Source organism: Micromonospora sp. NPDC049004 (assembly GCF_040649315.1).
Taxonomy (GTDB): Bacteria; Actinomycetota; Actinomycetes; order Mycobacteriales; family Micromonosporaceae; genus Micromonospora.
Genome location: NZ_JBEZFG010000001.1, coordinates 913102 through 968293 on the forward strand (window position 1 = coordinate 913102; position 55192 = coordinate 968293).

Consider the following 55192-nt stretch of genomic DNA (forward strand, 5'->3'; position numbering starts at 1 on the left):
GGGCTGCTCGACGACATCACCGCCCGCATCGGCCCCGGCGGCGGCGAGGTCGACATCGTCGGCTCGTTCGGCTTCCCGCTGCCGGTCATGGTGATCGGCGAGCTGGTCGGCGTGCCGCCGGAGGACTGGCCGCTGCTGCGCCGGCTCACCCGCGCCGCGTCCGGCGGACTGGAGATCTTCGCGCCCGAGGAGGTGCTCAAGGCGTCCGACCAGGCGCTCGGCGAGATGGAGGAGTACTTCGCCGACCTGGTCCGCAAGCGCCGCGAGGATCCCCGCGACGACCTCGCGTCCGCGCTCGGCCAGGTCGAGATCGACGGTGACCGGCTCTCGGTCGACGAGCTGATCCAGGTGATCGTGCTGCTCTTCGGCGCGGGCTTTCAGACCATGACCGACCTGATCGGGCTCGGCACGCACGCGCTGTGCCGCAACCCCGAGCAGTTGCAGCGGCTGCGCGCCGAACCGGAGCTGACCCGCTCCGCGGTCGAGGAGCTGCTGCGTTTCGACTCCCCGGTGCACGTGCTGGGGCGTGCCGCCTTCGAGGACACCACCTTCGTCGACGGCACCCCGCTCAAAAGCGGCGAACACGTCATCACCCTGATCGGCGCGGCCAACCGTGACCCGGCCCGCTACGCCGACCCGGACCGGCTCGACATCGCCCGTTTCGCCGGCGCCGAACCGCCGGAGACGCCGCTGTCGTTCGCCTGGGGGCCACACCACTGCCTCGGCGCGCAGCTCGCCCGGGCCGAGGGGCAGATCGCCTTCCGCCGCCTGGTGGACCGGTTCGCGGTCATCGAGCTGGCCGACCCGGACGCCGACGAGATCGACCTCGAATGGCGGCACAGCAGCACCTTCCGGGGCCTGGAGGAGCTGCGCGTCCGGCTCGTACCGGCCTGAGCACCCGCGAACCACCACGCGCCGACCAGGAGGGGGAGTCCATGCCGGAGGCGGTGATCGTCGAGGCGGTGCGGACGCCGATCGGCCGGCGCGAGGGTGCGCTGTCCGGCCTCAAGGCCGTGCAGCTGCTGCGACACGTGCAGGTCGAGGTGCTGCGCCGCTCCGGCGTCGCCCCCGGCGAGGTGGATCAGATCATCGGCGGTTGCGTCACGCAGGTAGGCGAGCAGAGCCTGAACGTCACCCGCAACGCCTGGCTCAACAGTGGCCTCGACTACGAGGTCGCGGCGAGCACAGTCGACACCTCCTGCGGCTCCGCGCAGCAGGCCAACCACCTGATCGCGGCGCTCATCACCGCCGGCGCGATCGACGTGGGCATCGCCTGCGGCGTGGAGTCGATGAGCCGGGTGCCCGTCGGCACCAACCTCTACCAGGGGCCCGGCCACTACAAGACACCCGACTACCCGTACGACGATCCGCCGAAGGCGCAGTTCGGCGGCGCCGAGCGGATCGCGGCCCGGCAGGGGCTGACCCGCGCGGACGCCGACGCCTACGGGCTGCGCTCGCAGCAGCGTGCGGCGCAGGCCCGCGCCGAGGGCCGCTTCGACCGGGAGATCACGCCGGTGCCGCTGCCCGACGGCACGTCGGTCGACGCCGACGAGGGCATCCGCGACACCAGCGCGCAAGGGCTCGCCGCCCTGCGGCCGGTGCTCCCGGACGGCATCCACACCGCCGGCACCATCTCGCAGATCTCCGACGGCGCCGCGGCGATCCTGTGGATGTCGCGGGAGCGGGCCGACGCGCACGGCCTGCGGCCCCGGGCCCGGCTGGCGCACCAGGTCGTCACCGGCGCCGACCCCTACTTCCTGCTCGACGGTCCGACCGTGGCGACCCGCAAGCTGCTCAAGCGCGCCGGCATGACCCTCGACGACATCGACGTCGTGGAGGTCAACGAGGCCTTCGCGGCGGTCGTGCTGTCCTGGGCCGCGCACCACGACGCCGACCTGGACCGGGTCAACGTCAACGGCGGCGCGATTTCGCTCGGGCACCCGCTGGGCAGCAGCGGCACCCGGCTGCTGGTGACCGCCCTGCACGAGCTGGAACGCGCCGACTCCGAGGCCGCGCTGGTCACCATGTGCTGCGGCGGCTCGCTCGGCACGGCGTCGCTGCTGGTGCGGGAGTAGCCGCCATGGACACCGAGACGCGCACCGCGCCCGTCCGCGACGCCGCGGCCTTCTACGCCGACGCCCGCCACGACCTGACCGGGCCGCTGCACGGCGTACGCGTCCTGGATGTCACGAAGGTCTGGTCCGGCCCGATCGCGAGTTGCGTCCTGGCCGACCTCGGCGCGGACGTCCTGCGGGTGGAGATGCCCGGCAATCGGGAGGGGTTGATGCCCCCGGACATTCCCGGCACCGGCCTGTCCTGGTTCCGCCAGAGCGTGCACCGCAACAAGCGCAGCATCGGGCTCGACCTGCGCCGCCCCGGCGCGGCCGAGGTCTTCCTGCGGCTCGTCGCCACCGCCGACGTGGTGGTGGAGAACTACAAGCCCGGCACCCTGGACGCCTGGGGCGTCGGCTATGAGGCGTGCCGGGCCGTCCGGCCGGACGTGGTGCTGGTCTCCGTCTCCGGCTACGGCCAGTACGGCCCCGACGCGCAGCGACCCGGGTACGACCCGACCACCCAGGCCGCCGCCGGCTGGATGGCGCTCAACGGCGAACCCGACGGCGCTCCGCTGAAGGCGCCCACGTTCCTCGCCGACGACCTCGCCGGGCTGCACGCGGTGATCGGCGCGCTCGCCGCGCTGCGCCACCGCGACCACACCGGCGAGGGTCAGCACGTCGACGTGAGCATGCTCGACTCGCTGTTGTTCTCCAGCAACGGCTACCTCACCCTCGGCGCGACCGGGGTGCCGCTGCGCCGCTGGGGCGACCAGGCCGACTTCGTGGTGCCGGCCGGCTGCTTCCGGTGCGCCGACGGCCACGTCTACGTGGCGGTCCCCCTGGACCGCTCCTGGCGTCGCCTGGCCGAGGTCGTCGGCCGCCCGGAACTGGCCCGGGCACCCGGGTACGCGACGAACGAGGAACGCCGCGACAACCGCGCCACTGTCAACGCGGTAGTCGCCGACTGGTGCGCCGGGCGGAGGTGCGCCGAGGTGGTCGACACCCTCGACGCCAACGGGATCACCGCCGAGCGGGTACGGACCTTCGCCGAGGCCGCGACCGACCCGCAGGTCCACGCCCGGGCCATGGTGCAGGAGACGGTGCTGTCCAACGGCAGCACCGCGCCGCTGACCGGGCCGGCGGTCAAGTTCTCCCGGACACCGACAGCCGTCCGCTCCGGCGCCCCCGAGCCCGGCGCGGACACCGACCGGGTCCTCGACGAGGTGGGCGTCGACGCGGCCACGCGGGACCGGCTGCGCGCGCAACGGGCCATCGGATGAGCAGGGGATGACATGACAACGGCAGGCGACGCGCCGCGCTGCGCGCTGGTGACCGGCGTGTCCCGGGGAATCGGCCGGGCCGTGGCGCTGCGGCTCGCGGCGCAGGGGTACGCGGTGGCGGGCTGCTACAGCACGCCGAGCGAGGCAGCGGACAAGACCCGGGCGGAGGTCGAGGCGTACGGGGTCGGGTCGTGGTTCGGGCCGTGCGACGTGACCGACCCGAACGCTGTCGACGCGTTCGTCACCGCCGCCGAACGGCACCTCGGGCCGCTCACCGCGCTGGTCAACAACGCCGGCATCACCCGGGACCGGCCGCTGGTGCTGATGGCGCCGGACGAGTGGCACGACGTGATCGGCACCAACCTCACCGGCACCTGGAACACCTGCCGGACGGTCGCGTTCCGCTTCCTCAAGCGACGCCGCGGCGCCATCGTCAACCTGTCCTCGGTGGCCGGGGTCACCGGCAACACCGGGCAGACCAACTACGCCGCCAGCAAGGCCGGCATCATCGGGCTCAGCCTGTCGCTGGCCAAGGAGGTCGCCGGGTACGGCGTCCGGGTCAACGTCGTCGCCCCCGGTTTCATCGAGACCGACATGACCGCCGCGCTGCCGGCGAAGCTGCGCGAGCAGGCGCTGGGGCAGATCCCGTTGGGCCGCTTCGGCGCCCCCGCCGACGTCGCCGACCTGGTCGAGTTCCTGCTCTCCGAACGCGCCGGTTACGTCACCGGCCAGGTGATCCGCGTGGACGGGGGGATCGTGCTGTGACCGCCGCACCCGCGTTCAGCGCCGCGACCCGGCCCGCCGACACGTACGAGGCCGCTGCCGCGCCGCTGCCGGCGATCGAGTGGGTCGAGGTGTCCGCCGGTCCGCGCGGCGGGATCAGCCTGCGCGCCGGCACCACGGTCGACGCCGCAGACGTCTACCTGGCCGGGCACTTCCCCGAGCTGACCGTCTATCCGGGCGTGTTCACCCTGGAGACGATCGGGCAGGCCGTGACGTCGGCCGTCGGCTACTGCGCCGGCCGGCTGCCCCAGCTGCACCGGTTGCGCTCCGCCCGGTTCCTCGCCCCGCTGCTGGCCGGCGACACGCTCACCGTCGAGGCGTCGGTCGGCCCGGTCGGCGACGACCAGTCCTTCGACGTCGTCGCCCGGTGCGTTCGTGGCGACGGGGTCCACGCGGCGACGGTGCGCGCGGTCTACCGCTGGCCGAGCGCGGACGGCGGGACCGCCTGATGCGACTCGAGCACGGTGAGCTGCGGGCCCTGCTGCCGCACCGGTATCCGATGCTGCTGCTCGACCGGGTCGACAGCGTCGAGCCGGGGGTGAGCCTGGAGGCGGTGAAGGCGGTCACCGGCTGCGAGCCCTGCTACTCCGGGATCGCCGAGGGGCAGGCCCCCGACCGGTACGCGTACCCGGCGTCGCTGCTGATCGAGTCGTTCGGTCAGGGCGCGGCGGTGCTGTGGCTGCTGTCGCGCGGGCCGGGCACGACCGGGTTGCCGATGTTCACCGCGGCCCGGGACTGCGTGCTGCTGCGCCAGGTGTACCCGGGCGACGTGATCCGGCACCGGGTGCGCCTGGAACAGGTCGTGCACGGGGCCGCGTTCGCCGCCGGATCCAGCTGGGTGGGGACCGACCAGGTGGCGGAGTTCGGCTCGATGATGGCCGTCGTCCGACCGGCCGACGCCATCGCGGAGCGGAAACGATGAGAGGAAGAGGGAACACCGATGAGTGAACGCGACACGCACATGGCGGAGCTGCGGGAGATCGTGGCGGAGGTGCTCGAGTTGGAACCCGAGGAGGTCGCCGACACCGCAGACTTCGTCGAGGAGTACGAGGCGGACTCGTTGCGGGCGATCGAGATCCTGGCCCGGATCGAGAAGAAGTACAAGGTGGAGATCCCGCAGGCCGAGTTGAACGAGATGCGCAGCCTCAAGGCCGTCCACGAGGTGGTGGCGCGACACGCCGGCTGGCAGGGCTGACCGTGCACCGCGTGGTCGTCACCGGGCTCGGACCGGTGTCCGGCATCGGCATCGGCGTGAACGAGTTCACCGACGGGCTGCGCTCCGGCCGCTCGGCCGCCGCGCCCATCACGAGCTTCGACGCGAGCGGGTTCCCGCACCACTTCGCCGGTGAGGTGCCCGCGTTCCGGCCGGAGGCGCTGCTGCGGCGGCTGCGGGTCGACGAGTGGGGCCGCTCGGCGCTGTTCGCGGCGGCGGCGGCCCGGCTGGCCGCGATGGACGCGGGTCTGTCGCTGCCGGCCACCGACCCGGCGCGCGTCGGCGCGGTCGTCGGCACCACCAGCGGCGAGTCCACTGTGGTGGAGCAGCTCACCGCCGAGCTGGTGGCCGGTGGCTACCCGGCCATGTCCGCCGAGGCGCTGCGCCAGGCGCCGGCCGAGCGGCTGTCCTACGCGGTGAGCGCGGAGCTGGGGCTGGCGGGGGAGTCGGTCACCCTCACCACCGCCTGCTCGGCCAGCAACTACGCCATTGGGTACGCGTACGACCTGTTGTGCTGGGGTGAGGCGGACGTGATGCTGGCCGGCGGCGCCGATTCGGTGTGCCGGTGGGCGCACGCCGGCTTCTACCGGCTCGGCGCGTTGACCGAGCGGGCGTGCCGGCCGTTCGACCGGGACCGCTCCGGCATCCTCACCGGTGAGGGCGGCGCGGCCCTGGTGCTGGAGACCCTGGAGCACGCGCAGGACCGGGGTGCCCGGATCTACGCCGAGGCGCTCGGGTACGGCGTCAACTGCGACGCCCACCACATGGTCGCGCCCAACGAGGAGAGCGTCGCGGCGTGCATGCGGCTGGCGCAGGAGAACGCCGGGGTCAAACCGGAGGACATCGACTACATCAGCACGCACGGCACCGGCACGCCCGCCAACGACCTGTGCGAGGCGCGGGCCATCCGGGCGGTGTTCGGCGACCGGGTGCCGCCGGTCAGCTCGATCAAGTCGATGCTGGGGCACACGATGGGCGCGGCGAGCGGGTTCGGCGCGATCGCCACGACGCTGGGCATCCGGCACGGGTTCCTGCCTCCGACCATCAACTGGGCCAACCCCGACCCGGAGCTGTCGTGGATCGATCCGGTGCCGAACACGGCCCGCCCGGCCACGGTGCGGGTGGCGCAGAACAACGGCTTCGCGTTCGGCGGCAACAACGCCATCACGATCTTCGGGGCGATCCGGTGACCGCCCTGGTGAGCGGCTGGGGAGTGCTCAGCGCGGCCGGGGAGTCGGTCACCGAACTGCTGGCCGCCGTCCGCGCCGGCACGGTCGTCGGCGTCGACGTGCGCGACCGCTTCGACGAGCCGCTGCCCACGGCGCAGGCCCCGGCGATCGCCGACTTCGACGTACGCCGACTGCTGGGCCGCAAGGGCACCAGCTTCCTGGACCGGGCGACCGCGCTGGCGATGGTGGCCTGCGGGCGGGCCCTGGCCGACGGGGGGTTCACCCCCGACGACGACAACCGGCACCGCGTCGGCGTGGTGCTGGGCACCACCACCGGCAGCCTGAAGTCGACGATGGACTTCTCCCGCGAGACGCTGGTGCAGGACAAGCCGTACCTGGTCAACCCGGTGTTGTTCCCGAACACGGTGATGAACTGCGCCAGCGGGCAGGCCGCGATCCGCTACGGGCTGCGCGGCGTCAACGCCACTGTGGCCGGCGGCCCGCTCGCCTTCCTGTACGCGCTGCGCTACGCGCTCAACGCCCTGCGTCGGGGATACGTCGACGCCCTGCTGGTCGGCGGGGTCGAGGAGTACACGCCGAACACGGCGTGGGCGGCGGAGCTGACCGGCGTCGGCCCGGCCGGTGAGGCCGCGGCGGTCTACCTGCTGCGTCGCCCGATGCCCGGCCTCACCGGGGCTCCGCGCGCCCAGGTGCTCGCGGTGGCCACCGGTTTCCAGCCGGAGCAGGGCGTCGACGGGCTCACCGGCTGCGTACGTCGGGCGCTGGCCACGGCGAAGGTCCGCCCGGCCGACGTGTGGGCGGTCGCGAGCGGCGATCTCGACGCCGACAGCCTGTCCGAGGTGGTGCCGGCGGGCGCGCAGCGGTTGTCGGTGCGTCCGGCGCTCGGTGACTGTCAGTCCGCCACCGGCGCGCTGGCGCTGGGCGTGCTGCTGGGCCGCTACGCCGAGGACCCGGCCGCGCGCGGTCGGCCCGCGCTGATCGTCGGGCGGTCCCGCGACGGCGCGGTCGCCGCGGCAGTGGTGCGGGGGTAGGACATGTCCGCCACCATCACCGCCACCGCCGTCCGTACCTGCTTCGGCGACGGCCCGGCCACCGTCGCAGCGCTGCTGCGCGGCGCGTGCGGCGCCGCCGGGCTGCGGCGGTCGGACCCGGCCCGGGTGGGGGTCGGCCACGGCTACCCGATCGATGACGACGCGCCGTTCGGCCCGAGCCGCTGGCTGACCGACTGCGTGGCCGAGGCCGTCGCCGCCGCCGGCCTCGACGCACGTCGACAGCGGGTGGTGAGCCTCGTCGGCACCGGGCTGCGCGAGTCGGCAGAGGTGGAACGGGCGGCCCTGGCGGGCTCGGTGGACTTTCGCACCGAGCGGCTGCACTTCGCCGACGCCGTCGCCAGCGCGGCACCCGGCGTGCAGCGGGTGGTCACCCTGGCCAACGCGTGCAGCGCCGGCGGTTCCGCCCTCGCCCTGGCACAGGACCTGGTGGAGACCGGCGAGGCGGACGCCGTGCTGGTCGGCGGCACCGACGGCAGCAGCGCCTCCATGCTGGCGATGATCGGCCGGGTGGCCGCCCGGCCGACCGGCCGGGTGCGGCCCTTCGACGCCGACCGGGCCGGTGTGCTGCTCGGCGACGGCGCGGCGGTGCTGGTGGTCGAGCCGGAGCGACCCGGCCGTGGGCTGGCCCGGCTGCTCGCCACCGGGTTGTCCTGCGACGCCGGGCACGAGACGGCACCCGACCCCGCGGGCATCCTGCGGGCGGTCCGCGACGCCCACCAGCGCGCCGAGCGCCGGCCCGAGCAGGTCGACCTGGTCCTGGCGCACGGCACCGGCACGACGCTGAACGACGAGACCGAGGCGCGGGTCATCGCCGAGGTGTTCGCCGGCTGCGAGCCCCGCCCCCTGGTCACCGCCCTCAAGGGCGCCGTCGGCCACACGTCGGGAGGCTCGGCGCTGCTCAGCGTCGCCGTCGCCGTCGAGATCCTGCGCACCGGCCGGGTGCCGCCGGTGGTCGGCCTGACCCGGCCGGCGCCCGAGGCGGCCGCGCTGCGGCTGGTCCGCGAGACGGCCGCACGGGCGGACGTGCGGGTGGCGCAGGTGGACGCGTTCGGCTTCGGCGGTCTCAACGCCGTCACCCTCCTGGAGGCGCTGCGATGACGGACCGCGTCCACGCCGGGCACCTCGCGCCGACACCGGATCGCGGCGTGCCACCGCCCGCGTCCCGCCGCCCGGGCCAGGTGACCCGCCCGAATCGGTCCACGGTGGACAACCCGGCCATGACCAACCGGGACCGCACCGCCGGGGCCGACCCGGATCCACCGGTCGCCGCCGTTCTCGCGGCGGCACTGCACCTGCCGGGAGTCGACGTGCGCGGACTCGACCTGCCGGCCGGTGCCGTCGATGCGGGGGCCGCCGACGAGGAACCCGCCTGCCCACCCGAGCGCGCCGCCGACCTGCTCGGCCGCAAGGGTCTGCTGGCCAAGGAGCCGGCCACCCGACTCGCCCTCTGCGCCGTGCACCGGGCGCTGGGCCTCGCGCCGAAGGCACCCCGCCCGAGCGGACCGGCGGATCCGCGTACCGCGGTGGTGGTCAGCTCCAACCTCGGCAACGTCGCCACCGTCGGCGACATCGCCCGCCGGCTGCGCGAGGGCGGCCCACGCGAGGTCGGCCCGTTGGAGGCGCCGAACGCCTCCAGCAACGTCATCGCCGGCGCGATCGCGATCTGGTTCCGCTTCGGGGGCCCCAACCTCACCGTCTGCTCCGGCGCGACCGCCGGCCTGGACGCGATCTGGTTGGCCGGGCTGCTGCTGCGTACCGGCCGCGCCGACCGGGTCGTCGTGGTCGGCACCGAGCCGGACGACCCGCAGTCCCAGGCCCTGCACGCCGCCCGGGACGGCGTCACCGACGCCCGACCGCTGCGCGCCGGGGCGGCCTGCCTGCTGCTCGGCCGGGTCGACGCCGCGCCGCACCCGTTGGCCCTGCTGGGGCCCGTGCGGGCGGGCGTTCCCGTCGACGGCACACCACGCGGCCTGCTCATCGACGCGGACGCTGTGGCGGGCGACCACTACGGCGCGGCGGGGGTCGTGCACACGGCGCTGGCCGTACGCCTCGCCGCCGCCAACGCGACAGTCACGGTCCGCTGCGGCGACCCCGTCGACGGCACGCGCGAACTCGACGTCCGGGCGGCCCGGCGATGAGCGGCACGCCACCGGCGGTCGCCGTGCACCGGCTCGCCGGCCCGGACACCGGGACGCCGACAGTGCTGCTCGCGCACGGCATGTCCGACGCCTGGCGCAGCTGGCGGCCCCTGGCGCAGCGGCTGCCCTCCGGCTGGCGGCTGCTCGCGGCCGAGCTGCCGTGGAAGGCCGGCACCGATCACCGCTGGCGGCGTCGGGGCACCCCGGGCGCCTGGCTCGCCGCCGCCGTCCGGGCCCTGGCCACACCTCCCGACGTCGTGGTCGGCCACTCGCTCGGCGCGAACGCGGTGCTGGAGATGCTCGCCACCGAACCGGACGTCGCCCCGCGCGGAGCCATGCTCATCGCGCCGTTCTACTGCCCGCCCGATCTGCCGATCACCTGGGCGGTGCACGAGCGGGCGCAGGCCAACTTCGTCCAGATCATCGACGAGGGGCTGCGCCACCGCCTCGGCCCCCGGCTGGCCGACCTGGACGCCGAGACCCTGACCGCCATGCGGGACATCATGGTGGACCGGATCGGCCCCGTCGGTTTCACCACCCTGTTCGACCACTTCACCGCGACCGCCGGCCTGCCGCTGCACGCGGTGACCGTGCCGACCATGGTGCTCACCGGCGGCCGGGACCCTGGCCTCGACGGCCCGCGCGTCGGCGCGCTGCGGGCCGAACTTCCCGACGCGCACGTCGTCGTGGAGCCGGATTTTCACCACTTCTGTCATCTCGACCGGACGGCCGAGGTGGCCCGACACGTCGCGGGCTTCGTCGAGAAGGTCTGCCCCGACCCCGCGATCCGAGGAGGTACGCCGTGACCACGGCGGTTGAGAACGCATCCGTGACGCTGTCGGCCCGGCCCGGGTTCGAGGGCGCGAACATCCGCACCTGGATCGGCTTCAAACACTTCGCGTACCTGGTGGAGCAGGGTGTCCTGCAGTGGTTCCGGGAGCGGGGGCACGGCCCCGGCCAGCTCTACCACCAGCACGGGGTGGGGCTGTCGATCCGGGACTGTTCGCTGCTGCTGCCCGCCGTCCTCGACGTCGACGACACCGCGACGGTGGTGGCGACCCCCGCCGCCAACGGCCGGTTCGCGGTGCGGATGGGTGTGCACCGCGACGCCGACGTCACCGTGTGCCGGGCCCGGGTGCGGGTGGCCCTGGTGCGGGAGGCGGACGTACCGCAGGCGACGCCGCTGCCGGCGGAGCTGGCCGGCCTGGTCGAGGAGCCGGCCGCCGGGGAGCCGGGCGCCCCCGCCGGCGTGGACCCGGCCGATGAGTTGCGCGCCGCCGGAGCGGGGTTCGTGTGGCAGTGGCGGGTGCCCTACTTCTACTGCCAGTACTCGCAGCGGATGCAGCACTCCGGGTACGTCCGGCTGCTGGAGGAGGTGGTCGACCGCTACCTCGCCGACCGGGGTGTGTCGGTGGGCCGGATGCTGCGCGAGCGGGGCTGGATCCCGGTGGTGTCCCGCGCCCGCGTCGAGGTGCTCGGCGACGCCCACCTCGACGAGCCCGTGTGGGTCACCTTCACCGTCACCGACGTGCTCAAGGACGTCACGTACGACGCGCGGATGAACTGCCACGTCGTGCGCGACGGTCGCCTGGTCCGGGTGGCGACGGCAAGCATCCTGCACGGGTACGCGGTCAGCCGCGGCCCCGAGGCGGGCCGGCTCGCCACCCTGGACGGGGACACCGTGGCGGCGTTGACCGGCGGGCGGCGGTGATGGCCGCCAAGCCGCCCCGCCTGTACTTCTCCTTCCGCAGCCCGTACAGCTGGCTGGCGGTGGAGCGGCTGACCCGGGCGTTGGGCCGGCCGCAGGAGGTGCTGGAGTTCATCCCGTACTGGGACCCGGACGCGCGGACCGAGGCGGCGCTGACGGCCCGGGGCGGCGCCTTCCACTACGTGCAGATGAGCAAGCCCAAGCACCTGTACCTGCTCCAGGACGCCAAGCGGCAGGCCCAGCGGCTGGGCCTGCCGATGCGCTGGCCGATCGACGTCGACCCGTGGTGGGAGGTCCCGCACCTGGGGTGGCTGGCCGCCCGGGACCAGGGCGCGGGGGAGGCGTTCTACCGGGAGGTGATCGCCGCCCGCTGGCAGCGGGGCGAGGACGTCTGCACCCCCGAGGTGATCGCGGAGGTCGCCGAGCGGGCCGGGGTGGACCCGGCGGTGGTGCTCGGCGCGGTCGAGGACGAGGGCGTCCGGGCGGCCGGGGCGCACTGCCTGCTGCGGGCGTACGAGGAGGACATCTTCGGCATCCCCTACCTGCGGCTGGGCCCACACCGGTTCTGGGGCGTGGACCGGGTCGACGACTTCCTCGCCGCGTACGCCGAGCGGACCGGCACTCCTGTCGCGCCGCCCGCGGTGCCGGCGGGCGTGGGCGGGTACGACACGGACACCGGAGGCGGCTGTGGCTGAGCGACGAAACCCGGAACAGGAACGCGCCCACCGCCGTCGGCAGTTGGTCCTGACGCTGCGCGCGTTCGCCCTGGCGGGGTTCGACGAGGGCGCCGGCGGCCACGTCACCGCCCGGGACCCGATCGAGCCGGACACCTTCTGGATCAACCCGTTCGCCCGGCACTTCGCCCACGTCCGCGACGACGACCTGCTGCGCGTCGACCACACGGGTGACGTGGTCGACGGCTCCGGCCGGATCAACCCCGCCGGCTACGCCATCCACTCGGCCATCCACAAGGCCCGCCCGGACGTGGTGGCCGCCGCGCACACCCACTCGATCCACGGTCGGGCGTTCTCGGCGCTCGGCCGGCCGCTCGCGCCGATCACCCAGGACGCGTGCGCGTTCTTCGAGGACCACGAGGTCCACGACGAGTACGGCGGGGTCGTCCTCGACGGCGCGGAGGGGGACCGGATCGCGGCGACGCTGGGCGCCGGCAAGGCCGTCGTGCTGCGCAACCACGGGCTGCTGACGGTCGGCGGCTCGGTGGCCGAGGCGGCCTGGTGGTTCCTGGCGATGGACCGCTGCTGCCAGGTGCAGCTGCTCGCCCAGGCAGCCGGCGAGCTGGTGGTGATTCCCGCCGACGCGGCCCGGGCGGCGCGGGCGGACATCGGCACCGCGCAGATCGCCCGACTGAACTTCCGGCCGGTCGCGGAGCACGTCCTGGCCGTCAGCCCCGACCTCACGCACGGCACCACGCCCAGACAGGAGTGACGAGTGGCCGAGCTGCTGAAGACCATGGTCCGGGACCGGGCCGGCGACGTCGCGTTGACCGACGAGCGGACCACCCGGACGTGGGCGGAGCTGGACCGGTCGGTGGACCGGTGGATCGGCGTGCTGCGCGGGGCCGGCCTGGACGTCGGTGACCGGGTGGCGTTCGTACTCGGCAACCGGCACGAGACGTTCGAGGCGCTGCTCGCCTGCGTGCACGCGGGTCTGGTGGCGGTGCCCGTCAACTGGCACCTCACCGCGCCGGAGATCGCCCACATCCTGACCGACTGCGGCGCGCGGGCGGTGCTCACCGAGGCGGCGTACGCGCCGACGGTGCGCGACGCGGTGGCGCGTACGCCGGGCGGCCCCGACCTGCTGGTGACTGTGGACGGCGGGGACGGGTTCACGCCGGTGCACGACCTGCCGGCGGGCCCGGGCGTTCCGGCGCTCTCCGGTGGCGTGCTGCTCTACACCTCGGGCACCAGCGGACGCCCCAAGGGGGTGGTCAACCCGCTGCTGAAGGTCGGTGCCCCGATCGACCGGGTGGCCGCCACCACCGAGGCGCTCGGCGGCGGCCTGGGCATTCCGACGCAGGGGCAGGCGCTGCTGGTCGGCCCCTGGTACCACTCGGCGCAGTTGTTCTTCGCCCAGTTCCCGCTGCTGCGCGGGTGCGGGCTGGTGCTGCGCCGCGGGTTCGACCCGGTCGAGGTGCTGCGCGTGATCGACGACGAGAAGATCACCATCAGTCATCTGGTGCCGACCCAGTTCATCCGCCTGCTGCGGGTCGACGCGGCGACCCGGGCGGCGTTCTCCGGGGCCAGCCTCGCCCGGATCTGGCACGGCGGCGGCCCGTGCCCGCCGGAGACCAAGCGGGCGATGATCGAGTGGTGGGGGCCGGTGTTCGTGGAGTACTACGCCGCGACCGAGGCCGGCATCGTCACCCTCGCCGACTCGCACACCTGGCTGGCCCGGCCGGGCACGGTGGGCCGGCCGGCGCCGCCGACCGAGGTGGTGGTGGTCGACGACGAGGGCCGGCCGGTGCCCGCCGGGCAGGAGGGCCGGGTGGCCGTACGGCGGCCGCCGGGCCGGGGGTTCCACTACCACAACGCTCCGGAGCAGACCGAAAAGGCGCACGTCGCCCCGCACACCTTCACCGTCGGCGACCTGGGCCACCTGGACGCCGACGGCTACCTGTTCCTCACCGGCCGCTCGGCGGAGCTGATCGTCACCGGCGGCGTGAACGTCTATCCCGCCGAAGTGGAGGCGGTGCTGTCGACGCACCCCGCCGTGCGGGACAGCGTGGTCATCGGCGTGCCCGACGAGGAGTTCGGCGAGCAGGTCCGGGCGGTGGTGCAGCTCGACCCGGCGTGGCCGGCCCGGGGCATCGAGCAGGTCCTGGACGCGCACTGCCGGACCAGCCTGGCCGGCTTCAAGGTGCCGCGCTCGTACGAGGTGATCGACCGGATCCCGCGCGAGCCGACCGGCAAGGTGCCCCGCCGGGCGTTGCGGGACCGCTACCGGGCGGCCCCGGTGTCGCCGGGTCTGCTGGCGGACCCGGGGACCTTCCTGGCCGGCGTGCCGTACGACGAGTTCGCCCGCCGTCGACGGGAGGCGCCGGTGGCCTGGGTCGAGGAGGTCGAGCTGACCCGCACCGACCACGACCGGTCGGTGCGGTCCCGGGGTCCGGGCTTCTGGGCCGTCACCCGCCACGCGGCGGTGTCCGCGGTGTCCCGCGACCCGGCGACGTTCTCGTCGGCGGCCGGCGGGGCGTTCCTCGCCGACCCCCGGACCCCGGAGGATCTGGACCGCAACCGCCAGCTTCTGATCAACATGGACGCTCCGGAGCACGCCTGGGTGCGGCGGCTGGTGGCGGGGGCGTTCACGCCCCGCGCGGTGGGCCGCCTCGGTGAGCTGGTGACCCGCCATGCCGAGGAGGTCGTCGCCCGGGCGGTGGCCGCGCGGGACATCGACGTGGTGGCGGACCTCGCCGCCGAGCTGCCGCTGCTCGTCCTCACCGACCTGCTCGGTGTACCGCGGGCGGACCGGCGGCTGCTGTTCGAGTGGAGCAACAACCTGGTCGGGTTCGACGATCCCCGCTACGGCGGTGCCAGCGTGCAGCGCTACCGGGACACCTTCGCGGCGGCCTTCTCGTACGTGCGGCAGCTGGCGGCCCAGCGACGGGCCGCGCCCGGCGACGACCTGTTGAGCCTCCTCGTGCACGCCGAGGCCGACGGTCGGGGTCTGACCGACGCGCAGCTGTGTCAGCTGTGGTTGCTGCTGGTCATCGCCGGCAACGAGACGACCCGGCACCTCATCTCGAACGGGGTGCAGGCGTTGCTGGAGCACCCCGAGCAGCGGGACCGGCTGATCGCCGAGCCCGACCTGACCGCGAGCGCGGTCGAGGAGCTGCTGCGCTGGGTCACGCCGATCATGCAGTTCCGCCGCACCGCCACCCGCGACACGGTCCTCGACGGGACCCGCATCGCCACCGGGGACAAGGTGGTCGTCTATTACGTCTCGGCCAACCGGGACGAGGCCGCGTTCGCCGATGCCGACCGGCTGGACCTCGCCCGCGATCCCAACCCGCATCTGGCGTTCGGTATCGGTCCGCACTTCTGCCTGGGCGCGCACCTGGCCCGGTTGGAGATGGCGGCCTTCCTCACCGCGATCCGTCCGCACCTGGCCCGGCTCCGACTGACCGGGCCGGTACGCCGGATGCGGACCAACTTCATGAACGCCGTCACCGCGATGCCCGCGCGTTTCGACGTCGCGCCGGAAGGGGAGTGACCCCATGCCACTGGACCTGCACTGGTTCCTGCCGACGCACGGAGATGGCCGTGACCTGGCCGAGCCCGCCCGGGGTGGCGGGAGCCGGCCGGCCCGGATCACCCGCCGGCCGCCGGACATCGGCTATCTGGCGCAGGTGGCGCGCGCCGCCGACCGGCTGGGCTTCGCCAGTGTGCTCACGCCGGCCGGGCTGTTCTGCGAGGACCCGTGGGTGGTGGCGTCCGCGCTGGCCGCGCAGACGCAGCGGCTGAAGTTCATGATCGCGTTACGGCCGGGGCTCGCCTCGCCCACGCTCGTCGCCCAGATGGCCGCGTCGCTGCACCGTGTCTCGGCGGGCCGGGTGCTGCTCAACATCGTGGCCGGCAGCGACCCGGACGAGCAGCGCCGCTACGGCGACTGGCTGGACCACGACGCCCGTTACGCCCGCGCGGAGGAGTTCCTCACCATCCTGGGTGGACTGTGGTCCGGTCAGCCGGTCGACCACGACGGCGAGCACTACCGGGTGAAGTCCGCCCTGCTGGCCCGGCCGCCGGCCACCGCTCCGGCCGTGTTCCTGGGCGGTTCGTCGCCGGCGGCGCAGCGGGCGGCCGCCCGGCACGCGGACGTGTACCTGGCCTGGGGTGAGACGCCGGCCCAGCTCGGCGAGCTGCTGGGTCGGGCACGTGAGCAGGCGGCGGAGGCCGGCCGCACGCTGCGCACCGGGAGTCGACTCCACGTCATCACCAGGGACACCGCGCGGGAGGCGTGGGCCGAGGCGGACCGACTCCTCGCCGGCGTCGACCAGGCGCGGATCGCCGCCGCCCGGCAGCGCTTCGCCCGTACCGACTCGGAGGGCCAGCGGCGGGCGGCGGCGCTGCACGCCGACGGCAACGCCCGGATGGAGGTGTACCCGAACGTCTGGGCGGGCTACTCCCTGATCCGGCCCGGTGCCGGCGCGGCGCTGGTGGGCAGTCACGAAGAGGTCGCGGAGCGGATCGCCGAGTACCACGCCGCCGGGGTGGACCATCTGATCCTGTCCGGGCAGCCGCACCTGGAGGAGGCGTACTGGTTCGGCGAGGGCGTGCTGCCGCTGCTGCGCCACGACGGCCTCCTGGATGGCGGGACCGACGGGGACGGCACGCACGCCGAGGGCGGCCGGCGGACGCCGGAGCTGGCGGTGGGCCGATGACCGGGCCCGTCGCGGAGCTGCCGATGACCGCGCTGATCGGCAACCCGAAACCCCATTCCCGTACGCGGACCGTCGCGCTGGCCACCGCGGAGGCACTGCACTCCCGGCTGACCCACGGCCCGACCCCCGTCGCCGCGCCCACGGTGATCGACCTGGCCGAGCTGACGGCCGAACTGGTCGGTCAGGGCAGCCGGCCGGAGACCCTCGACGAGGTGCTGGAGGCGGTACGCCGACCGGGGCTGCTGCTGGTGGCCAGCCCCACGTTCAAGGCGGCGTACAGCGGGCTGCTGAAGCTCTTCGTCGACGTGCTGCCCCGGGGAGCGCTGACCGGGGTGGTGGCGGTGCCGTTGATGACCGCCGCCCGGTCCGGTCACCGGCACGTCGTCGACACCTACCTGGGTGCCCTGCTGGCCGAGGTGGGCGCGTGCGTGCCCACGGCCGGCCTGTGCGTGCTGGAGCGCGAGTTCGACACGGCGGAGGTCGGCATCGAGCGCTGGCTGGACCGGGCGACGCCGGCGGTGGTGGACGCGCTGGCCGTGCTGACCGGTGTGCCGGCCGAGCCGGGTGTCAGCCGGCGTTGACCTCGTCGTGCTTGCGGCGCATCCGGCTGATCCAGCCCTGTGCCGTGTGCACCGGAACGTCGAAGTGCTCGGCGACGCGGCTGATCGTGCCGACCTGCTCGTAGACCGCCTCCAGGTCCGCCGGGTCGGGTGCCCGGCGGTACGCGCGACCGGCCTTGAGTCGGCTGAGCCGCTCCGGTTCGCCGGCCCGGCGGGCCGGTCGGGGCGGCTGCGGCCGGGGCGCGGCGGCGGTGGTGGCGGTGGTCGCGGGGACCGGCCCGACCGTCACGGCCGGACGGGGCGCGGCCTCGGCGCGGCTGCGGTCCCGGTCCTGCGGGGGGATGAAGGCGCGCAGCAGGGCATCGAAGTCGACGTACGGCAGCTCGCCGGTCAGACCGGCGCTCTGCGGTGCGCGGACGGTGAGCTCCCGCACGACCGGGTGGCCGTTGCCGGTCTCCAGACGGACGACGGTCTGGGCCACCGGGCCGGTGATCTCCTCACCGTCGTCCTCCACGGGCACGATGGTGATGATGTATTGACTCACGACGATGCCTTCCCTGCGCATCTCCGGGCGAGCCAGTGCGGCTTCCGGCCCCCCGGTCAACCCTGTCGGGTTTGACCGGTGGTGGGAGACAAGATATCAGATTCCCGCAGGCAGAAGGCGAGATATCCGACACTCGCCACGGGACGCCTATCCTTCATCTCCGTTTTATTGCGGGCATCAACGGTCAAAACGGGCCCTGCGGGTCCCAGACCCTCGATCCTCGGTAGCGGATCGCGGGTCGACAGCCCGGGACACCAGCAGCGCGGCCAACCCGGCCCGCGACGACACACCCGTCTTGCGGAAGATCCGGGTCAGGTGAGCCTCCACCGTCTTGACTGTCACGTACACCTGGTCCGCCGCCTCGGCGTTGCTCGCACCGGCCGCCACCAGCCGGGCGATGTCCCACTCCCGCCGCGTCAGGGTCAGCTCCCCACCCGTCGCCCCGGCCGGAAGACGGCCCGCCGCCCCGGCCGCGCGGCTCTGCTCGCCGGCCACCGAGCGGCGCAGCGGCGGCGAGTCCACCAGCTCCGCGATACGGCGGGTCTCGGCGAGTTCGACCTCCGCCGCCGACCACTCCCGGGCCTCGCACAGAGCCCGCGCCCGCACCAACCGCGCCGACGCCTCCTCCAGCCTCCACCCCAGACTCGCGAAGGTGTCCGCCGCCGCGGCGGCCAGCTCGGCGGCGCAGCGCGGATCCGCCTCCAGGGTCAGCCGCGCCCGGGCGATCCGGGTCAGCGCGCTCTGCCCCCGCAGCCCCAGCCGCGCGGCGTACCCCTCGGCCACGTCCAACCAGCGCGCGGCCTCGTCGCACCGACCGGCCTTGTGGGCCATCTCGGCCAGCGCCGAGGCCCAGCAGGCCCGGTTGGTCACCTCGACCCGGTCGAGACCATCCCCACCGCAGGCGCGCAGCAACGTCGACGTGGAGCCGGCCCGGTCCCCGGCGAGGAAGCGCAGACGCACCGACACGCGCTGACTCGCCCCGTCGTACCAGTTCTCGCGGCGGGTGCTGGCGTCCAGCACTGCGGTGTCGGCCAGGTGGCGGGCCGCCTTCGGGCCGCTGCGCCATGCCACCGCGATGGCCCGGTACGCGCGGGCCAGCGCCACCAGCGGGTCGATGCCCATGGCGACGGCGACCTCCTCGGCGTCCTCGCCCTCGACCCGGGCCCGCTCCAGGCTGCCCAGTCGGGCGGTCACCGCGCAACGGCCGACCAGCAGCCAGGGGGTCAGCGCCACGAGACCCGCACGGCAGCAGATGTCCAGCGCACGGTCGAAGTGGTGCAGGGCCGAGCGCTCCCGTTCGTGGAGGTACTCGGCCCAGCCCAGCAGGGCCAACAGGTCCGGGTGCCGGGCCAGGTCGGTGTCGGCGAACGCGTCCACCTCGGACGACGCCCGGTCCAGCGTCTCGGGCACCCGGATCCCACAGTCGGTGTACGCCGCCACGAACGACTGCACCACCGCGGCAGTTGTCGCGCAGACCGCCGAGCCGGTCCGCTCCGCCAGCGGGCTCAGACTCCGGGCGTGCTCGGCCGCGTCGGGCGCTCCACAGAGGGCGCCGGCGATCGCCGCCTCGACGGTCAGCAGGAAGCGACTGCGCGGCTCCACCCGCCCGTCCCGGTACGGCAGCAGCAGCGCGTACGCGTCGAACGGCCGGCCCAGCAGGCGTTCCACCCGCGCCCGTGCGGCCACCGCCCGCAGCCGCTGGTCGCAGTCGGCGAGAGGACGGCGGGTGAGTTCCTGCAACAGCGTGCGGGCCTGACGCAGTTGACCCGCGCCGACCAGCGCGTCGGCCATCGCGAACTCCAGCCGCGTACGCCGTGGCTCGGTGACCTCGGCGGCGGGCAGCAGCCGCTGGACGTTGGTCAACCACCGGATCGCGTCGAGCCGGGGCACGAGACCGCTCTCCGCCGCCTCGATCAGCGCGTCGGCGGTCGCCGGTTCGGCGCACTGCCCGCTGGCCGACAGGTGTTCGGCGTACCGGCCGACGGGATGCCCGAGCTCGCGCAGGACGCGGGCCGCCGTCGCGTGCAGGCGTCGCCGCCGGCCGGGGGACAACGCGCGGTACACGACTGTGCGGTCCACCTCGTGGCGGAACCGCAGGGTCGACGCCTCGGTGGGGTCGGTGCGCAGCAGGTCGACGGCGACCAGCGCGTCGAGCAGGTCGCTGGTGACCTCGGGGCCGCGGTCGGCGAGCGCCGCGGCCAGCGCCGGCTCGAACCCGTCCGGGCACACCGAGACGGCCTCCAGCATCTGCCGCTGCTCGTCGGTGAGCGCGTCGAGGTCGAGTTGAACCGCGCCGGTGACGTCGACGGGCAACTCGGCGGGCAGGCCCCGCAGTGCCGCGACCGGGCCGTCCAGGGCGCCCGGTCGGTACGCGAGGACGTAGCGGGGAACACCGCCGGAGAGCACGTGCACCCGCTGGGCGGCGCGTCCCTCCACCAGCCCGAGCAGCGCGGCGACGCTGGCCGGATCCAACGGTGTCAGGGTGACCGCCCGGCGGCTCAGGTGGATGCCGGCGGCGAGCGCGGTGGTCACGCACGACGGCATCTGCCGTGGCCGGTACGCGGTGATCCACAGCAGACCCGGGGGTGGTGCCTGCGCGAGCCGACGCAGCAGCGTGGCCGTCGCGGATGACGCGGTGTGCAGGTCGTCCAGGAGCAGCAGCAGCGGCCCACCGGCGCGGACCGCCTCGCCCGGCTCATCCGTCAGCGCGGCGATGGCCTGCCCGACCTGGTGGCCGTCGCGGCCGGCGGCGGCGAGCACGCGCACCCCGGCTCGTCGGGCTCGTGTGGCGACCTCGCGCAGCAACCGCGTCTTGCCGGTGCCGGGGTCACCCACGAACTCGATCATGGCGGGCTGGCCGTCGCGGACCCCGGCCAGGGCCCGGTCGAACAGGTCGAGCGCGCAGTTGCGCCCGACCAGGGGGTCGAGAGGGTCGCCGGACGGCGGCGGGGCGAACTCCTCCTCGCTGATGTTCATCGGCGCCCCACGACGGGCACCGGGGCGTCCCGGCCCGTCGGCGTACGCCATCGGCCGGTCGCGGTCGGACGCGGCCCGGCGGCGGCCCGACGGCCTGGTCGGACGCGAGCACACGGCGAGTGTTGGCCCAGCTTCAACTGCCACCCCCAGGATCTGTCCCGTTCGGGCCTCTCGGCGTGCCCGATGCCGGCGGTGCCAATTGCCGGCGCTCGGGCGAGCGGCAGATGCAACTCTAGGTCCGCACGACAAGAACTGCGATCGCGGGACCGGTTGGTCCTATTGTCGAAGAGAGCAAATGTTGCTGTCCAAAAACCGAAATAGCGTACTTGGTTCTTGACACAGCGCACACTGGAGGTTGCGGTGAGTTCACGACAATGTGGGGTTTCCCCTACTGTCGCATCGTTCCCCGTCGCTTAATGTCGACCCCGGCGGTGCGACGCCTTCTGGGGGGACTTCGGATGACCGTTCATTATCGATCCTATCTGGACAATTCGTCAGATGCGGAGGTGATGCTGAGCGAGTCGGAACGATGGCACGCATTTCAGTGTCTATTGCCGCCGCGGGCGGCGGTGGCCGACGCGTTCCTCACCCAGGGCATCAGTCCACTGCTGCACGGCCTTCAGGCTGTCGGCGAGCTGTCCGCCTGGTCGTTCACCCGCCAGTCGCCACGGGTGGTCTGTCTGCACCTGCTCGGCAGCACGCCGCGCCTGCTGGCGGCCCGACTGGCCGGGCTCTGTGCGGCGGTCGGGGCGGAGGGCCCCGTGCACGTGCCGCACCTCGCCGCTCCGCCAGCGCGCGATCCACGGCTGGTCGACGTGGCTGTCGACCTGATCGGGATGACCCCGGGGCGGCAGGCCCGCCTCGGCGCCGCCGTGGACCTGGCGATGGTGGCGGCCGTGCACACCTGCCCCGCCCTGCGGGGCGACAACGAGCACGTCCCGTCCGACGCCGCGGCCGCCCTGCCGAGCGTCCGCTGGCAGCGGATCGCCACCGCGCTCAAGACCGAACGCCACCCGCTGACCTGCTGGTCACACCTGCTGGAGGCGTGCCGCCGCGCACCGGGATACGACGGCAGGATGACGTTCGACCTGGTCCACCTGCTGCACAATCAGCTCGGGCTCAGCACCCGTGACGAGCAGCGGGTGCACGCGGGCCTGATCCGCTCACTGTCCCGGCGCCGGGCCGGAGCGCGCCGGTCGCCCCGTTCGCACCTGAGCGTCCAGCATCCCGGGCCGGTCCGCCCGAAGAGGTGAACCGCGGGAGGCGGCCTTCGGCGCGAGGCGGGGCACAGTGGACAGCGCCGCACGGGGGGTGCGGTGTTCCGGCGCGGGGGGCGTACGCCGGAACACCGCCTGGGGAAAGTCAGCGTGCCAGCCACTCCCGGTAGGACGTCGGCGCGAGTACCGCGCCCTCCTTGGCGATCAGCACGTCGCCGGGGGCGGCCGCGAACATGCCGGCGCTGTCGTCGGTGGTGACGGTGCGCTGGTCACCGTGTGCGGCGAGGGTGATCCGGCCCAGTTCGTCGAGTGCGAACACGTCGGGGCCGGCGACGTTGCGCACACCGCGCAGGGGGGCGCCCACGCTGACGTCGGCGACGGCCTGGGCCACGTCGGCCGCGGCCATCGGCTGCACGGGGGTGCTGGGCAGGCGGACGCCGTTCTCGTCGGAGGTCCAGGAGATGACCGCGTCGACGAACTCGAAGAACTGGGTGGCGCGGACGATCGAGTACGGCACCTTGCTGGCCTTGAGGATGTCCTCCTGGAGCACCTTCGCGCGGTAGTAGGCCAGGTCGGGCACCTGGTCGACGCCGACGATGGACAGGATCACGGCGTGGCCGACGCCGGCGCGCTCGGCGGCGGTCAGCAGGTTGTCCATTGTCGTCTGGAAGAAGGCGGGGGACGCGTCGTCGAAGGTCGGCGAGTTGGTCAGGTTGACGACGACGTCGGCGTCCTTGAGCGCCTCGGGCAGGCCCTGCCCGGTGAGGAGGTCGACTCCGGTCGACTGCGAGTGCGGCACCGCGTCGTGCCCGGCCGCCTGCAGGATCCGGACGACCTGGGACCCGATGAGGCCCGTCCCGCCCATCACGGCGATCTTCATGTCCGTTCCACCATCCCTGTCTGTTTTGTCCGCCGTGCCACTGGCGGCACGTAACTCGGACTTCCTATGTCCGAGAACTATACTCGGACACGACAAGTCCGAGTAACGGGGTGGCTAGGGTGAGGCGATGAAGATGTCCGGCGGGGTGGAGTGGGCGCTGCACTGCTGCGTCGTGCTCACGGCCAGCAGCAGGCCCGTCCCGGCGGCCCGGCTCGCGGAGCTGCACGACGTCTCCGGCAGCTACCTGGCCAAACAGCTCCAGTCGCTGGCCCGCGCCGGGCTCATCCACTCGGTGCAGGGCAAGGCGGGCGGCTACGCGTTGACCCGCGCTCCGGAGAGCATCAGCCTGCTCGACGTGGTCCACGCCGTCGACGGGCCCGGCCCCGCCTTCGTCTGCACCGAGATCCGCCAGCGCGGCCCGCTGGCCACCCCACCCGACGCCTGCACCCGCGCGTGTCCCATCGCCCGCGCCATGGCGACGGCGGAGGAGGCGTGGCGCGCGGCCCTGGCCGGGATCACGATCGCCGACCTCGCCCGCGACGTGGGCGTCGACTCCGGCCCCGAGGCCCTGGCCGGCGTCAGCGCCTGGCTCACCGGCGACAGCGCCGGCTGACCGCGCTCAGCCGGTGTGGCGTACCTCGGTGTCCCAGATCTGCGCCCACGGCCGCCGCAACCCCCGACACACGAAGATCGGGCCGCCGTTCTCGTCGTTGTCCACCTCGACCCGCTGATCCACGCGCCCGGCGGGCGTGCACTCGGTGAACCAGGCGTTCAGCGCATCGGGGCGCTCCCAGCCGACGACGATCGCCACGTCCGCGTCGGCGGGTGGCTGGCCGAAATCCACCATGCTGTTGTGCCCGGAGTAGGCCCGGGGGAGCCCACGGGCCGGCCCGTACCGGGCGATCGCCCCGGCCTCTCCGTAGTTGCCGGTGAGGATGACCGCCCGCGAGCGTTCCTGCGGCGGCAGGCCACGGTGGACGGCGGCCACCGAGTCGGCGAACTCCGGCCAGCCGATGGTCTCGCCGGCGTCGTAGTTGACGTCGACCACGAAGCTGGGCAGCCGGTCGGCCGGCAGCACCGGCAGCAACAGCACGACTGTGGGCAGCAGGAACGGCACCGCGCCCACCGCGAGCACCCCGCGACGCAGCCACGCCGCGCCACGCGACGCCCAGGCGGCGGTCACCACCGCGCCCGCGGCGGTGAGCACCAGCAGCAGAGGCGCGTCGTAGTAACCCTTGCCGCCGGCGACCAGGACGAGGCCGACAACAACCACCCAGGCCCAACCCACCGCGCGGTACGCCCGCCACGCCGGCCGGCGCAGCAGCGCGACGAGGCCGGCGATCCAGATCGGCACGGCGTACGGGCTGATGATGGCGAACTGGAGGGTGAGCGCGTCGAGGCGACTGCTGTAGGAGCTGTCGCCGCCGGAGATGGAGGCCGCCACACCGAGCTGCGGGAAGCCGTGCGCGGCCTGCCAGATCAGGTTCGGCGCGGCCAGCAGCGCGGCGATCCCGGCGGCGGCGAGCACCCACCTGTCGAGCAGCAGCCGACGTGGCCCCGCGATCACCACCCCGGCGACAAGGCCCACGGCCAGCAACGCGGGCAGCAGCTTGTTGAGCATGCCCACGCCGAGCACCAGCCCGAGCGGGAGCGCCCACCTGCTGTCCCCGGTGCGCAGCAGCCGCACCGCGCACCACACCACGGCGAGCCAGACCAGCAGGTCGACGGTGGTGGTGCTGAGCAGGTGGGCGCCGGCGAGCACGATGCCGGACAGCGCGGCCAGCACCGCGGCGAAGCTCTGCCCGCCCCGGCCACCGCCCAGCTCGCGGGCGATGGCGGCGACCAGCAGGACGGCGACGCCGGCCAGCAGCGCCGACGGCGTACGCAGCACCACCAGGTTGCCCGGCGCGATCGTGTCCAGCAGCCGGGCCAGCGCCGGGACGAGTGGGCCCTGGTCGACGTAGCCCCAGGCCAGGTGCCGGCCGCAGAGCAGGAAATACAGCTCGTCGCGGTGATAGCCGTAGCGGCCGGCGAGCAGCAGCAGCGTCACGCTGGTGGCGGCGGCGACCAGCCACGGGCCGAGCGCACGGGGACCGGGCTGCGGCAGCTCGGCCGGCGCGGACGACCGCGCCGGCCGGTGTGGTCGATCGGTGTCGATGGCGGGCTCGCTCACCGACTCATCATCGCCCGCGAAGCCGCCGCGTGGGTGCCCCCGCGCCTGCGGGTGCAGGTGTTCTGACCAGGTGCGAAGATCAGCTTCGTAACTCGGACCGAGAGGACGACATGCGATACCGCACTCTGGGCGCCACCGGCACGGTGGTGTCGACCCTGTGTCTGGGCACGATGACCTTCGGCGCGGAGACCGACGAGGAGGGCAGCTTCGCCCAGCTCGACCGGTTCGTCGAGGCCGGCGGCACCTTCCTCGACACCGCCGACGTCTACTCCACGGGCGTCTCCGAGGAGATCGTCGGTCGGTGGCTGCGTTCCCGCCCCGACCTGCGCGACCGCCTCGTCATCGCCACGAAGGGCCGGTTCCCGATGGGCCCCGGGGCGAACGACGCCGGCCTGTCCCGCGTGCACCTCACCCGCGCCCTGGACGCCAGCCTCCGGCGGCTCGGGGTCGAAGCCGTCGACCTCTACCAGGCGCACGCGTGGGATCCGCTGACCCCGCTGCCGGAGACGCTGCGCTTCTTCGACGACGCGGTCCGCGCCGGCAAGATCCGCTACGCGGGGGTCAGCAACTTCACCGGTTGGCAGTTGCAGAAGGCCGCCCTGCTCACCCAGCACCTCAACCTCACCCCGATCGTGACCCTCCAGCCGCAGTACAACCTGCTGGCCCGGGAGATCGAGTTCGAGCTGGTGCCGGTCTGCGAGAACGAGGGCATCGGCATCCTGCCGTGGTCGCCGCTGGGCGGCGGCTGGCTGACCGGCAAGTACCAGCGCGACAGCACGCCCACCGGCGCCACCCGGCTCGGCGAGAACCCGCAGCGCGGCGTCGAGGCGTACGCGGGTCGCAACGCGCAGGAGCGCACCTGGCGGGTGCTCGACGCGGTCCGCCAGGTCGCCGGGGAACACGGCGCCTCCATGTCGGCGGTGTCGCTGGCCTGGCTGGCGGCCCGACCGGCGGTCACCTCGGTGATCCTCGGCGCGCGGACCACCGAGCAGCTCGACGACAACCTGACCGCCGCCGACCTGGTCCTGGACGCGGAGCAGATGCGGCTGCTGGACGAGGCGAGCGCCCCGCTGGTGGGCGACTACCCGTACGGCGGCGCGGGTGTGCGTCAGCGTGGCCGCGACCTGCCGACCGGGCCGTGATCCCCTTCCCCGAGCCCACCGGCGTCGCCGGCAGCCGCACCGAGGTCTTCCTGCGTTACCTGGACTATTTCCGGGAGTCAGTGGTGGCCAAGGTGTCGGCGCTGGCGGCGCCGGAGCTGCGGCACAGCCGTCTGCCGTCCGGGTGGACCCCGTTGGAGCTGCTCACGCACCTGCGCCACGTCGAGCTGCGCTGGATCGAGTGGGGCTTCGAGGGCCGGGACGTCGCCGAGCCGTGGGGTGACCGTCGGGACGACAGGTGGTACGTCGCCCCCGACGAGACCCTCGCCGACCTGGTGGCGGCGCTGCGTGCCCAGAGCGCGCGCACCAGCGCGGTGGTCTCGGCGCACGACCTCGCGGAGATCGGCACACCGGGCCCGCGCTGGAACGGCGCCGACCCGGCGTCCCTGGAACGGGTGCTGTTGCACCTGGTGCAGGAGTACGCCCGCCACCTGGGGCACCTCGACGTGGTGGCCGAGCTGGCGGGTGGGCCGACCGGAGAATGAGGCCGTCCGCTCGATAATGGACCGATGCCGCTGCTCGTCACGCCCGCCGTGCCCGCCGGGCGCCTCGCCGCCCAGGAGCAACCCCACCTTCCGGTACGCCCCGGGCTGGCGCTGCGGCCGTGGCGCGACGACGACGCCCCTGCCGTACGCGCCGCCTTCGACTGTCCGGTGATCCAGCGGTGGCACGCCCGTCGTCTCGACAGCGACGACGAGGCGCGGGCCTGGACGGCGCAGTGGGCGGCCCGCTGGAGCGCCGAGACCGCCGTGAGCTGGGCGATCGTGGGGGACGACGACCGGCCGGTCGGTCAGACGGGGTTGCGGGACGTGCTGCTGACCGAGGGGTCGGCGCAGGTGTCGTACTGGCTGCTGCCCGCCGCCCGTGGTCGTGGGATCGCGACCGAGGCGCTCGGGGCGCTGACCCGGTGGAGCTTCACCCGGGCCGGGTTGCACCGGCTGGCCCTGCACCACTCGACGGCCAACGTGGCGTCGTGCCGGGTCGCCACGCGTGCCGGCTTCCCCGTGGAGGGAGTGGCGCGCGGGTCGGTGCGGCACGCCGACGGCTGGCACGACATGCATCAGCACGCGCGCCTGCGCACCGACGGGCCTCCTGCGATCACTCCGTGAGGTCGCCGACATGGCCAGGTCGTCCATGGTTGGCGCCGCCCAGTCTCCGCTCAGCGGGCCTGCGCCCAGCCGACGAAACGCGGCGTCAGGTCGGGTAGCGCCACGCCGGGGTTGAGCGCGGTCAGGTCGGCCTCGGCCTCCTGCTGCACCGTCGTCAGGTGGGTCAACAGACCCGGGCGATCCTCGCGGTATTCGCCGAGCAGGCGCAGCTTCGCGGTCGAGCACGGCCACAGGATGCCGCAGACCGGGCAGCGCCACGACGGCCGCAACGGGGAGTGCGTCGGCCTCCGGGCCGTTCCTTCGGTGTGTGCCACGGTCTTCCTCCTGGTCGGCTGCTGGACGCGGGGCCGCTTGCGGTCGCGCAAGCGGCCCCGCCACGAACGCGTCCGCCGGGTTCGGGTCCCTGCCGGCCGCGCCGTCGATACCCCACTTTCCCGGGAGTCGCTGGACAAGCACACAGCGTTACGTAATCTCCTTGGCGCAGCCCATTTGCCCCGGGGAAGGGACGGCATGAATCACGCGTTTGTCGCAGCGCTCGCCGAAGCGGGCCACACGGCCGAGAGCCTCGCCGATCGGATCGGCGTGCACCCGAAGACCGTCGCCCGGTGGGCGAACCCGGGCCACGTTCCCCAGAGCCGGCACCGCACGACAGTCGCGGAGCTGCTGGCCCGCGACGCCGACGCGCTGTGGCCGGATGCCCTCCGGCGCCGCGAACCGGTGTGGTTCCGACCCTGGGTCGACCTCGAACGCGAGGCGCTGACGCTGCGGTCGTTCCAGTTGGCGTGGGTGCCGGGTCTACTCCAGACCGAGGCGTACGCCCGGGCGACCCTGGCCGGCGGGGTCCTGACGCCGGACGCGGTCGACGAGTTCACCGGGGCGCGGATCAGCCGGCAGTCGATTCTCGACCGCGACGGCGACGGGCCGCTGCTCATCGCCGTGCTGGACGAGGGGGTGCTGCGCCGTCGCGTCGGCGACGACCGCGCGTTGATGGCGGCGCAGCTCACGCACCTGCTCGGGTACGTCGAGACCGACACCGTCCAGCTCCAGATCGTCCCGGCGGACGCGCCCAGCTATCCCGGGCTCGACGGGCCGTTCACCATCGCCGACCTGCCGGACGGTTCGCGGGTCGCGCACGTCGACAGCGCCGCGCAGGCGCAGATCCTCGACCAGACATCGGAGCTTGTTAGCCTGGAGCGGCGGTGGGAGCGCATTCGCGGCGAGGCGCTGCCCCGGGGGCGTTCCCTGGACCTTCTCAGAGAAGCGGCGGCATCATGGACCTGACCGGGGCGCAGTGGCGCACGAGCACGAAGAGCGGCGGCAACGGCGGCGACTGCGTCGAGGTCGCCGACAATCTCCCGGGCGTGGTCCTCGTGCGGGACTCGAAGGATCGCGACGGCGCGACGCTCACGTTCAACCCGCAGTCGTGGCGCCGCTTCCTCGCCCTGGCACGCGACGCCCGCTGACCGTCCACATCGCCCGACCTGGTCAGCGCACGCCGGCCGGTTCGGCCGGTTGCGGTTGCGGGGCGGTCGGCCAGGTGAGCCGTCGTACGCCGGGCACGAGCGCGGTGCCGGCGCAGGAGGCCAGGACCAGCAGGCCGGCGACCGCCAGGGGTACGGGAGCGCCGAACGCGTCGGCGGCCAGCGGCGCCAGCGCGTAGCCCAGCGGCATCGCGGCCAGCGACACCAGCCAGTCGTACGAGGTGACCCGGGCCAGGACCTCCGGTGCGAAGTGGTGCTGCACGACTGTCTCCCAGACCGGGTTGAGGTAGCCCAGGGCGGTCAGCGCCACGGCGTACGTGACGATCACGGCCGGGGCGGGCGCGGCGACGGCGAGCAGGAACAGCGGCACGGCGTAGGTGGCGAGCCCGAGGTTGGCCAGCAGCACCGGCCGGCGGAGCCGGACCCGCCCGGCCAGCAGTGAGCCGGTGAGCATGCCGATTGCGCCAGCCTGCAACAGCAGCACCCACGTCGCCTCCCCGCCCAGGCGGTGAATGGCGACGGCCGGGCCGAGGGTCATCAGCACGGCGGCGGCGCCGTTCCACACGCCGTGCCCGAGCAGGCTCGTCCAGAACCAGTCGCGGGCGCGCACCTCGCCGAAGCCGTGCCGCAGGTCGGCGAGGACGCTGCGGCGGGGCACTGGCACGTGTCGGACCCGGACCAGCGCGAGCAGGGCGGCGCTGAGCGCGAACGACGCGCTGTCGATCACGAACGCCCAGCCGGGGCCGGCGGCCCAGATCAGCGCGCCGGCCAACGCCGGGCCGAGCAGTCGACTGGCGTTGGCGGTGACTCCCATCAGGGCGTTGGCGCGTTGCCGTTCGGCCGGCGCGACGGTGCCGGCGACCAGGGGAGACGCGGTGGGGATGGCGAACGCCGACGCGGTGCCGCCGAGCGCGGAGGCCACCACGACGGTGCTCAACGCCGGGTCGCCGCCGAGCAACTCGACGCCGACGGCGAGTTGGGTCGCGCAGCGGACGAGGTCCGCCAGCAGGGCGACGCGGCGGGCGGCGAACCGGTCGGCGACGACACCGCCGAGGGGCAGCAGGAGCAACCGGGGCACCATCGCCGCGGCGAGGACGACTGCCAACGCTGCGGTCGAGCCGGTGGCCCGCAGCACGGCCAGGGCCAGGGCGGCGGGCACCACCGCGTCCCCGACGGCCGAGACGGTGCGGCCGAGGAACAGCAGCCGGAAGGGGCGGGTGCGCAGGGGATGAGCCATACCCGCAATGTACTTAGACACCGAACCTTTCGGCAATGAATATTTCGGTGCTGAGCTAGGCTGGCGTCGTGACCGCCACCGAAGATGTCGTCGACCAGCACATCGAGCGCTGGCTCCCTGTGGTGCCCGACCTCGACAGGGACATCGAGGGCGCGGTGGTCCGGATGATCCGCCTGACCCGGCACCTGCGCGCGGTCAAGGAACGGGTCCTCGCCGACTTCGACCTGCCCCGGCACGAGTACGAGACCCTGCACGCCCTCGCCGGCCGGCGCGGTCGCGCGGCGCCCTCCGACCTGGCCGCGGACCTGACGGTGGCCCCGGCCTCGATCACCGCGCGCGTCGACACCCTGCTGCGGCGGGGCTTCGTGCGCCGCATCCCGTCCACGGTCGACCGTCGTCGCGTGGACGTGGAACTCACCGACGAGGGCATGGACGCGTGGCGCGCGGCGATGGAGAGCCAGGGCGCCGAGGAGCAGCGACTGCTCGGCGCGTTGACGCCGAAGGAGCGGCGGCTGCTGTCGGACCTGCTGCGCCGGGTGCTGCTCGTCGCCGAACAGCCGGCCGACGCGCCGTAGCCGGCTGGCGGTACGTCGCCGAGCAACCGGTGGCGGTACGTCGCGCCCCCCGACGGCGGGGCCGCCCGGAAATCCGTTGCCCGCCAGTCAGGGGTCGACCATGCTGACGCGCATGGATCAGTGACCAGTGGCGCACGTGCGCGATGAGGACGGGTTCGAGTCACCTCCCCCTCTGCCCTCCGCGCCGAGACGCCGGCTATCCGTCACTGGATCCGGGAGGCCCCCAGTGCCTCCTGCCGAGAGCTTGGAATCGCCGGAACCATGAACAACTCCCGCCATATCCGTGTGCGGGCCTTCGCCCGCACGGACACTCCTGCCGTCGAATTCGACGCTTCAGTCGACTTCCCGCCTCCACCGCTGCCACGCAGGCCGTGCGGCGCCTGCGGCGTTCACTTCGTCGCGGTGGACCTCTCGCCAGGATCAATTCCCCAGCTGATCGCTGACCCGGTCTTGGTCAACTTCGGGGTGCGGACCAGGAGGCCGGCGACGGCGGGCCTGGGCGCGTACTCCGAAAATCGCCTGGCGGCCCTCGTACGCCGATGGGAGGGTGACCGGCATGATCGCGCACGCTCTGGCCGGGGCCCTGGCCGACGACGGACGGCGACGGGTCTTCGCGGCGGTCGCGTTGGGATCGGCAAGCGTGGCCGAGGTCGTGCAGCGCTCCGGCTTGGCGGCGCGGGTCGTGCTCACCGGGCTCCGGCGGCTCGCCGACGCGGGTCTCGTCACCGGCGCTGACGGCGCGCTCGCGGTCGACGAGGCGTCGCTGCGGGCGGCGGCGCGCGACAGCCGCCCGGCCGACGACGACGCTCCGGCCGACGATCCGGTGCTGCGCACGTTCCTGCGCGGCGGCGTCCTGACGGGCATGCCGGCCCAGCTCGGGCGGCGGCGGGTGCTGCTCGCACACGTCGCGCGGCAGTCGTTCGAGCCAGGCACGCGCTATCCGGAGCGGGCCGTCGACGATGCGCTCACACCGTGGTGCGCCGCCGGCGCCTCGGACCACGCCACCCTGCGCCGCTACCTGGTGGACGAGCGGTTGCTCACCCGTGAGCAGGGTGTCTACCAGCTGACGGAGGCCGAAAATCCGTTGACCGGGCAGTGACGATCGACGGGTGACCACGACCCTGCGGCCCGCCTGGGTGACCTCCACCGTCCGTCCCGACCATCCGGACGCGACAGTCCTGCTGCGCGAGTACATGACCGAGATGGTGGTGCGCTACCACCGCCGCCCGGCCCGACCCGGCGAGGTCGACGCGGCGCTGGCCGAGATGCCCAGCGACGACCTGGCGTACCCCGGTGGTCTGCTGTTGCTCGCGCACCGCGACGCGGACCTGGCCGGTTGTGCCGGGCTGCGATGGCGTCCGGGGTGGGCCGAGCTGACCCGCGTGTTCCTGCGGCCCGCGCACCGGGGCGCCGGTGGAGGCGCCGCGCTGCTGGCCGCCGTCGAGCAGCGGGCGCGGGCGGTCGGGGCGGACCGGATCCGGCTCGACACCCGCTCCGACCTGGTCGAGGCCCGCGCCCTGTACGCCCGACACGGCTACGCCGAGATCCCCGCCTACTCGCACGGCAGGTACGCCGAGCACTGGTTCGAGAAACGGCTGGGCCGCAGGAGTTGACGGCCGCCGCCGGGCGCGGTAAATAAGAAGCAGGAAGTTGAGTCACTACGACTCAACTCATCACCTTCGGCCAGGAGAACCGAGGAGGCACAGCGATGTTGATGCGTACCGACCCGTTCCGCGAGATCGACCGGCTCGCCGAGCAGTTCTTCGGTACGGCAGCCCGTCCCGCGATGATGCACCTGGACGCCTACCGCGACGGGGACCACTTCTACGCGGCGTTCGACCTGCCGGGCGTCGACCCGGACACCATCGACTGCACGGTGGAGCGCAACGTGCTCACCGTCCGCGCCGAGCGGCGCCGGCCCACCGGCGACGGTGTCGAGCTGGTCGCCGCCGAACGCCCGATGGGTACCTTCACCCGGCGGCTGTTCCTGGGCGACACCCTGGACACCGACAAGCTGGAGGCCGGCTACGAGAACGGGGTGCTGACGCTGCGCATCCCCGTCGCCGAGCGCGCCAAGCCCCGCCGGGTGACCATCACCGCCAACGGCGACGCACGCCGACAGATCAACGCCTGACCGCGACGGCCTCGACGGCCGGCACCCGTGCCGAGGTGCCGGCCGTCGGCGCGTCGCCAGACTCCGACTCCCCGTCTTCCGCGTCGCCCGGCGTCGACTCTCGTGCCGGCGCGTCGGGCCCCGGCTCTCGTGCGGGCCCGTCGGGCTTCTGGTCTCGTGCGGGCGCGTCGCCGGGCGGTGGGTAGAGGGCGGCGAGCGCGTGGGCGGTGCCGGCGAGCAGTTCCCGCAACTCGGGCGGGGCGAGCACCTCCACCTGCGCGCCGAGCTTGAGCATTTCGACGCGGCCGTGTCGGACCGACTCGATCGGCACTGTCGTCGTGACCCAGCCGTCCGCGTCCGGGGCACCGGCGTGGTCCTGCGCCGCGCGGCTCATCGCCGGTGGGAACAGGTGCGTCGTCTGCGCCAGCGCCGCCACGGTCATCCGCACCCGGGCCTCGGCGCGATAGACGCCCCGCTCGTAGCGTTCGGCGTGCTCCTGCCAGCAGGCCGCCAGGTCGAAGCCGGCCGGCCGTTCAGCGGGCTCGTCCAGCACGGTGAGCTCCAGGATCGCGCCCACCCGGTAGGTGCGCACCTGCCCGGACGCGGCGGCGACCAGATACCAGCGGCCGGCCTTGAGCACCACGCCGAGCGGGTCGAGGGTCCGGGTCACCTCCCGGGGCGCCTGCCACCGCCGGTACCGCACCCGGACCCGACGGTCCTCCCACACCGACGTGGCCAGCGCGGCCAGGTGCGGTGTCGGCTCGGGCTCGCGGAACCAGCTCGGCGCGTCCAGGTGGAACCGCTGCCGGATCCTGCCGCCGGGGTCGGCGAGGTCCGCCGGCAGGGCGGCACGCAGCTTCAGCTCCGCAGTGGCCAGCACCGAGCCCAGGCCCAGCTCGGCGGCCGGGCCGGGCACTCCGACCAGGAACAACGCCTCGGCCTCACCGGCGGTCAGGCCGGTGAGCCGGGTGCGGTAGCCGTCGAGCAGGCGGTAGCCGCCGGCCGGGCCGCGCTCGGCGTACACCGGCACACCGGCGGCACCCAACGACTCCACGTCGCGATACACGGTGCGAACCGACACCTCCAGGGCGTCGGCCAGTTCGGCGGCGGTCATCCGCCCCCGGGCCTGCAGGAGCAGCAGCAGGGAGACCAGCCGGCTGGCACGCACCGTGCGACCGTAGCCGACACCGTCCGCGCCGCCGCGCCGGCCGTCGTCGGCGTGCCTGCGTGGCAATCCCATCCGCCTCTGAGAACCTTTTTCACATGGTGTCCTCCGACGCTCCCGTGCTCGCCCGCCCCACCGCCCGACCGGCCCTGCCGACCGGGCCGGTCGACGTCACCGAGGCGTGGCTTCGCAACCGCCGGCTGTCCGAGCACACCCGCGACGCCTACCGACGTGACGTCACCGCGTGGCTCGGCTGGTGCGCCGGGCACGACCTGGATCCGCTGCGGGCCACCTTCCTGCACATCAACGAGTACGCCCGCACGCTGGAGTCCACTCTCGTCGCCCGCAGCGGCCGACCGTTGACCCCGGCGACCGTGGCACGCCGCCTGTCGGCGCTGTCCAGCTGGTACGACTTCCTCGTCAAACTCGGCGGCGTACCGGCCAACCCGGTCTCCGGCGCGGACCGGCCCCGCGTCGACCGGGACCACTCCGCCACCGTCGGGCTCACCCCGGAGGAGGTCGACGCGCTGCTCACCGCCGCCGACGCGGAGACCGGCCCGACGGCGGCCCGCAACCGGGCGGCGATCGCGCTGCTTGCCGATCTGGGCCTGCGGGTCGGGGAGCTGGTCTCGCTGGACCTGACCGACCTCGGCACCGAACGCGGGCACCGCAGCGTGCGCTTCATCGGCAAGGGCGGCAAGCAGCGCCGCCGCGCCCTCACGCCAGGCACCGCGTACGCGGTGGACGCGTACCTGACGCAGCGGGCCGCCACCACCGGCGTGCCGGTGACACACCTGACCGGACCCCTGCTGGTCACCGCCAGCGGAGCGCGGCTCGACCGGCACTCGGTGTTCCGGATGGTCCGCCGACTCGCCCGCGCCGCAGGCATCCCCGCCTGGGCGCGGCTGTCCCCGCACTCGCTGCGACACGCGTTCGCCACCACCGCCCGCTCCGAGGGCGTCCCCCTCGAAGACGTGCAGGACGCCATGGGCCACGCCGACCCGCGCACCACCCGCCGCTACGACCGGGACCGGCACAACCTCGACCGCGACCCGGCGTACGCGGTGTGGGCCGCCCGGTCCCGCCGCCGCGGCTGAACCGTCCCACCCGCGGCCTAGCCTCGGCGGATGAGACACGGTCTGGAGATCCCCTGCGGTGGCGGCGACGTCTCGGTGACCACCCTGGTCGAGCTGGGTGAGCTTGCCGAGAACGCCGGATGGGACGGGGTGTTCCTGGAGGATTACCTGATCCACTACTCCGGCGACGACCCGTTCACCTACGACCCGTGGTTGGTGCTCGGCGCGATCGCCGGGCGCACCGAGCGGGTGCGCCTGGGCACCACGGTCACCGCGCTGCCCCGGCGCCGTCCGGCGAAGCTGGCCCGCGAGGTGCTGACGCTCGATCACCTGAGCGCGGGCCGAGCCACAGTGGCGGTTGGCGTCGGCGACCCCGGCGACCGGGGCCTGGTCGCGTTCGGCGAGCCGACCGAGACGGCCGTGCGCGCCGCGATGCTCGACGAGGGCCTCGACCTGCTGACCGGCCTGCTCGGCGGTGAGCGTGTCGACCATCGGGGCGCCCACTACCGCGCCGAGAACGTGGCGCTGCGGCCACCGCCCGTGCAGTCGCCCCGGGTGCCGGTCTGGGTCGGCGGCAGCACCCAGGCCGGGGCGGTGCGACGCCGCGCGGCCCGCGCCGACGGCATCGTTCCGTACAAGCTCACCGACACCGACGGCTGGGCCGACTTCACCCCCGACGAGGTCCGGGACCTGGTCGCGGCCATGCCGCCGACCCGGGCCGACGGTCAGCCGTTCGACGTGGCGATCGGCGGGCGACGCCGCCGCCCCGACGAGCGCGCCGAACGCGCCCACCTGCGCGAGGTGGCCGCCGCCGGGGCCACCTGGTGGCTGGAGTACGTCCCGGTCGGCGACCCCGCGGCCATGCGCGCGGCGGTGGCCCGAGGCCCGCTGCGCTGAAAGCCGCGCCCGCGGCTCAGCTCTGCGGGCGGGGGCAGATGCAGAACGGCTGCCCGATCGGGTCCAGGAGCACCACCCACTTGTCGCCGCCGGGTTGGAACTCCGGCTTCGACGCGCCGGCGGCGACGAACTCCTTCTCGGCCACGGCCAGGTCGTCGACGTAGAGGTCCAGGTGGTAGCGCTTCTGCCCGGTCGGGTCCGGCCAGGACGGCGGCTGGTAGCCCTCGACCAGGCCGAAGCCGATGGAGGCGCCACCGCCGCTGATCATGGCGTACTCGGCTTGGCTGTGGGTGATCTCCCAGCCCAACGCCCGGTGGTAGAAGGCGGCGTGCGCGGCCGGGTCGGAGCTGTCCAGGTTGACCATCGCGAGGTCGGCGGTTGTTGTCATGCCGGCAGTCTGCGCCGACGTACCTGCCAACCAGTGTCAGGTACGTCGGCGGTTCCTCGATTTAGGCCTGGCGACGCTCAGCAGAGCAGGTCCAGGTGGTGGTGGGCGTCCTCGGCGATGTCCTCGTGCCGCAGCCACCGCCGCGCCCACAGCCGGGCGGCCAGCTCCGCCTGCTCGTCACCCCACGCGGCGTGCTCCACGAGCAGGGCGGCGGTCAGCGCGTACGCCAGGCGCAGCGCCAGGCCGCGGGCGCCCGCGAGCACCGCCGCCGCGCCCGGGTCGGCCGTCACCGCCGCGATGGTGTCGCGCAGCTGCCCGGCGGCCCCGGCGAGGGTGTCGGCCAGCGCGGGCGACAGCGGCCGGGCCAGGTCGACGGCGGCGCCGAGGCGGCTCAGCAGGGGCGTCCCGGCGTCCTCGCGGCTCAGCGCGCGCAGCACGTCCAGGGCCAGCACGTTTGTGGTGCCCTCCCAGATCGGCAGCACCTGCGCGTCGCGCAGCAGCCGGGGCACGCCGGTGTCCTCCACGTAGCCCGCGCCGCCGAAGCTCTCCACGTACTCACTGGCCGAGCTGACGGCGAGCCGACCGGTGGCCAGCTTCGCCAGTGGCGCCACGATGCGCAGCTCCGCCGCAGCCTCCGGGTCGGCGCCGACCTCGACCCGCCCGAGCAGCGCGAACGCGTGTCCCGCGAGGGCGAACGCGCCCGCCGCGTCGACCGCGAGGGTGCCCAGCGTGGCGCGGTGCAACGGCGAGGACGCCAACGCGCCGCCCGCCACGTGCCGCGCGTCGGCGTACGCGCGGGCGTAGGCGAGCCCCCGTCGCATTCCGCCGGCCGCGGCGGCGGCGTTGTGCACCCGGGTCACCACGACCAGGGTCATCGCCCGGACCAGGCCGGGCACCGCCGGGTCACCCAACGGCAGCGCGTACGCGTCGTGCAGGCCGATCTCGGCGGTCGGCAGCGCCCGGGTGCCGAGCTTGTCCTTGAGCCGGTGCACTGTCACGCCGGGGGCGGGCGCGTCCGGCGCCGCGCCGATGGCCAGCGGCGAGTCGACCGCGTACCGGGGGACGAGGAACGGGGCGAGCACCCGGCTGCCCCGCCCAGCGCCGTCGGGGCGGGCCAGCGCGACAGCCATCGCCGCGTCGGCGGCGGAGCAGAACCACTTCTCGCCGGTCAGCCGCCAGGACCCGTCCGCCGCCGGCCGGCCCACCGTGCTCGATCGGCCCAGGTCCGAGCCGCCCTGCGCCTCGGTCATCCACTGCCCACTGGTGATCGCCGTGGCCGGGTCCGTGGAGATCAGCCGGGGCAGCCACGCGTCGCGGATCCCGGCGTCGACGTCCGGCATGCTGAGCAGCGCCGCCGCCCCGTCGGCCATCGCCACCGGGCAGGAGAACGTCGCCGACTCCGGCCCGTACAGGTGCAGCAGCGCGTGTTGCACGACCCGTGCGGCGGCGCCCCAGGTGCCCCGCGCGTCGGGCAGGTAGGGCAGCGCCACCACGGCGTGCCGGGCGGCGGCGGCCCGCTGCGCCTGCCAGCCGGCGGACACCTCGATCCGGTCGATCCGCGCGCCCCACGGGTCGTAGCGGACCAGCGTCGGCGGGTGCGCCTCGGCGTCGGTGTGCGCCGCGCGCAGCGGCCCGGTGACCTCGGCGGCCAGGTCGGCGAGGCGACTCTTGGCGGCCGCGTGTCCGGCCGGGCCGAGGTGACGCTCCAGCCAGGATCGCAGCAGGGCGTCCCCGGCGTACGGGTCGGCGGGGGGTGGTACCGGCTGCACGAAGCGGCTCATCGATCGACTCCTGGCGCTGCTGGGGGTGTGCGCCGACGGTAGACGATGCGTCACCGCCGCGAACAGTGCCTCGAGCACACCCAGTTTCCCGCTTGTCCTGCCTCACCGCGACGGTGTTCTCTACGGTCGGTAGTCGTGGGTGCCGGCCAGTCGTGGAGCCGACCGGCCCGGCGGCACCGCCCGATGCGCACCGGGCTGGCGTTCGCCGGGTTCGGCATGGCGCTGTGCTGCGTCGGGGTGGCCGGGCTGGGGGCGTGGAACCTGCAGACGGTGCGGCAGGCCGCCGGCCCGATCCGGGAGACCGCCGACGGTTTCCTGAGCGAGGTGACCCTCGGCGACAGCGACCAGGCGTACGAGAAGCTCTGCTCGGACGCGCGGACCCGGTGGAGCGCCATCGGGTTCACCAGTTGGGTGCGGACGCCACCGATGGTGACCGACTACGAGATCACCGACGTGTCGGTGGCCACCAAGGGCGGGCGACCGCGCGGCACGGTGACGGTGCGGTTGACCCGCGACGGCGGCATCACTGAGGAACGGCGCCTGCCGGTGGTCCGTGAGAACGGCGACTGGCGGGTGTGCGGTGACCCCTTCTGAGCCGCCGGTCGCCGACCTGACGCATCCCAGGTTGCTGCGCGGGCGGCAGGGGGTCGAGCCGACCACCTCGACCGAGCTGTTCTTCGACCTGGTCTTCATCTTCACGATCACGCAGGTGTCGCACTACCTGATCGAGCACCCGGACTGGCGTGGCGCCGCCCGTACCGCGCTGCTGCTGGCGCTGGTCTGGTTCGTCTGGGTCTACACCACCTGGGTGACCAACTGGCTGCAACCGGACCAGGGCCCGGTGCGGGCGATGCTGATCGGGGTGACGCTCGGCAGCCTGCTGCTGTCGGCGGCGATCCCGCAGGCGTTCGCCGGGACCGGCCTGCTCTTCGCGGTGGTCTACGTGAGCGTGCAGGTGGGCCGGACCATGTTCGCGTTGTGGGCGACGCAGGGCAGCCCGTGGTTGGTCGACGGGTTCCAGAAGTCGCTGCCGTGGATCGGCGCCACGTCGGTGCTCGTGGTGGTCGGCGGCCTGGTGGACACCCCGGCCCGGGAGGTGGTGTGGGCGGCGGTGATCGTGCTCGATGTCGTCGGCCTGTCGATCGGCTACCCGCTGCCAGGGCGGGAACGCAGCCGCCCCGAGCGGTGGATGGTGGAGGGTGGGCACCTGGCCGAACGCTGCGCGGCGTTCGTCCTGATCGCGCTCGGCGAATCGATCCTGGTCACCGGCAGCACCCTCACGTCGCACGTGGACCTGGTGACGTCGGGGGCGTTCGTGGTGGCGTTCGCGGGTTCGGTGGCGCTGTGGTGGGTGTACTTCGCCCGGTCGGCCTCGGCCGCGACGGAGGTCATCGCCCGCGCCGGCACGCGTACCGGGGCGCTGAGTCGGCTCGCGTTCAACTACCTGCACCCGGTGATGGTCGCCGGCATCGTCGTCACCTCGGCGGGCGACGAGCGGCTGCTGCGCGCCCCCGGCGCGGCGGCCACCACCGTCGACGCCCTGTTCATCCTGGGCGGCCCGGCGCTGTTTCTCGCCGGGCACGCCGCCTACAAGGCGGTGCTGTGGCGGGCGGTGCCGAGCAGCCGGATCGCCGCGGTGCTGGTGCTGCTGGCCGCGATACCTGTCGGTGTGGCCCTGGCGGCGCCCGTCGCGGCGTGCGCCACGGCGGCGGTGGCGGTGACCGTCGCCGTGATCATCGCCGACCGGCTCCGGGTACGGCGGGCTGCGCCGTGACCCGCTCCGGGCCGGTCCACCCGCGGTTGCTGCGGCCGCGTCGCGGTGTGGAGCGGACCACGTCCACCGAACTCTTCTTCGACCTGGTCTACGTCTTCACGATCACCCAGTTGTCCCGGTACCTCAGCGAGCACCTCGACTGGCCGGGCGTCGGACGTACCGCGGTGTTGCTGGGCATCGTCTGGCTGGTCTGGATCTACACCGTCTGGATGGGCAACTGGCTGCGCCCGGACCGGGCGCCGGTACGCGCCACGCTGCTGGTGGTGACGCTGGGCAGTCTGCTGCTCGCGGCGGCGCTGCCCACCGCGTTCGGTGGCGACGGACTGCTCTTCGCCGGCGCGTACGCGGCGGTGCAGATCGGTCGGACGCTCTTCGCCATGTGGGCCATCCGTGGTCAACGGTGGGTCAGTGACAGTTTCCGCCAGTGCGTCGTCTGGATCACCGCCACCGGAGTGTTGGCCCTCGTCGGCGGCCTGACGCAGAGCCCGGCCCGGGAGCTGATCTGGATCGGCGTGATCGCCGTCGACGCGCTCGGGCTGGCGACCGGGTTCCCGGTGCCCGGTCTGGGCCGCAGCACCCCCGAACGCTGGCAGGTGGAGGGTGGGCACCTCGCCGAGCGCTGTCAGGCGTTCGTCCTCATCGCGCTGGGGGAGTCGATCCTCGTCACCGGGGGGACGCTGACGCAGCGCCTGGACCGGGTGGGCGTCTTCGCGTTCCTGCTCGCCTTCGCCGGGTCGGTGGCCCTGTGGTGGGTGTACTTCGACCGGGCGGACGCCGTCATGCGGGCCCTGGCCGATGCGGGTGAGCGGGCCGGGCGACTGTCGCGGCTGGTGTTCAACTACCTGCACCCGGTGATGGTGGGCGGCATCGTGGTCACCGCGGTCGGCGACGAACGGCTGCTGCACGCCCCCGGTCACGCCCTCGGGTGGGCGGACGCGCTTGTCGTCCTCGGCGGCCCGGCGTTGTTCCTGGCTGGGCACGCCGCCTACCAGATGGTGCTGGGCTTCGCCGGGGTGGCGGGCCGGGTCACGGCGACGCTGGTGCTGCTCGCGTTGATCCCCGCAGCGGTCGCGCTGGGCACGCAGGTCGCGGTGGCCGCCGGCGCGGCGCTGCTGGTCACCGTCGCGGTGATCGTGGCCGACTGGATGTCGGGTCGGCGGGCGTCTCAGTCGCGGGGGCCGAGGTCACCGCTGCGGTAGTGCCGGCGGCACAGCACCTGGTAGCGCACGTCGGCGGTCTCCACGGTGTCGCCGATGACGACCTGCGCGCCCTCGCGCACCACCCGCCCGTCCACGACGCGCGCGTTGAGCAGCCCTTCCCGGCCGCACCAGCACAGCACCTCGACCTGGATGCGGGCCACCTCGTCGGCCAGCTCGAACAGGCGCTGCGCGGCGGGGAACACGCGGGACCGGAAGTCGGTGGCGAGGCCGAACGCGAACACGTCCACGTCGTAGCTGTCCACCAGCTCGGCCATCTGCTCGACGTGCTCCACGGTGTAGAAGCAGGCCTCGTCGCAGATCAGGTAGTCGACGCGTACCCCGTCGGCCCACCGGCCCCGCACGAGAGCCCGCAGGTCCAGGTCGTCGGTGACCTCGATGGCCTCGTGGGCCAGGCCGATGCGGGTGGTGACCTGCGGGCCCAGCGACCTGTCGATGCGGGTGGTGACCAGCCCGCGCCGGCCCTGCCGGGCGTGGTTGTAGTTCATCTGCAACGCCATGGTGGACTTGCCGCAGTCCATCGGCCCCCAGAAGAACTTCAACGCCGCCGCGTGCACCGGCCGCCCGTCGAGCCCCCGCGCCGCCGCGCACCCCGCCGGAGCGTGCGGCTGGCCGGGGAACGGGTGGGCCAGGCAGGTCGGTGCGGCAGCGGCGTCGTGAGTCACGGTCGGGCAGCCTAGCCGATCGACCGACCCGGATCTGTCCGGTGCGGGACGGGTGCTCAGAGCACCCGGGGTGGGGTGTTGCCGGCGGCGACGATGGCCCGCCGGATCGGCACGGCGGCCAGGAGCAGGAACCCGACCACGAAGAAGATCAGCAGTGAGACCAGGCCCACCCGGTACGAGGCGGTGAGCTGGAACACCAGGCCGAACGCGAGCGGGCCGAGCCAGCTGGTGCCCTTGTCGCTGATTTCGTAGAAGCCGTAGTACTCGCCCTCCTTGCCGGTGGGGATGAGCTGGCTGAACAGCGAACGGCTCAGCGCCTGGCTGCCGCCCAGGACCAGGCCGATGGCCGCGCCGAGGATCATGAACGGCACCGGCGCCTCGGCCGGCAGCCGGAACGCGCCGAGGATCACACCGGTCCACAGCACCAGGCTCAGCAGCACGGTCTTCCACGCGCCGATGCGCCGGGCCAGGGCGCCGAGGCCCAACGCGCCCCCGAAGGCGAGGAACTGCACCAGCAGGATCGTGACGATCAGGGTGCCCTGCTCCAGGCGCAGCTCCTCGGTGCCGTACTGGCTGGCGAGGGTGATGACGGTCTGGATGCCGTCGTTGTAGACCAGGAACGCGAGCAGGAAGAACAACGTCAGCGGGTACGCCTTGACCTCGCGCAGGGTGTGGCCGAGCTGCCGGAACCCGTCGGTGAGCACGTTGCCGCGCGCCACCAGGGCCGCCGCGCTGGGGCGTTCGCGCAGCCACCGCAGGGGCACCAGCGTGAACACCGCCCACCACACCCCTGCGGAGACGATCGACCAGCGGGCCAGGTCGAGGGTGCGCTGCGGGTTGTCGTCCTCGCTGAGCAGGGTGACCGCGACCAGGTTCAGCGCCAGCAGCACGCCACCGCCCAGGTAGCCCAGCGCCCAGCCGCGGCTGGAGATGCCGTCGCGTTCGTCGGGGCCGCCGAGCTGCGGCAGGAACGAGTTGTAGACCACGATCGCGGCGCCGAAGGAGATGTTGGCGATCAGGAACAGCGCCCCGCCGAGCAGGTAGCGGTCGCCGGTGACGAAGGCCATCGCGATGGTCGCGGCGGCGCCGGTGAACGCGGCACCGCCGAGCAGCCGCTTCTTGTGCGCGGACCGGTCGGCGATCGCCCCGATGACCGGCAGCACGAACACGGTCAGGAACACCGACAGCGAGATCAGGTACGGGTAGTAGGACCCGGCCGCCACCCGGATGCCCAGCGGGTGCACGTACCCGTCGCAGGTGTCCGCGCCCAGCTCGCAGCCGGCGGCCAGCTCGGCGACGGTGGTCAGGAACGGGCCGAGGAACACGGTGATCACCGTGGTCTGGAACGCCGAGTTCGCCCAGTCGTAGATGTACCAGCCGCGCCGCTCCCGGCGGGTGCTCGCCGGGGGCGGGGTGTCGTCCACCGTGGGGGTCACGGTCTCGGCCATCGAAGGTCCTTCGACGCTCAGGCGGCCCAGTGGCCGCGGCTGCGGTAGACGTCGCGCAGCACGCCGACGTGATCGGTCATGATGCCATCCACACCACGATCCAGTAAGTCGTGCATCTGGTCGGGTTCGTCGATCGTCCAGACGTGCACCTGCAGGCCGAGTCGGTGGCAGTAGTCGAGGAAACGGCGGTCCACCACCGGCACCCGCCCGTAACGGGGTGGCACCTGCGCGGCGACCACCGACGGCGGCAGTCGCAGTGGCCTTCCGTGCAGGGAGGCGAGCCGCAGCCGGGCCACGCCGCGCATGCCGAGGCTGGTGGCGACACGGCCCTCGGTCAGAGCCCGCAGCCGCATCAGGCGGGCGTCGCTGAACGAGGCGAGCAGCACCCGGTCGGCGGCGCCTGCCCGGGTCACCGTCGCGACCGTCGGCGCGACGCCGCCGTCGGCCTTGACGTCGATGTTGAAGCGGACCTGCGGCCAGGCGCCCAGCACCTCGTCGAGCCGGGGTACGACGGCCGCGCCGCCGACGCGTACCGAGGCGAGGTCGGCCCAGCTCATCTCGGCGATGCGCCCCGGCTCGCCGGTGACGCGCTCAAGCGTCGGGTCGTGGAAGATCACCGCGACGCCGTCGGCGGTGGCGTGCACGTCGGTCTCCACGTACCGGTAGCCCAGCCCGATGGCCCGGGCGAACGCCTCGGTGGTGTTCTCGTCGCCGTCGGCCGCGCCGCCGCGGTGGGCGAACGCCAGCGGCGCGGGCGCGTCCAGGAAGCCGAATCGGTTCAGCACGCGAGGCAGTATGCCTGCCGCCGGTGGACCTGCGGTGGCCTGCCGGCGACATTCGTCGGTCGGTGGTCGTCCGGCCCCGCGCCAGCGCTCAGCGCGCCGGGCGGTGGATCAGTCGCAGGCTGCGGCGGATCCGGTCGCGGTACTGGTCCCGGCTGCTGGAGGTCGCCTTCCAGGTGATCGCGGCGGACAGCAGCAGGTCCATCACGTCGTGCGCGGTGAGGTCGGCCTCGAGCAGGCCGGGTGGGGCGTGTTCGGCAATGTAGGCGCTCAGCGTGGCCTGTGCCTTGCTCTCGTAGTCGTCGAGCATCGAGCCCAGTTGGGACCGGCTGTTCTCCAGCAGTTCGTTGAGGTCGCGGGCCACCGGGTTTTCGATGTACGGACCCATCAGCGCGTCGATTCCCGCCACGATCCGCTCGTCGAAGCTCAGCGACTGGTCGGCCAGGCGCGCTTGCATGGCCCGCTGGGCCCGCTCCAGGACGCCCTGCATGGTGGCGCGGTACAACTGCTCCTTGTTGGGGAACATCAGGTAGAGGCCGGGTCGGGAGATGCCGGCGGCTCTGGCGACCGCCTCCATGGAGGCCTTCTGGAATCCGAACCGTCCGAACACGGCGACCGCCGCCTCCAGGACGGCATTGTGCTTCGGGTTCTCGTGCAGCAGTTCCAGCGTGTCCACGGTAGACATCGTAGACAAGTTTCTGACAATCGCTCAAATTGTCAGGCGTCACAGTGCACGGCCGCGTCGACGACGCCGCGCTCAGCCCAACCGGCGGCGGTGCGCGCGACTGGGGTCGCTCGGGCGGCCGGGGTCGACGTGCCGAGGCAGGTCGGGTTCGTCGGGGCGCAGCGGCGCGAGGGCGTCGGTGAGCGCGTCGATGATCCGGTCGGTGGCCCGGCGGGCGGCACCGGGGTTCACGGCGCTCACCTCGCCCAGGTCGACGGGCGTGCCGAAGTGCACCCGGATCACCGGGCGGCGCCACAGCGCGCGGGCGACGCCGCGCAGCATTCCCTTGGGCGCCCGGTAGGGCAGCACCTCGTGCGCGCCCCACTGGGCCACCGGGATGACGGGGGCGCCACAGGCCAGGGCGAGTCGGGCGACACCGGTCTTGCCGCGTTCGGGCCACATGCCGGGGTCCAGGCCGATGCGTCCCTCGGGGTAGATGAGGATCACCGAGCCCGCCGCCACGGCGGTGGCGGCGTCGTCGAGGGCCCGGTGCACGGCGCTGGTGCCCCGGTCGACCCGGATGTGCCCGGCGTGGCGCATGGCGGCTCCGAGCACCGGGGCGCGGAACAGTCCGGCGGTCGCCATGATCCGTGGGGCGACGCCGCGGTTCTGGCAGGCGGCGATCATCACCACGGGGTCGAACGGGCTGATGTGGTTGGCGGCCAGCACGAGCGGGCCGCGGCGCAGGTGCGCGGGGACGTCGCCGGTGACCTCGAGGCGGGCGAGCAGGCCGACCAGGACGCGGGCCAGCACGAGGGCCGCACGCCAGATCAGTGGCGGCTGCCAGGGGGAGTGCGCGGTGTTCATCAGCGCGCCATCGTCGCACGCGACGGCCCGGTGGCGCGGGCGGGTCGGCCGGATGCCCGGGGTGATCAGGGTCATTGGTCCCGGGCCGCTTTGGGCCGCCCGGCCCTGCCGCATTCTCTACGACGAGCAGTAGTATTTACTACGTCTCGTAGTACGCATAGCTGGGGGTAACAGGTGGACGCGTTGGACGTCGCCCGGTGGCAGTTCGGTGTCACGACCGTCTACCACTTTCTCTTCGTGCCGCTGACCATCGGCCTGTCCGTGCTGGTGGCCATCCTGCAGACGATGTGGCACCGCACCGGCAACGAGCGCTACCTCAAGCTCACCAAGTTCTACGGCAAGCTCTTCCTGATCAACTTCGCGATGGGCGTGGTCACGGGCATCGTGCAGGAGTTCCAGTTCGGCATGAACTGGAGCGACTACTCCCGCTTCGTCGGCGACATCTTCGGCGCCCCCCTCGCGATCGAGGCGCTTGTCGCGTTCTTCCTCGAATCCACCTTCATCGGCCTGTGGATCTTCGGCTGGGACCGGCTGCCCAAGCGCGCCCACCTGGCCAGCATCTGGGCCGCCGCGATCGGCACCAACCTGTCCGCGTACTTCATCCTCGCGGCGAACTCGTTCATGCAGAACCCGGTCGGCTTCCGGATCAACCCGGACAGCGGGCGTGCCGAGCTGACCGACTTCCCGGCCGTTTTGACCAACAAGGTCGCCCTGATCACCTTTCCGCACACCCTGGCCGGCTCATTCCTGGTCGCCGGGTCGCTGGTCGTGGCGGTCGGCCTGTACCACGTGATCCGCAACCGCGACTCCGCCGACACCGGCGCGTACCGCTTCGCCACCAAGTTCGGCTCCTGGGTCGTCCTGGTCGCCTCCGCCGCCGTGCTGTTCACCGGCGACATCCAGGGCAAGATCATGACGGACGTGCAGCCGATGAAGATGGCCGCCGCCGAGGGCCTCTACACCACCGAGAGCCCCGCCTCGTTCTCCGTACTCACCATCGGCAGCCTCGACGGCAGCCGCGAGGTGTTCGCCCTCAAGATCCCGTACCTGCTGTCGTACCTGGGCACCGGCGACCCGAACGGCACCGTGCACGGCATCAACGACCTGCAGGCCCAGTACGCCACCCAGTACGGCGCGGGCAGCTACACCCCGATCATCCCGGTCACCTACTGGAGCTTCCGCTTCATGATCGCCTTCGGGATGGCGGCCGCCGCGATCGCCCTGCTGGTGCTCTGGAGCCAGCGCAAGGGCCGCACCCCGAGCAGCAAGTGGCTGCTGCGCGCCGGACTGGCCATGCCGGTGCTGCCGCTGCTGGCCAACTCCTTCGGCTGGATCTTCACCGAGATGGGCCGCCAGCCGTGGATCGTGTTCGGCGAGATGCTCACCCGCAACGGCGTGTCCCGCAGCGTCTCGCTGGCCGAGGTGCTCACCTCGTTCACCGCCTTCACGCTGATCTACGCCACCCTCGCGGTGATCGAGGTCAAGTTGCTGCTGCGCTACGCCAGGGCGGGAGTGCCCGACGTCAGCGAGGAGCACCCCATCGACGACACCCATGACGACGCCGAGCGCCCGCTCGCCTTCGCCTACTGATCCCGGAGCCCATCGTGGACCTGACCACCATCTGGTTTCTCCTCGTCGCCGTGCTGTTCACCGGCTACTTCATCCTGGAGGGCTTCGACTTCGGCGTCGGCATGCTGCTGCCCGTGCTCGGCCGTGACGACCGGGAGCGCCGCGTCCTGATCAACACCATCGGCCCGGTCTGGGACGGCAACGAGGTCTGGTTGATCACCGCCGGCGGCGCCATGTTCGCCGCCTTCCCCGAGTGGTACGCCACCCTCTTCTCCGGCTTCTACCTGCCGCTGCTGCTGATCCTGCTGGCCCTGATCGCCCGGGGCGTGGCCTTCGAGTACCGGCACAAGCGTCCCGAGGCGTCCTGGAAGCGCCGCTGGGACACCGCGATCGTGGTCGGGTCGCTCGTGCCGGCGATCCTGTGGGGCGTCGCCTTCGCCAACATCCTGCGCGGCGTGCCGCTGGACGCCGACCACGAGTACGTCGGCGGCCTGCTGGACCTGCTCAACCCGTACGCCCTGCTGGGTGGCGCGACCACCCTCGCGCTGTTCCTCACCCACGGCGCGGTGTTCCTCGCTCTCAAGACCACCGGCGACATCCGCGAGCGCGCGGGCGCCCTCGCGGTGCGCCTGGGCGCGGGCGCCGCGGTGCTCGCGGTCGGGTTCCTGGTCTGGACGTTGAGCATCCGCTCCAGCGCGGCCGCCGTCGTGCTCGCCGTCGGCGCGGCCCTCGCCCTGCTCGGCGCTCTGGCCGCCGCCCGGGTACGCCGGGAGGGCTGGGCCTTCACCGGCACCGCGGTGGCGATCGGCCTGGCCGTGGCGACCCTGTTTGCGGCGTTGTTCCCGAACGTCATGCCGTCCACGCTGGACGCGGCGGGCACGCTGACCACCACCAACGCCGCCTCCACCCCGTACACCCTGAAGATCATGACGTGGGTGGCGGTGATCTTCACCCCGATCGTGCTGGCCTACCAGGGGTGGACGTACTGGGTGTTCCGCAAGCGCATCGGGGTGGCCAACATCCCGCAGCACTGACCGGCCGAGGCGCACACCGCCGGCGTCGATCATGAAGTAGTGGTGCCCGACTTGGGCAGTGAAGGCAGCTTCGTCACCCACCACAACTCCGTGATCGACGCCGGCCGCGCGGCCGGTGCCGGAAAATCGGCGGTCCGCGCGGACCCGTGCCGCTAGGTTGTCCCGATGCCCGCCACTGTGCACGTGCGTGAACTCACCACCGACGACCTCGACGCCGCCTGGGAGTTGAGCCGGTTCGCGTTCGGCGGCAACCCGGAGCGTCCCGCCAGTACGAGCGTCGTGGTGCCCGGCATGACCCGCCACGGCGCGTTCGACGACGCCGGTCGCCTCGTCGGCAAGGCCGTCGACCTGCACCACGACCAGTGGTGGTCCGGTCGGGCCGTACCGGCGGCCGACGTCGCCGGGGTGGCTGTCGCCCCCGAGGCCCGGGGCCGGGGCGTGGCCCGTGCCCTGCTCACCGCCCTGCTGGCCGGCGCCCACGAACGCGGCGCGGCGGTCAGCGCCCTGTACCCGACCATCGCCGCCCCCTACCGCTCCTGCGGCTGGGAGGCCGCCGGGGTGCTGCGCACCGTCAACCTCGCCACCGCCGCGCTGCCCCGGCACCGGCCCGCCGCCCACCTGAGCGTGCGGGCCGGCACGCCCGCCGACCTGGCCGCCGTCGCCGACCTGTACGAGCGGGTCACCCGGCACCGCAACGGCATGCTGACGCGCCAGGGGAAGCTGTACGACCACTTCAACGCCACGGGGGAGCTGCCCGGCGACGGTGTGACCCTCGTCGAGGCCGATGGCGACCTGGTCGGCTACGCCACCTGGCAGCGGGGCCGCGGCTACGGCGCCGACTCGGTGCTCACCGTCGACGAGGCCCTGGCCGTCACCGCCGACGCGGCCCGGGAACTCGTCGGTGTGCTGGGCAGTTGGGCCAGCGTCGCGCCGACGCTGCGGCTGTGCCCGCTCGACGGCGACGCCGTCAGCGCCCACCTGCCGTTGGAGGCGGCCCGCGATCACGAGCGGGACCTGTGGATGCACCGGCCGGTGGACGTGGCCCGCGCGGTGAGCGCGCGGGGCTGGCCCGCCCATGTCCGGGGCGCCGTCGACTTTCACCTCACCGACCCGCTCGCCGACTGGAACACCGGCGCATGGCGGTTGGCTGTCGCCGACGGCGCCGCCGAGCTGACCCGGATCGACGGCGAGGCGGACCTGCGGCTGGACGTCCGCGGGTTCGCGCTGCTGTACGCCGGGGCGGCGCACGCCCGCTCGGTCGCGCAGGCCGGTCTGCTGCACCACCCCGGCGGTGTCGATCCGGCGGCCCTGGACCTGTTGGGCGCTGGCGGTCCGGCGCAGCTGCTCGACTACTTCTGACCGCCCGCGCGGCACCGCTTTTCGGCGTCAGGCGATGCCCGCCAGTTCGGCGTTGGCCCGCTCGGTGATGAGCGTGAGGACGCGGGCGGCGGCGTCGGCCTCGGCGGCCGGGAGGTCCCCGTACAGCCGGGCGGTGATGCCCCCGACGGCGTCGGCGACGTGGGCCTGCGCGGCGTGGCCGGCGTCGGTGAGCCGCACCTGCGGGTCGTCGGCGGTGTCGTCGAGCCGCGCCAGGTCGGCGTCGACGAGGCTGGCGATCATCTCGTGCACGGCGGACTCGTCGACCTTGCGGGTGGTGGCGATGCGCTGCACGAGACGCGTGCGGGCGACGGGGCCGGCGGCGAGGGCGTTGAGCGTGAGGACCTGGCCGAAGTCGACGCCCAGGGGCGCGACGGCGCGTTCGAGCAGGGCCCGGGTGGCGAAGTGGGCCTGGCCGATGACCTGACCGTTGAGAGTGGACACGATGCCTCCTTTGAAACGTTGGCTTCACCAACGTTGGTGAAGCCAACGTAACACGATTCGTGGGTCGTGCCAACGATTACTGGTAGGCTGCCGCCATGGACGCCACCGCCCCGCAGTCACCCGCCGGGCTGCGGACCACCCCGAGCTGGCTGCTCAACCAGGTCGCCACCCACGCCGGCCGGCTCATCAGCGCCGGCTTCGCCACGCACGACCTGCGCGGCTACCACTACCGGCTCCTCGCCGCGCTGGCCGAGAGCGGACCCGCGAGCCAAGCCGACCTGGGACGCCGCTGCGGCATCGACCGCAGCGACGTGGTGGCCGCCGTCAACGACCTGGCCGCCCGGGGCCTCGTGGTACGCGCCCCCGACCCGGACGACCGCCGCCGCAACGTCATCAGCCTCACCGAGGCCGGCGCCGACGAAGCCCACCGGATGGCCGACACCGTCGCCCGCGTCCAGGACGACCTGCTGGCACCCCTGACCAGCGCCGAGCGCGACCAGCTGACCCGCCTGCTCACCCGACTGCTCGAGCACCACGGCGGCCACTGACCCCGACACCGCCACGCCCGGCCCACCCCCACCGGCCCAGCCGTCGTTTCCAGACCGACGGCACCGTGGCACACGCGTAGGGCGGCCTTCGGCGCAGCGGCCCGGCGACGGACGACCCATGGCCGCTGCCAGGGGGTCGTGATCCGGGTAGCTGTGCTGCGGCCGGTCAGGCGGTGACGGGGTTGATGACTGCCTGGATGGCGACGAAGGCGGCGATGGCGAAGACGAGCCAGGCGAAGGCGTGGTGCAGCCACCGGGTGGGCAGCCGGGGCGCGATGCGCCCGGCGGCGAGGGAGCCGGTGATGGCGGCGAGGGTGAACGCCGCGGCGATGCGGTAGCCGATGGTGGCGTCGCCGGCGTGGGCTGCGAACCCGGCGGCGGAGTTGACCACGATGATGACCAGTGAGGTGGCGGTCGCGGCGGGCAGGCTCAGGCCGAGCAGCAGCACCAGGGCGGGGATGATGAGGAAGCCGCCGCCGACCCCGAACAGGCCGGTGAGGAAGCCGACCCCGAGGCCGGCGGCGACGGACTTCGGAAGGCAGCCGCGCCAGTTGATGCCGCCGCCGGGCAGGGCGCAGTCGCCGCCGGCGTCGCCGGTGCCGGCCAGCATCCGCCATCCGGCGAGCACCATCAGGGCGGCGAAGCCGATCAGGACGAGGCGGGGTTCGAGCAGCCGGTTGATCGCGGCGCCGCCGAACGCGGCGGCGGCGCCGGCGCCGCCGACGATGCCGGCGATGCGCCACCGGACGAGGCCGGCCCGCAGCCGCACGAGCAGGGCGGCGGCCGCGGAGACGCCGACCACCAGCAGGGAGGTGGGTACAGCCACGGCGAGGGGCAGGCCGGTGCCGTAGACCAGGGCGGGTACGGCGAGGATCGAGCCGCCGCCGCCGAGCAGGCCGAGCAGGATCCCGATGAGCGTGCCGAACCCGATCGCGGCGATCACCGCCGGCTCCGGATCGGCCGGCCCGCACCCGACGGTCGGAGCCGAGTGGGGTGACCTGGCACGACGGCTACCGCCGATCGCCGGTCAACGCGGTGACGACCTGGTCGAGGTCGGTGCGCGGGCCCCGGTTGTACGGCAGTTTGGCCAGCATCATGCCCATGGCGCAGGTGTTGGTCAGCGCGGCGACCGTCAGCCCGGCACCGATGAACGCGGCCACCCACTTCAGCGGGGCGAACAGTGTGCTGGCGAGCACGGCGAGCAGCACGATGCTGCCGGCGACGAGGCGGACCTGGCGTTCCAGGTCCCAGCGCGGGGTGCCGGTGGTGACTGGTGCGTGGGCGCCCTGCCAGGCGGTGATGCCGCCGGTGAGCACTCGCAGGTTCGGCAGACCCGCCCCGGCCAGCGCTTGTTCGGCCTGGCCGGCGCGCTGCCCGGAGCGGCACACCAGCACGACCTCCTCGTCGAGGTGGTCGCGCAGTTCGGCGCGGTGCTCGCGCAGCAGATCGAGGGGCACGTTGTAGGAGCCGGGGATGTGCGCGGTCTCGAACTCGGCCGGGGTGCGCACGTCGATCAGCCGTGGCGCGTGGCCGGTGGCGAGCAGGTGTCGCAGGGCGGAGACGTCGAGGGCGGCTGGGGTGCCGGTCGGCGGGGTGGGCATGGGGTGGCGTGCTCCTGTTCGGTGTCAGTTGCCGGAGACGATGGGCAGGCCGGCGCCGGCGGCGTCGGTGTAGGCGTCGTCGATGTGCACGACGTGGCGGCCTGCGCGTTGCAGCAGGCTGGTGGCGGCTGCGGCGCGGTAGCCGGAGCCGCAGTGCACCCAGACGGTGCCCGGGGGCACGTCGGCGAGCCGGGCGGGCAGGTCGGGCAGCGGGATGTGCACGGCGCCGTCGATGTGGTTGGTGCGCCACTCGTTGCTCATCCGCACGTCGAGCAGCACGCCGACCTCGGGCAGCCCGTGCGACGGGGTGCTGGCGCGGGCCGCGGCGAGGTCGGCGAAGGTGGCGGTGGTGAGGTGGGCGAGGCGGGTTTCGTCGCCGCCGGCCCACTGCTCGTAGCCGCCGGTGGCCGCGGCGGCGGGCCGGTCGATGCCGATGCGGGCCAGTTCGCGTTGGGCGTCGGCGACCTGCTGTTCGCTGTCGCCGAGCAGGGTGATCGGCGTGCCCCACGGTGCCATCCAGCCGAGCCAGGTGGACATCGGTCCGTCCAGGCCGAAGCTCAGGGTGCCGGTGAGGTGCCGGTGCGCGAACGCCTTGCGGGAGCGCAGGTCGACCACCCACTCGCCGGCCTCGATCCGGGCCGCGAGTTCGGCCGGGTCGGCGGCGGCGATCGGGGTGAGGTCGATCAGGTCGGCGCCGGCGGTGTTGCGGGCGCCCATGTGCGCGTAGTACGCCGGGTAGGCGTCGAGTCCGGCCAGGGTCTCGCGGACGAAGTCGTCGGTCTCCAGGCGCAGGGCCGGGTTGGCGGTGCGTTCCCGGCCGATCGTGGACTCCGGTGCGTCGGCCTGGGTAGCGGAGCAGAAACTGCCGAATCCGTGGGTGGGCCACACCTGCGCGCCGTCGGGCAGCAGGTCCGCCAGCCGGCGGGCGGAGGCGTGCTGGTGCTCGGCGAGGGTGTGGGCGTGCTGCTTGCCGAGCAGGTCGGTGCGCCCGGTGGTGCCGAACAGCAGCGATCCGCCGGTGAACACCCCGACCGGCTCGTCGATGTCGTCGAGCACGTAGGACAGGTGGTGGAAGGTGTGCCCGGGGGTGGCCACCACCCGCAGCCGCATGGCCGCCGAGACGCCGATCTCGTCGCCGTCTGCCACCGGCCGCCGGTTGAAGCCGACCTCGTCGTCGGCGGCGACCAGGTACTGCGCGCCGGTCAGCTTCGCCAGGGCCAGGCCGCCGGAGACGTAGTCGTTGTGCAGGTGGGTTTCGGCGACGTGCGTGATCCGCACACCGAGCCGGCCCGCGAGAGCCAGGATCCGGTCGATGTCGCGCTGCGGGTCGACCACGATCGCGACCTGTCCGTCGTGGGCCAGGTAGCTGCGGTCTCCCAGGGACGAGGTCTGTACGACCTCCACGCTCACCTCAGTCATCATCATCTCCTCGCTTGTAGGTGCGGATCAGTGACTGGTCTCGACCGGGTGGCCGGCCCGGCGATCGAGCGGCACGCCGGCGACGCCGCTTGACGTCAGTCGGCCGACGGAAATCTCACTAGAAGTCACTGGAAAGCTCCGTTACGTAAATACCCCGGGGGGTATGCGAAAGGCATGATTCGGCCATGACGGGAAGCCAGCCCCCGCCCCCCGTGTCGTGCGACAGGGGAGGCGAGGGGTCGGGATCAGGACAGCGACAGGAACAGCTTCTCGAGCTCTTCCTCGCTCATGGGCGGCTCCTCGCCACGCTCACGGGCGCTCTGGCACTCCCGCATCCCCGTGGCGATGATCTTGAAGCCGGCCCGGTCGACGGCACTGGACACCGCGGACAACTGGGTGAGTACCCGCTTGCAGTCCTCACCGTTCTCGATCATCGAGATCACCGCGCCAAGCTGTCCCTGCGCCCGCTTCAACCGGGTCAACGCGTCCTTGAGCAGGACCGGGCTCATCTCCATCAGGCCACCTCCACCGTCAGCATACCCCCGGGGGTACCCGGCATCACGTAACCACTATACCCCCAGGGGTATCCGCCAGGTCCATGGTGACCTACACCGCAACTGCCACCCTGGCCCCGGCGGACAGCCTCAGCTCGCCTCGCGCAGCTCCGCCAACCGGGCCTCGATCTCGGCCAGCTCCGCGCGCAGCTTCTCCGCCTGCTGCTCGGCCTCGGCCCGCTCGGCGCCCAGGATCTGCTCCACCGCCTCCTGCACACCCGGCACGTCCACCAGCGCCACCATCTTCAACGCCTCGGCCGGCTTCACCACGTACGGCTTCGCGAGAGCCTTGCTGCCCTGCTGCGCGGCAACCGTCCACTCGCCGTCGGCGTACGCCAGGGTCACCGTCAGGCCCGCGGGGCTCTTGGGCTTGGCGGCCTTGACCGCCCGCCGGGCCGGCGTGGGCTTCTCCGTCTGCTCCACCTTCGGCTCCTCCTGTCGCGGCGCGGGCACCCGCGGCGTGTCCAACACGAACTCCGGCGCGGCCACCGCCGCCGGCTCCGGCTCGGGCTCCGGTTTCGGCTCCGCCACCCGACGACCCGCGCCCTTGGGCGCCACCGCCAGATCGGCAGGGGAGAACGGCAACTCGTCACGACCGAACCGCACCACCACGAACTCGTCGGACACCTCGGGATCGGTCAGCTCGACCACCTGGCCGACCTGACCGGCGATCTGCCCCGCCGCCGCGGTGAACACCACCCGCGGCTTACGACCGGCTGCCAACGCCTCCCGGATGCTCTGCACCTCGTCAGTGGACAAACCCTGGCCGGCATCCATCACAACCCTCTTCCGTACACCTGTTTGATTGCTGTCTTGATACCAGTCGGCTGCGACAGCCGCCGCAAGGGGGTTCAGCCGCCCAACGCCCGCAGCGCCCGGTCCGCGTGGTCGTTCATGCTGACCTCACTGTGGATCACCTCGATGACCCGCCGGTCGGCGCCGATGACGAACGTCATCCGCTTCGTGCTCAGCGGCCCCAGCGGCACCCGCCGCTTCACCCCGAACGCCTGCGCCACCGTCCCGTCGACGTCCGACAGCAACGGATAGTCGAAACCGTGCAGCGTCGAGAACTCCGCCTGCT

General features: G+C 73.4%; 59 protein-coding genes (2 of these 59 running past the window's edge). 38 read left to right on the plus strand and 21 right to left on the minus strand.

Going from position 1 to position 55192, the window contains the following annotated elements; translation table 11 throughout:
* The 18 genes in view from AB0B97_RS04075 to AB0B97_RS04160 are tightly spaced (at most 41 nt apart) and all read left to right on the plus strand, a layout consistent with a single transcriptional unit that may run on beyond the window.
* Positions 1 to 894: the 3' portion of a cytochrome P450 gene (locus tag AB0B97_RS04075; protein WP_234585006.1), read on the plus strand. 381 nt of this gene lie to the left of the window's left edge; 894 of the gene's 1275 nt are visible here — the last part of the coding sequence; the start codon falls outside the window, past its left edge; the stop codon is at positions 892 to 894.
* A gap of 41 nt (positions 895 to 935) precedes the next feature.
* Positions 936 to 2075, plus strand: coding sequence for a steroid 3-ketoacyl-CoA thiolase (locus tag AB0B97_RS04080; protein WP_357490431.1), 1140 nt, complete (start codon positions 936 to 938; stop codon positions 2073 to 2075).
* Positions 2076 to 2080: 5 nt separating this feature from the next.
* Entirely contained in the window at positions 2081 to 3334 is a 1254-nt protein-coding gene (locus AB0B97_RS04085) for a CoA transferase (protein WP_357490433.1), read from the plus strand.
* Between the two features lie 12 nt (positions 3335 to 3346).
* Positions 3347 to 4099: a 3-oxoacyl-[acyl-carrier-protein] reductase gene (gene fabG, locus AB0B97_RS04090; RefSeq protein WP_357490435.1), complete on the plus strand. Its 753-nt coding sequence runs from the start codon at positions 3347 to 3349 to the stop codon at positions 4097 to 4099.
* Positions 4096 to 4566: a hypothetical protein gene (locus AB0B97_RS04095; RefSeq protein ID WP_357490437.1), complete on the plus strand. Its 471-nt coding sequence runs from the start codon at positions 4096 to 4098 to the stop codon at positions 4564 to 4566. Before fabG ends, AB0B97_RS04095 begins: the two co-directional genes overlap by 4 nt.
* Entirely contained in the window at positions 4566 to 5039 is a 474-nt protein-coding gene (locus tag AB0B97_RS04100; protein WP_357490439.1) for a beta-hydroxyacyl-ACP dehydratase, read from the plus strand. Before AB0B97_RS04095 ends, AB0B97_RS04100 begins: the two co-directional genes overlap by 1 nt.
* An 18-nt stretch (positions 5040 to 5057) precedes the next feature.
* A complete protein-coding gene (locus AB0B97_RS04105; RefSeq protein WP_357490441.1) occupies positions 5058 to 5312 on the plus strand; it encodes an acyl carrier protein in 255 nt (84 codons plus the stop codon).
* 2 nt (positions 5313 to 5314) lie between these two features.
* Positions 5315 to 6520: a beta-ketoacyl-[acyl-carrier-protein] synthase family protein gene (locus AB0B97_RS04110; RefSeq protein WP_357490443.1), complete on the plus strand. Its 1206-nt coding sequence runs from the start codon at positions 5315 to 5317 to the stop codon at positions 6518 to 6520.
* Positions 6517 to 7551 carry a beta-ketoacyl synthase N-terminal-like domain-containing protein gene (locus tag AB0B97_RS04115; RefSeq protein WP_357490445.1) on the plus strand — a complete coding sequence of 345 codons (1035 nt, stop codon included), beginning with the start codon at positions 6517 to 6519 and terminating at the stop codon, positions 7549 to 7551. Before AB0B97_RS04110 ends, AB0B97_RS04115 begins: the two co-directional genes overlap by 4 nt.
* A gap of 3 nt (positions 7552 to 7554) precedes the next feature.
* Positions 7555 to 8670: a beta-ketoacyl synthase N-terminal-like domain-containing protein gene (locus tag AB0B97_RS04120; protein ID WP_357490447.1), complete on the plus strand. Its 1116-nt coding sequence runs from the start codon at positions 7555 to 7557 to the stop codon at positions 8668 to 8670.
* Positions 8667 to 9710: a beta-ketoacyl synthase N-terminal-like domain-containing protein gene (locus AB0B97_RS04125; protein ID WP_357490449.1), complete on the plus strand. Its 1044-nt coding sequence runs from the start codon at positions 8667 to 8669 to the stop codon at positions 9708 to 9710. The genes AB0B97_RS04120 and AB0B97_RS04125 overlap by 4 nt, the downstream gene beginning before the upstream one ends.
* Positions 9707 to 10516: an alpha/beta hydrolase gene (locus tag AB0B97_RS04130; RefSeq protein ID WP_357490451.1), complete on the plus strand. Its 810-nt coding sequence runs from the start codon at positions 9707 to 9709 to the stop codon at positions 10514 to 10516. Before AB0B97_RS04125 ends, AB0B97_RS04130 begins: the two co-directional genes overlap by 4 nt.
* Positions 10513 to 11421: a thioesterase family protein gene (locus AB0B97_RS04135; RefSeq protein WP_357490453.1), complete on the plus strand. Its 909-nt coding sequence runs from the start codon at positions 10513 to 10515 to the stop codon at positions 11419 to 11421. Before AB0B97_RS04130 ends, AB0B97_RS04135 begins: the two co-directional genes overlap by 4 nt.
* Positions 11421 to 12113 carry a DsbA family protein gene (locus AB0B97_RS04140; protein ID WP_357490454.1) on the plus strand — a complete coding sequence of 231 codons (693 nt, stop codon included), beginning with the start codon at positions 11421 to 11423 and terminating at the stop codon, positions 12111 to 12113. The genes AB0B97_RS04135 and AB0B97_RS04140 overlap by 1 nt, the downstream gene beginning before the upstream one ends.
* Complete coding sequence (locus tag AB0B97_RS04145; RefSeq protein ID WP_357490456.1) at positions 12106 to 12864, plus strand: class II aldolase/adducin family protein; 759 nt, start codon at positions 12106 to 12108, stop codon at positions 12862 to 12864. Before AB0B97_RS04140 ends, AB0B97_RS04145 begins: the two co-directional genes overlap by 8 nt.
* Positions 12865 to 12867: 3 nt before the next feature.
* The gene (locus AB0B97_RS04150) at positions 12868 to 15648 is read left to right on the plus strand and encodes a cytochrome P450 (protein WP_357490457.1); all 2781 of its coding nucleotides are present in this window, start codon (positions 12868 to 12870) and stop codon (positions 15646 to 15648) included.
* A gap of 4 nt (positions 15649 to 15652) precedes the next feature.
* Positions 15653 to 16816: an LLM class flavin-dependent oxidoreductase gene (locus tag AB0B97_RS04155; RefSeq protein ID WP_234585154.1), complete on the plus strand. Its 1164-nt coding sequence runs from the start codon at positions 15653 to 15655 to the stop codon at positions 16814 to 16816.
* Entirely contained in the window at positions 16813 to 17397 is a 585-nt protein-coding gene (locus tag AB0B97_RS04160) for an NAD(P)H-dependent oxidoreductase (protein WP_357490459.1), read from the plus strand. The genes AB0B97_RS04155 and AB0B97_RS04160 overlap by 4 nt, the downstream gene beginning before the upstream one ends.
* Here the strand turns inward: AB0B97_RS04160 and AB0B97_RS04165 are convergent.
* Entirely contained in the window at positions 17384 to 17920 is a 537-nt protein-coding gene (locus tag AB0B97_RS04165) for a hypothetical protein (RefSeq protein ID WP_234585159.1), read from the minus strand. The two genes, AB0B97_RS04160 and AB0B97_RS04165, sit on opposite strands and share 14 nt — an antisense overlap.
* A 177-nt stretch (positions 17921 to 18097) precedes the next feature.
* Entirely contained in the window at positions 18098 to 20896 is a 2799-nt protein-coding gene (locus AB0B97_RS04170; protein WP_357490461.1) for a LuxR C-terminal-related transcriptional regulator, read from the minus strand.
* Positions 20897 to 21465: 569 nt separating this feature from the next.
* Here AB0B97_RS04170 and AB0B97_RS04175 point away from each other — a divergent pair.
* Positions 21466 to 22149, plus strand: a complete 684-nt coding sequence (locus tag AB0B97_RS04175; RefSeq protein ID WP_357490462.1) for a hypothetical protein — start codon at positions 21466 to 21468, stop codon at positions 22147 to 22149.
* Positions 22150 to 22258: 109 nt separating this feature from the next.
* Here AB0B97_RS04175 and AB0B97_RS04180 read toward each other — a convergent pair whose 3' ends face one another.
* Positions 22259 to 22993, minus strand: a complete 735-nt coding sequence (locus AB0B97_RS04180; protein WP_357490463.1) for an NAD(P)H-binding protein — start codon at positions 22991 to 22993, stop codon at positions 22259 to 22261.
* A gap of 127 nt (positions 22994 to 23120) precedes the next feature.
* Between AB0B97_RS04180 and AB0B97_RS04185 the strand changes: the two genes are divergently transcribed.
* Entirely contained in the window at positions 23121 to 23606 is a 486-nt protein-coding gene (locus AB0B97_RS04185; protein WP_357490465.1) for an Rrf2 family transcriptional regulator, read from the plus strand.
* A 6-nt stretch (positions 23607 to 23612) separates the two neighbouring features.
* Here the strand turns inward: AB0B97_RS04185 and AB0B97_RS04190 are convergent, their stop codons facing one another.
* A complete protein-coding gene (locus AB0B97_RS04190) occupies positions 23613 to 25166 on the minus strand; it encodes a glycosyltransferase family 39 protein (protein WP_357490466.1) in 1554 nt (517 codons plus the stop codon).
* A 110-nt stretch (positions 25167 to 25276) separates the two neighbouring features.
* Here AB0B97_RS04190 and AB0B97_RS04195 point away from each other — a divergent pair, with 110 nt between their 5' ends.
* Genes AB0B97_RS04195 through AB0B97_RS04205 form a run of 3 tightly spaced genes read left to right on the plus strand, consistent with a single transcriptional unit; the run spans position 25277 to position 27435 of the window.
* Positions 25277 to 26308, plus strand: coding sequence for an aldo/keto reductase (locus tag AB0B97_RS04195; protein WP_357490468.1), 1032 nt, complete (start codon positions 25277 to 25279; stop codon positions 26306 to 26308).
* Complete coding sequence (locus tag AB0B97_RS04200) at positions 26305 to 26811, plus strand: DUF664 domain-containing protein (RefSeq protein WP_357490469.1); 507 nt, start codon at positions 26305 to 26307, stop codon at positions 26809 to 26811. The genes AB0B97_RS04195 and AB0B97_RS04200 overlap by 4 nt, the downstream gene beginning before the upstream one ends.
* Before the next feature lie 24 nt (positions 26812 to 26835).
* Positions 26836 to 27435, plus strand: a complete 600-nt coding sequence (locus tag AB0B97_RS04205) for a GNAT family N-acetyltransferase (protein WP_357490471.1) — start codon at positions 26836 to 26838, stop codon at positions 27433 to 27435.
* A gap of 50 nt (positions 27436 to 27485) precedes the next feature.
* Here the strand turns inward: AB0B97_RS04205 and AB0B97_RS04210 are convergent, their stop codons facing one another.
* Complete coding sequence (locus AB0B97_RS04210) at positions 27486 to 27749, minus strand: flavin reductase (RefSeq protein WP_357490472.1); 264 nt, start codon at positions 27747 to 27749, stop codon at positions 27486 to 27488.
* Between the two features lie 196 nt (positions 27750 to 27945).
* On the opposite strand from AB0B97_RS04210, the gene AB0B97_RS04215 reads away from it, so the two are divergent.
* Positions 27946 to 28716 (plus strand): Scr1 family TA system antitoxin-like transcriptional regulator, encoded by a 771-nt coding sequence (locus AB0B97_RS04215; RefSeq protein ID WP_357490474.1) that lies wholly within the window; start codon positions 27946 to 27948, stop codon positions 28714 to 28716.
* Positions 28707 to 28898: a DUF397 domain-containing protein gene (locus AB0B97_RS04220; protein ID WP_357490476.1), complete on the plus strand. Its 192-nt coding sequence runs from the start codon at positions 28707 to 28709 to the stop codon at positions 28896 to 28898. The genes AB0B97_RS04215 and AB0B97_RS04220 overlap by 10 nt, the downstream gene beginning before the upstream one ends.
* 22 nt (positions 28899 to 28920) lie before the next feature.
* Here the strand turns inward: AB0B97_RS04220 and AB0B97_RS04225 are convergent, their stop codons facing one another.
* Positions 28921 to 30153 carry an MFS transporter gene (locus AB0B97_RS04225; protein ID WP_357490477.1) on the minus strand — a complete coding sequence of 411 codons (1233 nt, stop codon included), beginning with the start codon at positions 30151 to 30153 and terminating at the stop codon, positions 28921 to 28923.
* A gap of 68 nt (positions 30154 to 30221) precedes the next feature.
* Here AB0B97_RS04225 and AB0B97_RS04230 point away from each other — a divergent pair, with 68 nt between their 5' ends.
* The 4 genes from AB0B97_RS04230 (at position 30222) to AB0B97_RS04245 (ending at position 32862) form a co-directional block, all read left to right on the plus strand.
* Complete coding sequence (locus AB0B97_RS04230; protein WP_357490479.1) at positions 30222 to 30728, plus strand: MarR family transcriptional regulator; 507 nt, start codon at positions 30222 to 30224, stop codon at positions 30726 to 30728.
* Positions 30729 to 31284: 556 nt separating this feature from the next.
* Positions 31285 to 31827: a DUF2087 domain-containing protein gene (locus AB0B97_RS04235; protein WP_357490481.1), complete on the plus strand. Its 543-nt coding sequence runs from the start codon at positions 31285 to 31287 to the stop codon at positions 31825 to 31827.
* 10 nt (positions 31828 to 31837) lie between these two features.
* Entirely contained in the window at positions 31838 to 32341 is a 504-nt protein-coding gene (locus AB0B97_RS04240; RefSeq protein WP_357490483.1) for a GNAT family N-acetyltransferase, read from the plus strand.
* 95 nt (positions 32342 to 32436) lie between these two features.
* A complete protein-coding gene (locus tag AB0B97_RS04245; protein ID WP_234585291.1) occupies positions 32437 to 32862 on the plus strand; it encodes an Hsp20/alpha crystallin family protein in 426 nt (141 codons plus the stop codon).
* Here AB0B97_RS04245 and AB0B97_RS04250 read toward each other — a convergent pair.
* A complete protein-coding gene (locus tag AB0B97_RS04250; RefSeq protein WP_357490485.1) occupies positions 32852 to 34081 on the minus strand; it encodes a WYL domain-containing protein in 1230 nt (409 codons plus the stop codon). The two genes, AB0B97_RS04245 and AB0B97_RS04250, sit on opposite strands and share 11 nt — an antisense overlap.
* A 23-nt stretch (positions 34082 to 34104) precedes the next feature.
* Between AB0B97_RS04250 and AB0B97_RS04255 the strand changes: the two genes are divergently transcribed.
* Positions 34105 to 35103, plus strand: a complete 999-nt coding sequence (locus AB0B97_RS04255) for a tyrosine-type recombinase/integrase (RefSeq protein WP_357490487.1) — start codon at positions 34105 to 34107, stop codon at positions 35101 to 35103.
* A 30-nt stretch (positions 35104 to 35133) separates the two neighbouring features.
* Positions 35134 to 35979, plus strand: coding sequence for an LLM class flavin-dependent oxidoreductase (locus AB0B97_RS04260; protein ID WP_357490489.1), 846 nt, complete (start codon positions 35134 to 35136; stop codon positions 35977 to 35979).
* A gap of 16 nt (positions 35980 to 35995) precedes the next feature.
* On the opposite strand, the gene AB0B97_RS04265 is transcribed toward AB0B97_RS04260, so the two are convergent.
* Together AB0B97_RS04265 and AB0B97_RS04270 are read right to left on the minus strand one after the other, a co-directional pair.
* A complete protein-coding gene (locus tag AB0B97_RS04265; protein ID WP_357490491.1) occupies positions 35996 to 36367 on the minus strand; it encodes a VOC family protein in 372 nt (123 codons plus the stop codon).
* Positions 36368 to 36444: 77 nt separating this feature from the next.
* A complete protein-coding gene (locus tag AB0B97_RS04270) occupies positions 36445 to 38148 on the minus strand; it encodes an acyl-CoA dehydrogenase family protein (protein ID WP_357490493.1) in 1704 nt (567 codons plus the stop codon).
* 183 nt (positions 38149 to 38331) lie between these two features.
* Here AB0B97_RS04270 and AB0B97_RS04275 point away from each other — a divergent pair, with 183 nt between their 5' ends.
* From AB0B97_RS04275 to AB0B97_RS04285, 3 genes are read left to right on the plus strand one after another with little or no spacing between them, the layout of a single operon-like run.
* Positions 38332 to 38742 (plus strand): hypothetical protein, encoded by a 411-nt coding sequence (locus tag AB0B97_RS04275; RefSeq protein WP_357490626.1) that lies wholly within the window; start codon positions 38332 to 38334, stop codon positions 38740 to 38742.
* Positions 38729 to 39922, plus strand: a complete 1194-nt coding sequence (locus AB0B97_RS04280; RefSeq protein WP_357490495.1) for a low temperature requirement protein A — start codon at positions 38729 to 38731, stop codon at positions 39920 to 39922. Before AB0B97_RS04275 ends, AB0B97_RS04280 begins: the two co-directional genes overlap by 14 nt.
* A 47-nt stretch (positions 39923 to 39969) precedes the next feature.
* On the plus strand, positions 39970 to 41121 hold the full coding sequence (locus tag AB0B97_RS04285; protein ID WP_357490497.1) for a low temperature requirement protein A: 1152 nt from the start codon (positions 39970 to 39972) through the stop codon (positions 41119 to 41121).
* On the opposite strand, the gene AB0B97_RS04290 is transcribed toward AB0B97_RS04285, so the two are convergent.
* The 5 genes from AB0B97_RS04290 to AB0B97_RS04310 all read right to left on the minus strand — a co-directional run bounded on the left by AB0B97_RS04290 (position 41088) and on the right by AB0B97_RS04310 (position 45565).
* Complete coding sequence (locus AB0B97_RS04290) at positions 41088 to 41696, minus strand: thymidine kinase (RefSeq protein ID WP_357490628.1); 609 nt, start codon at positions 41694 to 41696, stop codon at positions 41088 to 41090. The genes AB0B97_RS04285 and AB0B97_RS04290 overlap by 34 nt on opposite strands.
* Before the next feature lie 164 nt (positions 41697 to 41860).
* The gene (locus AB0B97_RS04295) at positions 41861 to 43252 is read right to left on the minus strand and encodes an MFS transporter (RefSeq protein ID WP_357490499.1); all 1392 of its coding nucleotides are present in this window, start codon (positions 43250 to 43252) and stop codon (positions 41861 to 41863) included.
* A 17-nt stretch (positions 43253 to 43269) separates the two neighbouring features.
* A complete protein-coding gene (locus tag AB0B97_RS04300) occupies positions 43270 to 44037 on the minus strand; it encodes a glycerophosphodiester phosphodiesterase (RefSeq protein ID WP_234586267.1) in 768 nt (255 codons plus the stop codon).
* 88 nt (positions 44038 to 44125) lie between these two features.
* The gene (locus tag AB0B97_RS04305) at positions 44126 to 44710 is read right to left on the minus strand and encodes a TetR/AcrR family transcriptional regulator (RefSeq protein ID WP_357490500.1); all 585 of its coding nucleotides are present in this window, start codon (positions 44708 to 44710) and stop codon (positions 44126 to 44128) included.
* 81 nt (positions 44711 to 44791) lie between these two features.
* On the minus strand, positions 44792 to 45565 hold the full coding sequence (locus AB0B97_RS04310) for a lysophospholipid acyltransferase family protein (protein WP_234586340.1): 774 nt from the start codon (positions 45563 to 45565) through the stop codon (positions 44792 to 44794).
* Between the two features lie 174 nt (positions 45566 to 45739).
* Here AB0B97_RS04310 and AB0B97_RS04315 point away from each other — a divergent pair, with 174 nt between their 5' ends.
* The 3 genes from AB0B97_RS04315 to AB0B97_RS04325 all read left to right on the plus strand — a co-directional run bounded on the left by AB0B97_RS04315 (position 45740) and on the right by AB0B97_RS04325 (position 49527).
* On the plus strand, positions 45740 to 47155 hold the full coding sequence (locus AB0B97_RS04315; RefSeq protein ID WP_234586262.1) for a cytochrome ubiquinol oxidase subunit I: 1416 nt from the start codon (positions 45740 to 45742) through the stop codon (positions 47153 to 47155).
* A gap of 14 nt (positions 47156 to 47169) precedes the next feature.
* Positions 47170 to 48168 carry a cytochrome d ubiquinol oxidase subunit II gene (gene cydB / locus AB0B97_RS04320; protein ID WP_357490502.1) on the plus strand — a complete coding sequence of 333 codons (999 nt, stop codon included), beginning with the start codon at positions 47170 to 47172 and terminating at the stop codon, positions 48166 to 48168.
* Positions 48169 to 48333: 165 nt separating this feature from the next.
* Entirely contained in the window at positions 48334 to 49527 is a 1194-nt protein-coding gene (locus AB0B97_RS04325; protein WP_357490503.1) for a GNAT family N-acetyltransferase, read from the plus strand.
* Positions 49528 to 49554: 27 nt separating this feature from the next.
* Here the strand turns inward: AB0B97_RS04325 and AB0B97_RS04330 are convergent, their stop codons facing one another.
* A complete protein-coding gene (locus AB0B97_RS04330; protein WP_357490504.1) occupies positions 49555 to 49989 on the minus strand; it encodes a hypothetical protein in 435 nt (144 codons plus the stop codon).
* A 95-nt stretch (positions 49990 to 50084) separates the two neighbouring features.
* Between AB0B97_RS04330 and AB0B97_RS04335 the strand changes: the two genes are divergently transcribed.
* Positions 50085 to 50537, plus strand: coding sequence for a MarR family transcriptional regulator (locus AB0B97_RS04335; protein WP_357490506.1), 453 nt, complete (start codon positions 50085 to 50087; stop codon positions 50535 to 50537).
* Between the two features lie 166 nt (positions 50538 to 50703).
* Here AB0B97_RS04335 and AB0B97_RS04340 read toward each other — a convergent pair whose 3' ends face one another.
* The 6 genes from AB0B97_RS04340 to AB0B97_RS04365 form a co-directional block, all read right to left on the minus strand.
* A complete protein-coding gene (locus tag AB0B97_RS04340) occupies positions 50704 to 51480 on the minus strand; it encodes a sulfite exporter TauE/SafE family protein (RefSeq protein WP_357490507.1) in 777 nt (258 codons plus the stop codon).
* 67 nt (positions 51481 to 51547) lie between these two features.
* Complete coding sequence (locus AB0B97_RS04345) at positions 51548 to 52138, minus strand: rhodanese-like domain-containing protein (RefSeq protein ID WP_357490509.1); 591 nt, start codon at positions 52136 to 52138, stop codon at positions 51548 to 51550.
* Positions 52139 to 52162: 24 nt separating this feature from the next.
* Positions 52163 to 53557, minus strand: coding sequence for an MBL fold metallo-hydrolase (locus AB0B97_RS04350; RefSeq protein ID WP_357490510.1), 1395 nt, complete (start codon positions 53555 to 53557; stop codon positions 52163 to 52165).
* Positions 53558 to 53802: 245 nt separating this feature from the next.
* Complete coding sequence (locus AB0B97_RS04355; RefSeq protein WP_234586242.1) at positions 53803 to 54072, minus strand: metal-sensitive transcriptional regulator; 270 nt, start codon at positions 54070 to 54072, stop codon at positions 53803 to 53805.
* A 129-nt stretch (positions 54073 to 54201) separates the two neighbouring features.
* A complete protein-coding gene (locus AB0B97_RS04360) occupies positions 54202 to 54888 on the minus strand; it encodes a hypothetical protein (protein ID WP_357490512.1) in 687 nt (228 codons plus the stop codon).
* A 74-nt stretch (positions 54889 to 54962) separates the two neighbouring features.
* Positions 54963 to 55192: the end of a peroxiredoxin gene (locus AB0B97_RS04365; RefSeq protein ID WP_357490514.1), read on the minus strand. The gene runs 232 nt beyond the window's last position; only the last 230 of its 462 coding nucleotides appear in the window; the start codon falls outside the window, past its right edge; its stop codon occupies positions 54963 to 54965.

Coding starts and splice junctions, on each gene's coding strand:
- AB0B97_RS04080 (WP_357490431.1), top strand. CDS start 936: ATGCCGGAGGCGGTGATCGTCGAGGCGGTGCGGACGCCGATCGGCCGG.
- AB0B97_RS04085 (WP_357490433.1), top strand. CDS start 2,081: ATGGACACCGAGACGCGCACCGCGCCCGTCCGCGACGCCGCGGCCTTC.
- fabG (WP_357490435.1), top strand. CDS start 3,347: ATGACAACGGCAGGCGACGCGCCGCGCTGCGCGCTGGTGACCGGCGTG.
- AB0B97_RS04100 (WP_357490439.1), top strand. CDS start 4,566: ATGCGACTCGAGCACGGTGAGCTGCGGGCCCTGCTGCCGCACCGGTAT.
- AB0B97_RS04105 (WP_357490441.1), top strand. CDS start 5,058: ATGAGTGAACGCGACACGCACATGGCGGAGCTGCGGGAGATCGTGGCG.
- AB0B97_RS04120 (WP_357490447.1), top strand. CDS start 7,555: ATGTCCGCCACCATCACCGCCACCGCCGTCCGTACCTGCTTCGGCGAC.
- AB0B97_RS04125 (WP_357490449.1), top strand. CDS start 8,667: ATGACGGACCGCGTCCACGCCGGGCACCTCGCGCCGACACCGGATCGC.
- AB0B97_RS04130 (WP_357490451.1), top strand. CDS start 9,707: ATGAGCGGCACGCCACCGGCGGTCGCCGTGCACCGGCTCGCCGGCCCG.
- AB0B97_RS04140 (WP_357490454.1), top strand. CDS start 11,421: ATGGCCGCCAAGCCGCCCCGCCTGTACTTCTCCTTCCGCAGCCCGTAC.
- AB0B97_RS04155 (WP_234585154.1), top strand. CDS start 15,653: ATGCCACTGGACCTGCACTGGTTCCTGCCGACGCACGGAGATGGCCGT.
- AB0B97_RS04160 (WP_357490459.1), top strand. CDS start 16,813: ATGACCGGGCCCGTCGCGGAGCTGCCGATGACCGCGCTGATCGGCAAC.
- AB0B97_RS04170 (WP_357490461.1), bottom strand. CDS start 20,896: ATGAACATCAGCGAGGAGGAGTTCGCCCCGCCGCCGTCCGGCGACCCT.
- AB0B97_RS04180 (WP_357490463.1), bottom strand. CDS start 22,993: ATGAAGATCGCCGTGATGGGCGGGACGGGCCTCATCGGGTCCCAGGTC.
- AB0B97_RS04185 (WP_357490465.1), top strand. CDS start 23,121: ATGAAGATGTCCGGCGGGGTGGAGTGGGCGCTGCACTGCTGCGTCGTG.
- AB0B97_RS04195 (WP_357490468.1), top strand. CDS start 25,277: ATGCGATACCGCACTCTGGGCGCCACCGGCACGGTGGTGTCGACCCTG.
- AB0B97_RS04205 (WP_357490471.1), top strand. CDS start 26,836: ATGCCGCTGCTCGTCACGCCCGCCGTGCCCGCCGGGCGCCTCGCCGCC.
- AB0B97_RS04215 (WP_357490474.1), top strand. CDS start 27,946: ATGAATCACGCGTTTGTCGCAGCGCTCGCCGAAGCGGGCCACACGGCC.
- AB0B97_RS04220 (WP_357490476.1), top strand. CDS start 28,707: ATGGACCTGACCGGGGCGCAGTGGCGCACGAGCACGAAGAGCGGCGGC.
- AB0B97_RS04225 (WP_357490477.1), bottom strand. CDS start 30,153: ATGGCTCATCCCCTGCGCACCCGCCCCTTCCGGCTGCTGTTCCTCGGC.
- AB0B97_RS04235 (WP_357490481.1), top strand. CDS start 31,285: ATGATCGCGCACGCTCTGGCCGGGGCCCTGGCCGACGACGGACGGCGA.
- AB0B97_RS04245 (WP_234585291.1), top strand. CDS start 32,437: ATGTTGATGCGTACCGACCCGTTCCGCGAGATCGACCGGCTCGCCGAG.
- AB0B97_RS04250 (WP_357490485.1), bottom strand. CDS start 34,081: ATGGGATTGCCACGCAGGCACGCCGACGACGGCCGGCGCGGCGGCGCG.
- AB0B97_RS04255 (WP_357490487.1), top strand. CDS start 34,105: ATGGTGTCCTCCGACGCTCCCGTGCTCGCCCGCCCCACCGCCCGACCG.
- AB0B97_RS04260 (WP_357490489.1), top strand. CDS start 35,134: ATGAGACACGGTCTGGAGATCCCCTGCGGTGGCGGCGACGTCTCGGTG.
- AB0B97_RS04265 (WP_357490491.1), bottom strand. CDS start 36,367: ATGACAACAACCGCCGACCTCGCGATGGTCAACCTGGACAGCTCCGAC.
- AB0B97_RS04270 (WP_357490493.1), bottom strand. CDS start 38,148: ATGAGCCGCTTCGTGCAGCCGGTACCACCCCCCGCCGACCCGTACGCC.
- AB0B97_RS04275 (WP_357490626.1), top strand. CDS start 38,332: ATGCGCACCGGGCTGGCGTTCGCCGGGTTCGGCATGGCGCTGTGCTGC.
- AB0B97_RS04295 (WP_357490499.1), bottom strand. CDS start 43,252: ATGGCCGAGACCGTGACCCCCACGGTGGACGACACCCCGCCCCCGGCG.
- AB0B97_RS04310 (WP_234586340.1), bottom strand. CDS start 45,565: ATGAACACCGCGCACTCCCCCTGGCAGCCGCCACTGATCTGGCGTGCG.
- AB0B97_RS04325 (WP_357490503.1), top strand. CDS start 48,334: ATGCCCGCCACTGTGCACGTGCGTGAACTCACCACCGACGACCTCGAC.
- AB0B97_RS04335 (WP_357490506.1), top strand. CDS start 50,085: ATGGACGCCACCGCCCCGCAGTCACCCGCCGGGCTGCGGACCACCCCG.
- AB0B97_RS04345 (WP_357490509.1), bottom strand. CDS start 52,138: ATGCCCACCCCGCCGACCGGCACCCCAGCCGCCCTCGACGTCTCCGCC.
- AB0B97_RS04350 (WP_357490510.1), bottom strand. CDS start 53,557: ATGACTGAGGTGAGCGTGGAGGTCGTACAGACCTCGTCCCTGGGAGAC.
- AB0B97_RS04355 (WP_234586242.1), bottom strand. CDS start 54,072: ATGGAGATGAGCCCGGTCCTGCTCAAGGACGCGTTGACCCGGTTGAAG.
- AB0B97_RS04360 (WP_357490512.1), bottom strand. CDS start 54,888: ATGGATGCCGGCCAGGGTTTGTCCACTGACGAGGTGCAGAGCATCCGG.